This is a genomic window from Streptomyces viridochromogenes DSM 40736 (genome assembly GCF_000158955.1).
Taxonomy (GTDB): Bacteria; Actinomycetota; Actinomycetes; order Streptomycetales; family Streptomycetaceae; genus Streptomyces; species Streptomyces venetus.
The window spans coordinates 3375377-3426323 of sequence record NZ_GG657757.1 but is presented as its reverse complement, the minus strand read 5'-3'; the positions used below and the strand labels follow the sequence as shown (position 1 = coordinate 3426323).

Annotated in this window: 40 protein-coding genes, 1 tRNA gene, 1 other RNA gene and 1 pseudogene (1 of these 43 only partly in view); 35 read left to right on the top strand and 8 right to left on the bottom strand. The window is 71.5% G+C overall.

Going from position 1 to position 50947, the window contains the following annotated elements; genetic code table 11:
• Positions 1-784, bottom strand: a 784-nt coding sequence (locus tag SSQG_RS14975; RefSeq protein WP_158681045.1) for an FHA domain-containing protein, incomplete at its 3' end; no start/stop codon positions are given.
• 362 nt (positions 785-1146) lie between these two features.
• Here SSQG_RS14975 and SSQG_RS14970 point away from each other — a divergent pair.
• From SSQG_RS14970 to SSQG_RS14955, 4 genes are all read left to right on the top strand, one after another.
• Positions 1147-2826: a serine/threonine-protein kinase gene (locus SSQG_RS14970; protein WP_003990620.1), complete on the top strand. Its 1680-nt coding sequence runs from the start codon at positions 1147-1149 to the stop codon at positions 2824-2826.
• Between the two features lie 134 nt (positions 2827-2960).
• Positions 2961-4202 (top strand): serine/threonine-protein kinase, encoded by a 1242-nt coding sequence (locus tag SSQG_RS14965; protein WP_003990619.1) that lies wholly within the window; start codon positions 2961-2963, stop codon positions 4200-4202.
• An 89-nt stretch (positions 4203-4291) separates the two neighbouring features.
• Positions 4292-5398 carry a peptide chain release factor 2 gene (gene prfB / locus SSQG_RS14960; RefSeq protein ID WP_003990618.1) on the top strand — a complete coding sequence of 369 codons (1107 nt, stop codon included), beginning with the start codon at positions 4292-4294 and terminating at the stop codon, positions 5396-5398.
• 290 nt (positions 5399-5688) lie between these two features.
• Positions 5689-6318 (top strand): LPXTG cell wall anchor domain-containing protein, encoded by a 630-nt coding sequence (locus SSQG_RS14955; RefSeq protein WP_003990617.1) that lies wholly within the window; start codon positions 5689-5691, stop codon positions 6316-6318.
• Between the two features lie 109 nt (positions 6319-6427).
• On the opposite strand, the gene SSQG_RS14950 is transcribed toward SSQG_RS14955, so the two are convergent.
• Positions 6428-6619, bottom strand: a complete 192-nt coding sequence (locus SSQG_RS14950) for a hypothetical protein (protein ID WP_003990616.1) — start codon at positions 6617-6619, stop codon at positions 6428-6430.
• Positions 6620-6860: 241 nt separating this feature from the next.
• On the opposite strand from SSQG_RS14950, the gene ftsE reads away from it, so the two are divergent.
• The 19 genes and pseudogenes from ftsE to SSQG_RS14860 all read left to right on the top strand — a co-directional run bounded on the left by ftsE (position 6861) and on the right by SSQG_RS14860 (position 28630).
• Complete coding sequence (ftsE, locus tag SSQG_RS14945; protein WP_003990615.1) at positions 6861-7550, top strand: cell division ATP-binding protein FtsE; 690 nt, start codon at positions 6861-6863, stop codon at positions 7548-7550.
• A gap of 38 nt (positions 7551-7588) precedes the next feature.
• Positions 7589-8506 carry a permease-like cell division protein FtsX gene (gene ftsX, locus SSQG_RS14940; protein WP_003990614.1) on the top strand — a complete coding sequence of 306 codons (918 nt, stop codon included), beginning with the start codon at positions 7589-7591 and terminating at the stop codon, positions 8504-8506.
• A 68-nt stretch (positions 8507-8574) separates the two neighbouring features.
• Entirely contained in the window at positions 8575-9741 is a 1167-nt protein-coding gene (locus SSQG_RS14935) for a S41 family peptidase (protein ID WP_208865647.1), read from the top strand.
• Positions 9742-9786: 45 nt separating this feature from the next.
• On the top strand, positions 9787-10266 hold the full coding sequence (smpB, locus tag SSQG_RS14930; RefSeq protein ID WP_003990612.1) for an SsrA-binding protein SmpB: 480 nt from the start codon (positions 9787-9789) through the stop codon (positions 10264-10266).
• 118 nt (positions 10267-10384) lie between these two features.
• Positions 10385-10788: a transfer-messenger RNA gene (gene ssrA / locus SSQG_RS38520) on the top strand.
• Between the two features lie 351 nt (positions 10789-11139).
• Positions 11140-11385 (top strand): hypothetical protein, encoded by a 246-nt coding sequence (locus tag SSQG_RS14925; protein ID WP_003990611.1) that lies wholly within the window; start codon positions 11140-11142, stop codon positions 11383-11385.
• 12 nt (positions 11386-11397) lie between these two features.
• Complete coding sequence (locus SSQG_RS14920; RefSeq protein ID WP_003990610.1) at positions 11398-12210, top strand: hypothetical protein; 813 nt, start codon at positions 11398-11400, stop codon at positions 12208-12210.
• Between the two features lie 304 nt (positions 12211-12514).
• Positions 12515-13516, top strand: coding sequence for a hypothetical protein (locus SSQG_RS14915; RefSeq protein WP_244299132.1), 1002 nt, complete (start codon positions 12515-12517; stop codon positions 13514-13516).
• A gap of 402 nt (positions 13517-13918) precedes the next feature.
• On the top strand, positions 13919-16138 hold the full coding sequence (locus tag SSQG_RS14910) for a bifunctional polysaccharide deacetylase/glycosyltransferase family 2 protein (protein ID WP_003990608.1): 2220 nt from the start codon (positions 13919-13921) through the stop codon (positions 16136-16138).
• On the top strand, positions 16135-17343 hold the full coding sequence (locus SSQG_RS14905) for an acyltransferase family protein (RefSeq protein WP_003990607.1): 1209 nt from the start codon (positions 16135-16137) through the stop codon (positions 17341-17343). The genes SSQG_RS14910 and SSQG_RS14905 overlap by 4 nt, the downstream gene beginning before the upstream one ends.
• 111 nt (positions 17344-17454) lie before the next feature.
• A pseudogene (locus tag SSQG_RS14900) lies at positions 17455-18490 on the top strand (hypothetical protein).
• Between the two features lie 155 nt (positions 18491-18645).
• Entirely contained in the window at positions 18646-20031 is a 1386-nt protein-coding gene (locus SSQG_RS14895; RefSeq protein ID WP_003990605.1) for a nitrate/nitrite transporter, read from the top strand.
• Positions 20032-20147: 116 nt separating this feature from the next.
• Positions 20148-21299 (top strand): uroporphyrinogen-III synthase, encoded by a 1152-nt coding sequence (locus SSQG_RS14890; protein WP_003990604.1) that lies wholly within the window; start codon positions 20148-20150, stop codon positions 21297-21299.
• A gap of 245 nt (positions 21300-21544) precedes the next feature.
• Positions 21545-22138, top strand: coding sequence for a CGNR zinc finger domain-containing protein (locus SSQG_RS14885; protein WP_003990603.1), 594 nt, complete (start codon positions 21545-21547; stop codon positions 22136-22138).
• Positions 22139-22522: 384 nt separating this feature from the next.
• A complete protein-coding gene (locus SSQG_RS14880; RefSeq protein ID WP_010039908.1) occupies positions 22523-23044 on the top strand; it encodes a sigma-70 family RNA polymerase sigma factor in 522 nt (173 codons plus the stop codon).
• Positions 23044-23871 (top strand): anti-sigma factor family protein, encoded by an 828-nt coding sequence (locus tag SSQG_RS14875; RefSeq protein ID WP_003990601.1) that lies wholly within the window; start codon positions 23044-23046, stop codon positions 23869-23871. Before SSQG_RS14880 ends, SSQG_RS14875 begins: the two co-directional genes overlap by 1 nt.
• Positions 23872-23932: 61 nt before the next feature.
• A complete protein-coding gene (locus SSQG_RS14870; RefSeq protein ID WP_003990600.1) occupies positions 23933-26218 on the top strand; it encodes a HelD family protein in 2286 nt (761 codons plus the stop codon).
• A 355-nt stretch (positions 26219-26573) separates the two neighbouring features.
• Positions 26574-28007 carry an NAD-dependent malic enzyme gene (locus SSQG_RS14865; RefSeq protein WP_003990599.1) on the top strand — a complete coding sequence of 478 codons (1434 nt, stop codon included), beginning with the start codon at positions 26574-26576 and terminating at the stop codon, positions 28005-28007.
• Positions 28008-28348: 341 nt separating this feature from the next.
• Entirely contained in the window at positions 28349-28630 is a 282-nt protein-coding gene (locus SSQG_RS14860; RefSeq protein ID WP_003990598.1) for an HU family DNA-binding protein, read from the top strand.
• A gap of 179 nt (positions 28631-28809) precedes the next feature.
• On the opposite strand, the gene murA is transcribed toward SSQG_RS14860, so the two are convergent.
• Complete coding sequence (gene murA / locus SSQG_RS14855) at positions 28810-30150, bottom strand: UDP-N-acetylglucosamine 1-carboxyvinyltransferase (protein WP_003990597.1); 1341 nt, start codon at positions 30148-30150, stop codon at positions 28810-28812.
• Between the two features lie 252 nt (positions 30151-30402).
• Here murA and SSQG_RS14850 point away from each other — a divergent pair, with 252 nt between their 5' ends.
• The 10 genes from SSQG_RS14850 (at position 30403) to SSQG_RS14805 (ending at position 44211) form a co-directional block, all read left to right on the top strand.
• Complete coding sequence (locus tag SSQG_RS14850; RefSeq protein WP_039932752.1) at positions 30403-30975, top strand: YqgE/AlgH family protein; 573 nt, start codon at positions 30403-30405, stop codon at positions 30973-30975.
• A gap of 29 nt (positions 30976-31004) precedes the next feature.
• Positions 31005-31286 carry a DUF3039 domain-containing protein gene (locus tag SSQG_RS14845; RefSeq protein ID WP_003990595.1) on the top strand — a complete coding sequence of 94 codons (282 nt, stop codon included), beginning with the start codon at positions 31005-31007 and terminating at the stop codon, positions 31284-31286.
• 211 nt (positions 31287-31497) lie between these two features.
• Complete coding sequence (locus SSQG_RS14840; protein WP_003990594.1) at positions 31498-32796, top strand: extracellular solute-binding protein; 1299 nt, start codon at positions 31498-31500, stop codon at positions 32794-32796.
• Between the two features lie 593 nt (positions 32797-33389).
• The gene (locus SSQG_RS14835) at positions 33390-34241 is read left to right on the top strand and encodes a carbohydrate ABC transporter permease (RefSeq protein ID WP_003990593.1); all 852 of its coding nucleotides are present in this window, start codon (positions 33390-33392) and stop codon (positions 34239-34241) included.
• Positions 34238-35083: a carbohydrate ABC transporter permease gene (locus tag SSQG_RS14830; RefSeq protein WP_003990592.1), complete on the top strand. Its 846-nt coding sequence runs from the start codon at positions 34238-34240 to the stop codon at positions 35081-35083. Before SSQG_RS14835 ends, SSQG_RS14830 begins: the two co-directional genes overlap by 4 nt.
• Before the next feature lie 59 nt (positions 35084-35142).
• On the top strand, positions 35143-36711 hold the full coding sequence (locus SSQG_RS14825) for a beta-N-acetylhexosaminidase (RefSeq protein ID WP_003990591.1): 1569 nt from the start codon (positions 35143-35145) through the stop codon (positions 36709-36711).
• Between the two features lie 259 nt (positions 36712-36970).
• Complete coding sequence (locus SSQG_RS14820; RefSeq protein WP_039932750.1) at positions 36971-37864, top strand: FAD binding domain-containing protein; 894 nt, start codon at positions 36971-36973, stop codon at positions 37862-37864.
• On the top strand, positions 37861-40461 hold the full coding sequence (locus SSQG_RS42160; protein WP_003990589.1) for a 2Fe-2S iron-sulfur cluster-binding protein: 2601 nt from the start codon (positions 37861-37863) through the stop codon (positions 40459-40461). Before SSQG_RS14820 ends, SSQG_RS42160 begins: the two co-directional genes overlap by 4 nt.
• The gene (locus tag SSQG_RS14810; protein ID WP_003990588.1) at positions 40458-42767 is read left to right on the top strand and encodes a xanthine dehydrogenase family protein molybdopterin-binding subunit; all 2310 of its coding nucleotides are present in this window, start codon (positions 40458-40460) and stop codon (positions 42765-42767) included. Before SSQG_RS42160 ends, SSQG_RS14810 begins: the two co-directional genes overlap by 4 nt.
• 274 nt (positions 42768-43041) lie before the next feature.
• Positions 43042-44211, top strand: a complete 1170-nt coding sequence (locus SSQG_RS14805) for an SUKH-4 family immunity protein (protein ID WP_003990587.1) — start codon at positions 43042-43044, stop codon at positions 44209-44211.
• A 22-nt stretch (positions 44212-44233) separates the two neighbouring features.
• Here the strand turns inward: SSQG_RS14805 and SSQG_RS14800 are convergent, their stop codons facing one another.
• The 4 genes from SSQG_RS14800 to SSQG_RS14785 all read right to left on the bottom strand — a co-directional run bounded on the left by SSQG_RS14800 (position 44234) and on the right by SSQG_RS14785 (position 48406).
• Entirely contained in the window at positions 44234-45454 is a 1221-nt protein-coding gene (locus SSQG_RS14800; RefSeq protein WP_244299130.1) for an LAETG motif-containing sortase-dependent surface protein, read from the bottom strand.
• 58 nt (positions 45455-45512) lie between these two features.
• Complete coding sequence (locus SSQG_RS14795; RefSeq protein ID WP_003990585.1) at positions 45513-46331, bottom strand: MerR family transcriptional regulator; 819 nt, start codon at positions 46329-46331, stop codon at positions 45513-45515.
• Positions 46332-46353: 22 nt separating this feature from the next.
• The gene (locus SSQG_RS14790; RefSeq protein WP_208865646.1) at positions 46354-47172 is read right to left on the bottom strand and encodes an alpha/beta fold hydrolase; all 819 of its coding nucleotides are present in this window, start codon (positions 47170-47172) and stop codon (positions 46354-46356) included.
• 64 nt (positions 47173-47236) lie between these two features.
• Positions 47237-48406, bottom strand: a complete 1170-nt coding sequence (locus SSQG_RS14785) for a helix-turn-helix domain-containing protein (RefSeq protein WP_039932749.1) — start codon at positions 48404-48406, stop codon at positions 47237-47239.
• A gap of 153 nt (positions 48407-48559) precedes the next feature.
• Between SSQG_RS14785 and SSQG_RS39150 the strand changes: the two genes are divergently transcribed.
• On the top strand, positions 48560-48802 hold the full coding sequence (locus SSQG_RS39150) for a hypothetical protein (protein ID WP_003990582.1): 243 nt from the start codon (positions 48560-48562) through the stop codon (positions 48800-48802).
• A 259-nt stretch (positions 48803-49061) separates the two neighbouring features.
• Here SSQG_RS39150 and SSQG_RS14780 read toward each other — a convergent pair.
• A tRNA-Cys gene (locus tag SSQG_RS14780) sits at positions 49062-49136 on the bottom strand.
• A gap of 225 nt (positions 49137-49361) precedes the next feature.
• Here SSQG_RS14780 and SSQG_RS14775 point away from each other — a divergent pair.
• Positions 49362-50947 carry the 5' portion of an MFS transporter gene (locus tag SSQG_RS14775; RefSeq protein ID WP_003990580.1) on the top strand. 1 nt of this gene lie beyond the right edge of the window, so 1586 of the gene's 1587 nt are visible here — the first part of the coding sequence; the start codon lies at positions 49362-49364; the stop codon is cut by the window's right edge — 2 of its three bases fall inside, at positions 50946-50947.

Sequence of the window (50947 nt, the reverse complement as noted above, 5' to 3'; positions counted from 1 at the left end):
CGGAGCCGCGCCCGGCGGGCCCCGGCGTGCCCCAGGCCACCGAGCCGTACGTATGACGGGTGGGCCCGGAGGGACCGGCAGCGGCCGGGTCCGGCACACGGGCATCCGGCCCCGGGCCGTCGGCAGGGCCCGGCACGCGCACGTGGCCCTCTCCGTCCGGCGTCGCGTCCACCCGGCCACCGGGTCCTCCGGCGGGGGCCAGCCGCAGCGCCGACTCGCCGATCCGCAGCAGCGCCCCGGGCGCGAAACGGACCTGGCGGGCACCCACACGGGTGCCGTCCAGCGTGGTGCCGTTCGTGGAGTCGAGGTCGGCGACCGAGACGCGGCCGTCGGCGCCCACCGTCACCGCGCAGTGCAGCCGCGAGACGTCCGGGTCGTCCAGCGGTACGTCGGCGTCGGCGGAGCGGCCGATGCGGATCTCGCCGCCGTGCAGCAGATGCACCCCGCCGGCGTCCGGACCGGCGACCACCTGGAGCTGGGCCGGGGCGTCGTCCAGCTCCGGATGCGGCTCCGGCTCGCCCGGCGCGCCCACGGAGAGCACGGCACCGTCGGTCAGCGGGGGCTCGCCGAGCGTGCACCGCTGGACGTCCAGCCGCTGCTCACCGGCGTACAGCACGGGGGTGCCCGAGCCGTCGCCGCCGGAGACGACCTGGGCGAGTGCCGAGGCCACCGCCGCGAGCGCCGTGCCGGCGGGCGCCGTGACCAGCACGTCGCTGCGTGGCGCGCGGTCCCGCCCCGGCACCGACGGGCCCAGTGGGTCTACGACGGTCAGCCGGATCTGCATCGCCGTCAGCGGTCCCTTCTGCTCAGGCGCGGAGTCCCCCACCCCGCCCCAGCACGTCGGCCAGTACTGCAGGCATCCTCGCACCTGCCACTGACAGCGCGCCCATCGCTCGGGAACAAGTGATCTTGATTGGTCGGCTCTGCCCGCAAAAGTGCCTGAGAGATGGCCCACTCCCGATCAGTTGAGATCGGTCACGTCCCCTCCCGGCAACCAGGAGACCGAGGTGAGCGTCTTCGCTTCGAACAGGTGTGAACGCGGATACGTAAGACCCACAGAATGACGACACACCGGTCCTCAGCGGCACGGCACTACAGTGGGTCGGACAGGCCAGCAGGCAAGGCAAGCACCAGGGAGCGCATGACGTGCGGCCGGTAGGCAGCAAGTACCTGCTCGAGGAGCCGCTCGGACGCGGCGCCACGGGCACCGTCTGGCGAGCCCGCCAGCGCGAGACCGCGGGCGCCGAGGCGGCCGTCGCGGGACAGCCCGGCGAAACCGTGGCGATCAAGGTCCTCAAGGAGGAGCTGGCCAGCGACGCGGACGTCGTCATGCGGTTCCTCCGGGAGCGCTCCGTCCTGCTCCGGCTGACCCACCCGAACATCGTCCGGGTCCGCGACCTGGTGGTCGAGGGCGATCTGCTGGCGCTGGTCATGGACCTCGTCGAGGGCCCCGACCTGCACCGTTACCTGCGCGAGAACGGGCCCTTCAGCCCGGTCGCGGCGGCGCTGCTCACCGCCCAGATCGCCGACGCGCTCGCCGCCAGCCACGCCGACGGCGTCGTCCACCGCGACCTGAAGCCGGCGAACGTCCTGCTCCAGCAGTACGAGGGGCGGATGCACCCGCTGCTGACCGACTTCGGCATCGCCCGCCTCGCCGACTCCCCGGGCCTGACCCGCACCCAGGAGTTCGTCGGCACGCCCGCGTACGTCGCCCCCGAGTCCGCCGAGGGCCGCCCGCAGACCTCCGCCGTCGACATCTACGGCGCCGGCATCCTGCTGTACGAGCTGGTCACCGGCCGCCCGCCGTTCTCCGGCAGCTCCGCCCTCGAGGTGCTGCACCAGCACCTGAGTTCCGAGCCGCGCCGCCCGTCCACGGTCCCCGACCCGCTGTGGACGGTCATCGAGCGCTGTCTGCGCAAGAACCCGGACGAGCGGCCCAGCGCCGAGAACCTCGCCCGCGGCCTGCGCGTCGTCGCCGAGGGCATCGGGGTGCACTCGAACTCCGCGCAGATCGCCGCCGCCGAGGGTGTGGGCGCGCTCCTGGCGCCCGACCCGGCGCCCGCGCCCGTGCCGGACAGCTTCGGCTCGGGCGACCCGACCCAGGTCCTGCCGCAGGGCGCCGGCTCGTACGACCCGAACGCCGCGACCAGCGTCATGCCCCACACCGGTGCCCCCGGCGCCGCCGACCCGACCGCCGTGCTGCCGGGCCGGGGCGCGGCCGACCCGACCGCCGTCATGCCGCCGGTCCCGCCGGGCGCACCCGGCCAGGGCGGTCCCGGCGGGCCCGATGACCCGCACCCCTGGCAGAACCAGCTGCGGGCCGCCCGCGACCGCAACGAGCAGACGCAGGTCCAGTACCTCGACCCGAACCAGGACCCGCTGCGCCGCCGCCCCCAGCGACAGGTCGCCCGGCCGCAGCAGCCCCCGCAGCGGGGCCACCAGCCCCCGCCCGGACCCGGCTACGGCCATCCGCAGCAGCAGCCCCAGCAGTACGCGCCGCAGCCCCAGCAGTACGCGCCGCAGCCCCAGCAGCGCTACGCCCCGCCCGCGCCGCCGCCCCAGCCCCAGCAGCCGCAGCGGCCCCAGCGCGAGCCCCGGCAGCCGCGGCAGCGCAGCGCCAACCCGATGCGGATCCCCGGGCTCGGCTGCCTGAAGGGCTGCCTCTTCACGATCGTCATCCTCTTCGTCGCCGGCTGGCTGGTCTGGGAACTGAGCCCGCTTCAGGAGTGGATCGGCACCGGCAAGGGCTACTGGGACCAGCTCACCGACTGGTTCAACACCGTGACGGGCTGGTTCGAGAAGCTCGGCAACAGCGGGGGCGCTTAGACCGCGAACTGGCCCGAACCCGCCTGTGGGGTTGGTGATTTGTCGACACTCGGCGGGTGATTTCCGCCTCGGCGGTGAAGGTTGGCTCCTCGGACGCGTAGTTTTGGCGACAACACGCGTCGCAAGGAGCAGCCTTGGCACGGAAGATCGGCAGCCGGTACACCGCCCACCAGGTCCTGGGGCGGGGCAGTGCCGGCACGGTGTGGCTGGGTGAGGGTCCCGAAGGCCCCGTCGCCATCAAGCTGCTGCGCGAGGACCTCGCGTCCGACCAGGAACTCGTCGGCCGCTTCGTACAGGAGCGGACGGCGCTGCTCGGTCTGGAGCACCCGCACGTCGTGTCCGTGCGCGACCTGGTCGTCGACGGCAACGACCTGGCGCTGGTCATGGACCTCGTCCGGGGCACGGACCTGCGCACCCGGCTGGAGCGGGACCGGCGTCTCGCCCCCGAGGCGGCCGTCGCCATCGCGGCGAACATCGCCGACGGGCTGGCGGCCGCGCACGCCGCGGGTGTCGTGCACCGGGACGTGAAGCCGGAGAACGTGCTCCTGGACATGCAGGGCCCGCTCGGCCCCGGCGGCTCCCACCGCGCGCTGCTGACCGACTTCGGGGTGGCGAAACTCATCGACACCCCGCGCCGGACCAAGGCGACGAAGATCATCGGCACGCCCGACTACCTCGCCCCGGAGATCGTCGAGGGCCTGCCCCCGCGCGCGTCCGTCGACATCTACGCGCTCGCCACCGTCCTCTACGAGCTGCTGGCGGGCTTCACCCCGTTCGGCGGCGGCCACCCGGGCGCGGTGCTGCGCCGGCACGTCACGGAGACCGTCGTCCCGCTGCCCGGCATCCCGGACGAGCTGTGGCAGCTGATCATCCAGTGCCTCGCCAAGGCCCCGGCCTCCCGGCTGCGCGCCTCGGAGCTCGGGTCGCGGCTGCGCGAGCTGCTGCCGATGCTGGCGGGCATGCCGCCGCTGGAGGTGGACGAGCCGGACACCGAGTCCGCCGAGGAGACCGAGCGCGAGGAGCAGCCCGCCGGACCGGCCCCGGAGCGGGCCCGGCGCCGCGGCGCGGTCCCCCTCGTGCCGGGATCAAAACCGGCCGACTCCAACCGTGACACCCACACGTCCATGCGCGTCCCCGCCCCCGACGAGCTGGCCGGGGGCGCGCACGGCACGGCCCGGGCCCCGCGCGCGTCGGGCACGCCCCGGCCCGGCTCGGCCCGCAACCGCGCCGCCACCCGGCGCCGCCGCCTCGCCCTGGGAGCGGGCGCGGTCGCCCTGATCGCGGCGATCGGCGTCGGGGCGTGGCTGTCCACGTCGGACGACGACGCGAGCACACCACCCGGGGACACCCAGAACTCGGCCCCGCAGTCCCCCTGACCTCCGAAGCGGCCCCGAGCCCGGCGCCCGCACCCGTCCGCTGCGGCGGCCCGGCGCTGGCCGCCGGGCGGAGCCGTTACGCTGGAGGCGTGGCAGTCGTCGATGTATCCGAAGAGCTCAAGTCCCTCTCCTCGACCATGGAGTCGATCGAGGCCGTTCTGGACCTCGACAAGCTGAGGGCAGACATCGCCGTGCTCGAGGAGCAGGCGGCCGCGCCGTCCCTGTGGGACAACCCCGACGAGGCGCAGAAGATCACCAGCAAGCTGTCCCACCTCCAGGCCGAGGTGCGCAAGGCCGAGGCCCTGCGCGGTCGTATCGACGACCTCGCCGTCCTGTTCGAGATGGCCGAGGAGGAGGACGACCCGGACACCCGCGCCGAGGCCGAGTCCGAGCTCGCCGCCGTCCGCAAGGCGCTGGACGAGATGGAGGTCCGCACCCTCCTGTCCGGCGAGTACGACTCCCGTGAGGCCCTGGTGAACATCCGCGCCGAGGCCGGCGGCGTCGACGCCGCCGACTTCGCCGAGAAGCTCCAGCGCATGTACCTGCGGTGGGCGGAGCAGCGCGGCTACAAGACGGAGATCTACGAGACGTCGTACGCGGAGGAGGCCGGCATCAAGTCGACCACCTTCGCCGTCCAGGCGCCCTACGCCTACGGCACGCTCTCCGTCGAGCAGGGCACGCACCGGCTCGTGCGCATCTCGCCCTTCGACAACCAGGGCCGGCGCCAGACCTCCTTCGCGGGCGTCGAGGTCCTGCCCGTGGTCGAGCAGACCGACCACATCGAGATCGACGAGTCCGAACTGCGGGTGGACGTGTACCGCTCGTCCGGCCCCGGCGGCCAGGGCGTCAACACCACCGACTCCGCGGTGCGCCTCACCCACATCCCCACCGGCATCGTCGTCTCCTGCCAGAACGAGCGCTCGCAGATCCAGAACAAGGCCACGGCCATGAACGTCCTCCAGGCCAAGCTGCTGGAGCGGCGCCGCCAGGAGGAGCAGGCCAAGATGGACGCCCTCAAGGGCGACGGCGGCAACTCCTGGGGCAACCAGATGCGTTCCTACGTGCTGCACCCGTACCAGATGGTCAAGGACCTGCGCACCGAGCACGAGGTCGGCAACCCCGAGTCCGTGTTCAACGGCGAGATCGACGGGTTCCTCGAGGCCGGAATTCGCTGGCGCAAGCAGCAGGAGAAGTAATTTATCGACAAGGCAACTGCCGACGTCAGCGCGGCAGTTGCCTTTTCTGTGCCCGCATGTCTGGGTTTTACATCACACTCACAGACTCCGACGTCCGGCATAGCCCCCGTACTTGGACACGGCACCCGCAAACGCCCTTGACGAGCCTTTGAAAAATGGGAAGGGTAAAGCGCGGCATGCGTGTCTCTGGGGCGCATGTGAACCGGGGGGCCTTTTCACCGTGGCCGTCCCCGTCGAGCACAGCCCCGAACGCTGCCTAATGACGATGAGCTACTGGGGGTAGCAACCACATGACGAAGAAGACGCGGATCCGTGTCGCGCGGATAGCGGCCGGCGCCGTGATCGCCGCCGGAGCCTCGCTGACCGCCGCCGGTGCCGCATCCGCCGCTGAGGCGGACGACTGCCTGCTCGGCATCCTGTGCGCCGACGAGTCGCCGGTCCCGACGCCGACGCCGACGGACCCGCCGACCGACATTCCCACCGACCCGCCGACGGACCTCCCGACGGACCCGCCGTCGACCGAGGAGCCCACGGACGAGCCGACCGAGCCCACGGACGAGCCCACCGAGCCGACCGAGGACCCGACCGACGCGCCGACCAACCCGGGCAACGGGAACGGCGGCGGCAACGGTGGCGGCAACGCCAACGGTGGCAACAACGGCGGCGGCAACAACGCCGACCCCGACGGCGGCACCTCCCCGCAGCAGGAGGGCTCCTCCTCCCTCACCGACACCGGCTCGGACTCCACCCCGGCCGCGCAGGCCCAGGCCCAGGGCAAGGGTAACGGCGAGGAGCTCGCCGAGACCGGTGCCGCGCAGACCACCTTCCTGGTGATCGGCGCCGCCACGATGATCGCCGGCGGTGTCGGCTTCCGCGTCCTGCCGCGCCTCATGGGCGGCCGCGGCGGGGCTGCCGCCTGACGGTAGCCGCGTCCGTACGGACCGTGCGCACAGCGCAGCGCTGAGGGCCCGGAGCTTCACGCTCCGGGCCCTCAGTCCTGTCCTCGCGCGGCTTGTCCTGGCCTGCTCGTCACGCCGTCTGGTGCGCCAGCAGCGCCACGGCCGCGATCAGCGCGGCCAGCAGGGCGATCAGCGCCATCGGGTTCAGACTCGCGAAGAAATTCTCCTGCTGCAGGCGCTCGCGGTTCGCGCGGCACACGGGGCAGCGGCCCTCGTTCACGGGGGCCGCGCAGTTCGCGCACACCAACCGGTCGTACGTCATGCGCTCGCCCTCCTTGCGCCGGTTCCAGGTTGTTCAACGTTCGTGGGTGGGGGAATGTTCCCCTCCCCACTTTGCCAGGTTCCGCCGGAGGGCGCGCGGTCGCTGCAAAAGAGCGGTTCCCCACACCCCCAGGGCGTACAAAACGGCACATCCGCTGTGCAACCACCACCGGTGACTGCGGTCACGTACCCGGTTCGCGTATGGTCACGCTCATCTACCCCCGGCGACCCGTGGTGCATCCGTGATCCGATTCGACAATGTCTCCAAGGTCTACCCCAAGCAGACCCGCCCCGCCCTCAGGGATGTCTCCCTGGAGGTCGAGAAGGGCGAGTTCGTGTTCCTCGTGGGGTCCTCCGGCTCCGGAAAGTCCACCTTCCTGCGGCTGATCCTCCGCGAGGAGCGGTGCAGTCACGGGCAGGTGCACGTCCTGGGCAAGGACCTCGCACGCCTCTCCAACTGGAAGGTTCCGCAGATGCGGCGCCAGCTGGGGACGGTCTTCCAGGACTTCCGCCTGCTGCCGAACAAGACGGTCGGCGAGAACGTCGCCTTCGCGCAGGAGGTCATCGGCAAGTCACGCGGCGAGATCCGCAAGTCCGTGCCGCAGGTGCTCGACCTCGTCGGGCTCGGCGGCAAGGAGGACCGGATGCCCGGCGAGCTGTCCGGTGGTGAGCAGCAGCGCGTCGCCATCGCGCGGGCCTTCGTCAACCGGCCGAAGCTGCTCATCGCCGACGAGCCCACCGGCAACCTCGACCCGCAGACCTCCGTCGGCATCATGAAGCTGCTCGACCGCATCAACCGGACGGGCACGACCGTGGTGATGGCCACGCACGACCAGAACATCGTGGACCAGATGCGCAAGCGCGTCATCGAGCTGGAGAAGGGCCGCCTCGTCCGCGACCAGGCCCGTGGCGTCTACGGCTACCAGCACTGACACCGCACGAGATCCACGGAAAGGCTTAACCCGTCGCCATGCGCGCCCAGTTCGTACTCTCCGAGATCGGTGTCGGTCTCCGTCGCAACCTGACGATGACCTTCGCCGTCATCGTCTCCGTCGCCCTGTCGCTCGCCCTGTTCGGTGGGTCGCTCCTGATGAGTGACCAGGTCAACACCATGAAGGGCTACTGGTACGACAAGGTCAACGTCTCGATCTTCCTCTGCAACAAGAGCGATGCCGAGTCCGACCCGAACTGCGCCAAGGGCGCGGTGACGGACGACCAGAAGCAGCAGATCAAGACCGACCTCGACAAGATGGGCGTCGTCCAGACGGTCACGTACGAGTCGCAGGACGCGGCCTACAAGCACTACAAGGAGCAGTTCGGGGACTCCCCGCTGGCCAGCTCCCTCACGCCGGACCAGATGCAGGAGTCGTACCGCATCAAGCTGAAGGACCCGCAGAAGTACCAGGTCATCGCGACCGCCTTCGACGGCCGGGACGGCGTGCAGTCCGTTCAGGACCAAAAGGGCATTCTGGACAATCTGTTCGGGCTCCTCAACGGCATGAACTGGGCCGCGCGGGCGGTGATGGCGCTCATGCTCGTCGTCGCGCTGATGCTGATCGTCAACACCGTGCGGGTCTCGGCGTTCAGCCGGCGGCGCGAGACCGGCATCATGCGCCTGGTCGGCGCCTCGGGCTTCTACATCCAGGCGCCGTTCATCATGGAGGCCGCCGTCGCCGGGCTCATCGGCGGCACCCTCGCGTGCGCCTTCCTGCTGGTCGCCAGATACTTCATCATCGACCACGGCCTGGCACTGTCCGAGAAGCTGAACCTGATCAACTTCATCGGCTGGGACGCCGTTCTCACGAAGCTGCCGCTCATCCTCGCCACGAGTCTGCTGATGCCGGCGTTGGCCGCGTTCTTCGCGCTGCGCAAGTACTTGAAGGTGTGACGCATACCAACAGGGGCCGTGCGGTCAACCGACCGTACGGCCCTTCCTCTTGTCCTAGACTCGCCGGCATGTCAGGTCGTGACCCGTTCTGTCAGCCCCGTCGCATCCGCCGCGGGGCCGCCCTGACCTTGCTGTTCACGAGCGTGCTCGTCGCCGGAGCGGCCACCGGCTCCCTCTCGCAGGCCGACCGCAAGTCCGCGCCGGACGAGGCCCGTTCGACCGGCCCGGCCGGGCGTCACGCGGCCGTCGCCAGGGCCGCCGAGGAGGCCATGGCCGACGGCAAGTCCCCGATGGAGGCCGCCAAGCGTGCCGTCAGCCGCAGCGGCGACCGCTGGGGCGCGGTCTACTCCCGGGGCGAGTACGAGGAGTTCGAGGAGGCCCTCGACGGCCAGTACACCGGCGTCGGACTCTGGGCACGCAGCGAACGCGACGGCCGTGTCGAGGTGACGAAGGTGCGCCCCGGCTCACCCGCCGCCACCGCCGGGATCCACCCCGGGGACCTGCTGCGCAGCGTCGACGGCGAGAAGACCGACGGCCGGCCCGTCACCGAGGTCGTCTCGTTGCTGCGCGGGGACGCCACCGACGCCCCCGCCGGCACCACCGTCCGCCTCGGACTGGAGCGGGGCGGGCGCTCCTGGACCGAGACCCTGCGCCGGGCCCAGCTGAGCACCGACTCGGTCACCGTGCGGGAGCTCGCCGGCCCGGTCACCGTCATCAAGGTCGACACCTTCACCAAGGGCTCCGGCGACCAGGTCCGCAAGGCCGTCCGCCACGCCCCGCCCGGCGGCGTCGTCCTCGACCTGCGCGGCAACTCCGGCGGACTGGTCACCGAGGCCGTCAGCGCGGCCTCCGCCTTCCTCGACGGCGGCCTGGTCGCCACGTACGACGTCGAGGGCGAACAGCGCGCCCTGCACGCCGAGCCCGGCGGCGACACGACGAGACCCCTGGTCGCGCTCGTCGACGGCGGGACGATGAGCGCGGCCGAACTGCTCACCGGGGCGGTCCAGGACCGCGGACGGGCGCTCGTCGTGGGGTCCCGGACCTTCGGCAAGGGCTCGGTCCAGATGCCGAGCCGGCTGCCCGACGGCTCCGTCGCGGAGCTGACCGTCGGGCACTACCGCACCCCCTCCGGCCGCGGGGTCGACGGCCGGGGCATCACGCCCGACCTGGAGACCGACGACGGCGCCCTCCAGCGGGCCGAGACCGTACTGCGCGGCCTCGCGAGCCCCTCGTAATCGACTTTCCGCAGGCCCCCTCCGTAGTGCGAAAATGGGCGGACTATGGCTAAGGAAAAAGGGCGCAAGCTGATCGCGCAGAACAAGAAGGCGCGGCACGACTACCTCATCATCGACACCTACGAGGCCGGCCTGGTCCTCACCGGGACCGAGGTGAAGTCGCTGCGCCAGGGACGAGCGTCGCTGGCCGACGGCTTCATCCAGATGGACGGGCACGAGGCGTGGCTGCACAACGTGCACGTGCCGGAGTACAGCCAGGGCACCTGGACCAACCACAGCGCCCGCCGCAAGCGGAAGCTGCTGCTGCACCGCGCCGAGATCGACAAGCTGGAGTCGAAGTCCCAGGAGACGGGGCACACCATCGTGCCGCTCGCGCTGTACTTCAAGGACGGCCGTGCCAAGGTCGAGATCGCGCTGGCGAAGGGCAAGAAGGAGTACGACAAGCGCCAGACGCTCCGCGAGAAGCAGGACCGCCGTGAGACCGAGCGGGCGATCTCGGCGGTGCGCCGCAAGGCCCGGGCGTAGGCCCCGGCCCCGGCCCCGGGGAATACGCTGGCATCGTCGGGCGTTGGTCACGTACGATGGCACATGCACCTCACAGCGGGTGCGAGCTCCTCTCGCGAGGGGATTGAAAAATCAACATGGGGATGATCGGTTTCGACAGCGGCTGTCGAAGCAGGGGAAGCGTGTCGAGGAAGCGGCCATGATCTCGTAAACCACAGGCCGAGAAAAATAATCGCCAATTCCAAGCGATCCATCTCCCAGGGCGAGCTCGCCCTCGCTGCCTGATCTTCAGGTAGCGAGCAGCGGCTCCCCTACTTAAGGGAGTGTCAGCCCGGGGGTGTTCCCGACCCGGATCCTGGCATCATTTAGGGAACTAAACCTTGATCCCGGTCACGGGGTGAAGAGGGAAACCAAACAGTGACTGGGCCCGTCGGAGACTTGTCGGCGTGATCTCCGGGGCCGAGAAAAGCACAGCCGACTGCACACGGAGAAGCCCTGCTTCCGCACCGTTGGACGCGGGTTCGATTCCCGCCATCTCCACTCATCCCATGTGGGCACAGGCCCCGTCGCTTCCGAGCGGCGGGGCCTGTGTCATGCGCGCTCCAGACGGGGATCGTCGCGGACGACCACGGCCGTGAAGGGGACGGGCTGTCGAAGCGCTTCGACGGAAGAATGGGGTGAGCCCGTCAATGAGCCCTGCGTCGATCGGTGAAGCGATTCGACACCCCGACCGGGACGGCAGCCGGCTCGCAGGGTCTGGCGGTAAATAATCGTTCGCAGTTCTTCATACAGAGATATGGAGAGCCCTAATGGCACATGGAAAAGATGCTCAACGGGGAAATCCTTCACTCGTTTGCCGCGCATCCGCCGAAGTAGGCCGACGTTAGTCGGTACATGACCGAGGCGACCAGGAAAGACGGGTGGGCGGTAACGCTCGGCCCCTACACCTACATTCCCGCTCCGGCGCACTCGTCGGCGACCGTCAACGGCACGCTCACCAAGGCCGGTTGTCCGGTCACGTTGCAGGTGACAGAGCCGGTGCTGCGCGATTTCCTCGACGCCATGAGTGCGCTGGAAAGCGATCTCGCCCGGCGCTGGACCAGTGCCACGGAATGGTCCGCTTTCGCGCTCGCGGAATAGTCGGGGCGCGCCATGTATGACAATGGAATCGAGGGCAGCGGGCGGCACCGGGCTCCGACTCGGGATTTCGTCACGCCCCTCACCCCACCGGACCCGACCTGGGATCCGGCCGAGGAACTGGCGTTCATCCTCCAGGAGGCCCTGGCCGAACAGGAGCCGAGGATCCCCGCCCCGCGTGACGAGACGCGGGCCGCGGCGGCGCAGGTCGTCCCGGACGGTCACATCCGGCGGCTCCAGGACATCACCGAGGAACTGCCGCCGGTGCGGGAGGTCCAGCGGCGCCACCGCAAGGTCCGGACCCGCAAGGCCCCGCGCGTACTCCGCGCCACCAGCTTCCTCGTCGCCGCCCTGGCCGCTGTGATCGCTTCCGCGGTGAGCCTGCTGAGCGGGATGGTCGCCTACGACCCGCTGCGCCTCGTCGCCGTGTCACCCCCGGGGAGAAGCCTCCACACCTGGTGGCCGCTGCTGGTGTACGGGCCCTGGCTGGTGGCCTCGCTGTCCGTCCTGCGGGCCGCGCTGCACCAGCGCCGTGCCGTGCACTCCTGGTGCGTGGTCCTCGTCTTCTCGTGCGTCGCCGTGCTGCTGTGCGTCGCCCAGGCGCCCAGGACGGTCCTGGGCACCGCGTCGGCGGCCCTGCCGGGGGTGGCGGCACTGGCCTGCTTCCAGCAGGTCGTCCGGCAGATCACTCTGACCCGCCCTCCGGTCCGGACGGTGCCGCGGCACCGCCAGGGGCAGACGCCGCCGAGGGACCCCGCCGGCGGGGCCGTTGTCGGTGGCGAGACGCCGGGGCAGGGGGAAGCACCTCAGCAGACCGGCGGGGTCTGAGCGGCGCGGTGCGGGGCGGTGGGGTGCCGGGCGGTGGGGTCGTCGGCCCCGCCGCGACGGTGTCGCATCCCCTGGGCGGCCCCGTCGGAGGGTGGATTCCGGCCATGGGCGATGTCCTCAGCGCGTCCCACGGCTGACACGATTCGGTACGCCGTCCGCACACAACCTCCGCGTGCGCTACATTCAACACCTGAGCACAGTGTGGTAAAAGGGGGCGCTCGGAACGGGTGGGGGCCCGGATCCGACGACGAGTGCTCAGGTCGTACGCGCACCTGAACCATCCCGTGGGGGGAAGTGCGTGCGCGTGAAACAGTGGCGAGAAGACGCCCAACCCGAGTGGCCCGAGGCCGCTACGACGACCGGTGAGGTCCTCGCGGACGGCAGAGCCCGGGACCGGAGAGCCACTCAGGTGTTCGCCGGCGGCGACGTCCAGGTGACCGGCAGCCGGCTGCCCGCCGGGACGGAGATACTGCGCGGCATCCCCCGGCAGAGCGAGGGCGCGGCCGATCCGTTCGCCCCGGACGCCGGGCCCCGGCCCGCCGTCCGCGACCCCTGGGGGGAGGACGCCGACCCGGCCGGGACCCTCCCGTCGGACGGGGACGACACCGAGCACACCCACGACCCGCACGAGGTCACCGTCCAACTCGACGCCGTACAGCTCGGGGACGGGTTCCTGAGGCAGGTCAAGGAAGGCCCCGGCGCGATCCCCGAATCCGCCGCCGACCGGCCGGTGTTCGTCGACGAGTCCGGTCGCCGCAGCCGCCGCTTCCGCCGGATCGGCATGGCCGTCGCCCTGGTCTGCGGGGTCTACGCCATGGTCATCGTCGCCACACTGCTCTCGGGCAACTCCCAAGCGCCCTGGCTGCCCGTGCCGGGCCAGAAGGAGGGACAGCCGGCCGGGAAGGTCGACAGCCCGCCCCTGCCGGAGCAGTCGGCACCGTCCGCCGAGGCCGACGCCACCCTCCCGGGCAGCACGCCCGCGACCGGTGAGGTCACGGCGCCTGCACCCGGCGCGAGCGCCCGTGAACCCATGGCCTCCGCGGGCCCCGGCCGATCCGGCACGACCACCAAGCCCTCACCGACCGCGACCCGGACCGCACCGGCCCCGGGCGCCGGCGTCACCGACCCGCCCCCGAGCAAGCCGGCGAACCCGCCGAGCACGCCCGCACCCGACCCGACACCGACGACCGCCGCTCCGCCCGAGCCGACCGTGACCACGGGCACCGGCGGCGACGGCGGCGACACGGGCACCGTCGCCGAGGGCCCGGCGCAGACACCGCCCGTCGCCGAGTCACCGGCCGCGTAGCGGGACTGCCCAACCGCACGGCCGGGTCACCGGCCGTCAGGTCGTCCACGGCGTGTCAGGCCTGACAGGCCCGTCGGGCACGGCGGCCCGGTCCGTCCGGCCGGGGCGGCGGCGGATCTGAGCACCTGTTGTTCAGCCCGGCCTCATGCCGACCGGACCCGACGGCGGCCCGCGCCGACAGGCCGCACCGGTCGCACCGGCCGCCCCGCCGAGCCGCGTCACCTCCGTCCGGCGGGCCGGCCCGCAAGCCGCCACACCTCCGCCCGGCCCGGCCGACGGCACCCGCCACCCGGCCCGCCCCGACCGGCCCGCCCCGCTGGGGCCGCCCCCCGGCCCAGGCCTCCCCACGGCCCCCTCCCCGCCCGCATCCCGTCCCCGCACCACCCCGGAGTACCACCCCTGATGGCAACCCGTTCCCACCGTCCCGGGCGCGCGACCCGAGCCCCTGACGATCCCCGTAACCGCGACAGCGACCGCAACCGCCCGCGCCGCCGCCTGCCCATGCGGCTGCTGCTGCCCCTGTTCGTCCTGGCCGCCCTCATGGCCATGCTCATGCTGCGCGGCTACGTGCACAGCGAGGTCCTCGCCGACCACCGCGTCGGACCGCCCGCCGCGAACGACAGCGTCCCGAAGGACATCCTCAAGGGCGGGCCCGTCATCGACACCCGGGAAGGGCGGCCGACCAGCCTGGACCTCCCGGACCGCGAGCTGGTGCTGACCTTCGACGACGGACCGGACCCGGTATGGACGCCCAAGGTCCTCGACGTGCTGAAGAAGCACGACGCGCACGCCGTCTTCTTCATCACCGGCACCATGGCCTCCCGCTACCCGGAACTCGTCCAGCGCATGGTCGACGAGGGCCACGAGATCGGCCTGCACACCTTCAATCACCCCGACCTGGCGCTGCAGAGCAAGAGCCGCGTCGACTGGGAGCTGTCGCAGAACCAGCTCGCGCTCGCGGGCGCGGCCGGCATCCGCACCTCGCTCTTCCGCCCGCCGTACTCGTCGTTCGCCCAGAACATGGACAACAACTCCTGGCCGGTCACCGAGTACATCGGCAGCAAGGGCTACATCACCGTCGTCAACGACACCGACAGCGAGGACTGGCGCAGGCCCGGGGCCGAGCAGATCATCCGCAACGCCACGCCGAAGAACGGCGACGGCGCCGTCGTGCTGATGCACGACTCCGGCGGCGACCGCTCCCAGACCGTGGCCGCGCTCGACCGGTACGTCTCCGGACTCCAGGACAAGGGCTACCGCTTCGACACCCTCACCGCCGCTCTGGACGCCCCCAGCGCGCACACCCCGGTCGCCGGACTGGAGTCGCTGAAGGGCGAGGCGTGGGTCTTCCTCGTGCAGGCCTCGGACCAGACGACCGACGTGCTCGTCGCAGGCCTCGCCGTCGTCGGGGTGCTGGTGTTCGGGCGTCTCGGGCTGATGCTGATCCTGTCCGTCGCGCACGCCCGCCGGGTCCGCCGTCGCGGCTTCCGCTGGGGTGAGACCGTCACCGAACCGGTGTCCGTCCTCGTGCCCGCCTACAACGAGGCCAAGTGCATCGAGCAGACGGTCCGTTCCCTCGTCGCGAGCGACCATCCCATCGAGGTGCTGGTCATCGACGACGGCTCCAGCGACGGCACCGCGCGCATCGTCGAGAACCTCGGCCTGCCCGGAGTGCGCGTCGTCCGCCAGCTCAACGCGGGCAAGCCGGCCGCCCTCAACCGGGGGATCGCCAACGCCCGGCACGACCTGATCGTGATGATGGACGGCGACACCGTCTTCGAACCGACCACCGTCCGCGAGCTGGTGCAGCCCTTCGGCGACCCGCGCGTGGGCGCCGTCGCGGGCAACGCCAAGGTCGGCAACCGGGACTCGCTCATCGGCGCGTGGCAGCACATCGAGTACGTGATGGGCTTCAACCTCGACCGCCGGATGTACGACGTGCTGCGCTGCATGCCGACGATCCCCGGCGCGGTGGGGGCGTTCCGGCGCAGCGCACTGGAACGCGTCGGCGGCATGAGCGACGACACGCTCGCCGAGGACACCGACATCACCATGGCCATGCACCGCGACGGCTGGCACGTCGTGTACGCGGAGAAGGCCGTCGCCTGGACCGAGGCCCCCGAGTCCGTCCAGCAGCTGTGGTCCCAGCGCTACCGCTGGTCGTACGGCACCATGCAGGCGATCTGGAAGCACCGCCGCTCCCTCGTCGACCGCGGACACTCGGGCCGCTTCGGCCGGGTGGGCCTGCCGCTGGTGTCGATGTTCATGGTCGTGGCGCCGCTGCTGGCCCCGCTGATCGACGTGTTCCTGCTGTACGGGCTGGTGTTCGGCCCGACGGAGAAGACCATCGGCGCCTGGCTGGGCGTCCTCGCAGTGCAAGGGGTGTGCGCGGCCTACGCGTTCCACCTGGACAAGGAACGCATGACCCATCTGATCTCGCTGCCGCTCCAGCAAATCCTCTACCGGCAGCTCATGTACGTCGTCCTGCTGCAGTCCTGGATCACCGCGCTCACCGGCGGCCGGCTGCGCTGGCAGAAGCTGCGGCGCACCGGCGCGGTGGGCCTGCCCGGCACCGGCAGCGGCACCCCGCAGCAGCCGGTGGGCGGGAGGCCCGTCCGATGACCATGCAGCAGACTCCCGTCACCGACGCCCCGAAGGACGAAGGGGCCCCCCGTACCGGACCCGTCCGTGACCGGTACTTCGACCTGCTGCGCGCCCTCGCGCTGTTCCGTGTCGTGCTGTACCACCTGACCGGCTGGGCCTGGCTGCCGCTGGTGTTCCCGTCCATGGGCGTGATGTTCGCCCTCGCCGGCAACCTCATGGCCCGCTCGCTGAAGCGCCCGCCCGTCCAGGTGATCCGCGGCCGGATGCGCCGGCTGCTGCCTCCGCTGTGGCTGCTGGGCGTCGTCGGCGTCACCGGCATGGTCCTCCAGGGCTGGGGGCCGGACGCCGACGGGCATCCCGGCTGGTGGTGGCTCCACCTCACCTTCTGGATCGTCCCGCTCAGCGACCCGCCGTACGCCGAGGGGCTGCCCGGACTGCACGGCTTCGTCGGCGAGAACTGGGCGGCGGACTTCGCGGGACCGCTCTGGTACATCCGCGCCTACCTCTGGTACGTGCTGCTGTCCCCGTTCCTGCTGAAGGCCCTGCGCGCCATGCCGGTGGTCACGCTCCTCGCGCCGATCGCCCTGGCCGTCGCCTTCGAGCACGGCTACATCACGCTGCCCGGCGAGCGGATCCCCTCGGCGCTCACGGACTTCTCCACCTTCGGCGCCTGCTGGATCCTCGGCATGGCCCACCAGGAGGGGATCCTGCGCAGACTGCCGCGCTACGTCGTCCCGTCCGTGGCGCCCGTGATCGTCCTGGCCGGCCTCTGGTACGCCCTGCACCACGGCTTCGGCCCGGGCAACGACCTGGACAGCATGCCCCTGGCGCAGGCCCTGTGGTCCTTCGGCACGGTGCTCCTGCTCCTGCATGTCAGCCCGTCCTGGTCCGAGTGGCCGCGCCGGCTGCGCCGCTGGTCCGGGACGATCACCCTGCTCAACTCCCGGGCCGTGACGATCTACCTCTGGCACAACATCTGCATCCTGATCGCCGCGACCCTCTGGGACCGGCTGTGGGCCTTCGAGGTGCTGGAGCAGAACGTGCCGGGGCTGCTGGAGAGCGTCTGGCCGGTGCTGGTGGTGGTGTGGGTCCTGATCGTCGGCTGTGTCCTGGCGTTCGGCTGGGTGGAGGACCTGGCGGCCAAGCAGCAGCCCCGGCTGTGGCCGAGCAAGCCTCGGGAGAGTGCCGGGGGAAGCCGGAGCCGCCGGGCACCCGGCGGCTGACCAGGGCCGCCGCCTCCGCGGCAGCGGGACCGCGTTCCGCCGGCCGTTCCCCGTGTGGAAAACTGCCCGAGTTGCGCAAGTGAACACGGTGGCCGGCGGAAGCGGTGGGGAATGAGTAAGCGGCAGACACAGAAGATGCTGCGGCTGATGGCGAGTGGCGAACCCGTCGAGCTCACCAGCCCGATGGCGTCCGTGAAGAAGCTGGCCCGACTGGCCTTCATCGCGCAGCAGTTCGGCTACGAGTACGCGGACGTCCGGCAGAGCAGCGGCCGCAACGGCGCGCTCACCATGCTGGTCCTGCCCGACCCCAGCCCACAGGCCAGGGCCCGGGCCGGGCAGAACTGGGCGCAGTACCCGAACGCCTCCGACGGCGTCTCCCTGCCGCCCCTCGTGCCCGACGCGTTCGAGCTTCTCAAGGCCCGTATCAACTTCGACCTCACCGGCAAGAACGCCGAGAAGCGCATGGGGTACGCGGCCCTCGGCGTCACCGTCGGCTGCGTGGTCCTCGCCCTCCGCTCCGGCGGGGAGTCCTCCGACTTCGTCGCGGCGGGCGTGGTGTGGCTGCTGGTCATGGCGGTCTTCGGCATCGGACTGCTGGTCACGCGCAGGCGCAACGCGAAGTTCGCCGCGCGGTTGCAGGCGGCGGGCTTCACGCCGGTGCGGGAGGAGAGCGGACGGCTGCGCTACCTGCCGCCCGGGGCGCAACCGCCGGGGCAGGGGAACCCGTTCGGCGGCGGACCGTACGCCGGCGGGCCATACGGCGGTGCGCCGGGGGCCGGGGTGCCGGGCCATGCGGGTGCTCCGCCGCAGGCGCCCGGGATGCAGCCGGGCCAGGTGCCCGGGGTGCCGGCCGCCCCCCGCGGGTCACGCCCAGCAGGCACCAGGCCCGTACGCCCAGCCGGCGCCGGGGGCGTATCCCTCCCAGCCGGCACCGGGGCCGTATCCCGCCCAGCCCGCGCCCGGCCCGTACGGAACGCACCCCGCGCCCGGCCCGTACGGAGCCCAGCCCGCCGCCGCGCCGTACGGAGCCCAGCCCGCCCCCGCGCCGTACCCGCCTCAGCAGCAGCCCGGTCCCTACGCCCCGCAGCCGCCCCACCCCCAGCCGTACCCGCAGCAGAATCCACACTGGCAGCCCCCGCAAGGCTGACCCGAACGGCACCGGACCTCTCATCCCGCCCGAGCCCGGGGTGAGAGCAACGTTCCCTTGCGGTCACTCGCTGGCACAGCCACGAAACGCGTCCTCCCTACCTTCGGAACCAGCCACTCGTAGTACGACCGAGTCCCGGAGCAAGTGGAGGCGTCATGACAGGCCCTGGCACGGCACCCGCACCCCCGAGCAGGGGCGGACGCTGGATCCGGCACTGGGATCCGGAGAACGAGACCTTCTGGAACGAGACGGGGGAGAAGGTCGCCCGCCGCAACCTCTACTTCTCCGTGCTGTCCGAGCACATCGGCTTCTCGGTCTGGACCCTGTGGTCCGTACTGGTCCTCTTCATGGGCCCGGAGTACGGGCTGACCCCGGCCGACAAGTTCATGCTGACCTCGATGGTCACGCTCGTCGGCGCCGTCGTCCGCGTCCCCTACACCTTCGCCGTGGCGATCTTCGGCGGGCGGAACTGGACGATCATCTCCGCCGCCCTCCTCCTGGTCCCGACCGTCGCCGCGTTCACCGTGATGGAGCCGGGCACCTCCTTCTCCACTTTCCTGCTCGTCGGACTGCTGGCCGGCATCGGCGGAGGCAACTTCGCCTCCTCGATGACCAACATCAACGCCTTCTTCCCGCTGCGGAAGAAGGGCTGGGCCCTCGGTCTGAACGCGGGCGGCGGCAACATCGGCGTGCCGGTGATCCAGCTGGCCGCGCTCGCGATCATCGGCGCCGGCGGCGGCCCGCGCGTGCTGCTCGGGATCTACATCCCGCTGATCGTCGTGGCCGCCGTCATGGCCGCGCTCTTCATGGACAACCTGGAGAACGTCAAGAACGACACCGGTGCCGCCAAGGACGCCGCGCGGGACGCCCACACGTGGATCATGTCCGTCCTCTACATCGGCACGTTCGGCTCGTTCATCGGCTACAGCTTCGCCTTCGGCCAGGTCCTGCAGAACCAGTTCGGCCGTACGCCGCTGCAGGCCGCGTACGTCACGTTCCTCGGCCCGCTGCTCGGCTCCCTCATCCGGCCCCTCGGCGGCTGGCTCGCCGACCGCTATGGCGGCGCGCGGATCAGCCTGTGGAACTACGTCGGGATGGGCGTCGCCACGGCGGTGCTGATCGGTGCCTCCATGGAGAAGTCGCTGGCGCTGTTCACGGCGGCGTTCGTGGTGCTGTTCGTGCTCAGCGGGCTCGGCAACGGGTCGACGTTCAAGATGATCCCGGGCATCTTCCAGAACAAGGCCCTGGCCAAGGGGCTGCGGGGCGAGGAGGCCGCGGCCTACGGGCGCCGGCTCTCCGGTGCCTCCATGGGGCTCATCGGCGCGGTGGGCGCGCTCGGCGGTGTCGCCATCAACCTCGCCTTCCGCCAGTCCTTCCTCTCCTACGGCTCCGGCACCGGCGCGTTCGTCGCCTTCCTCGCCTTCTACGTGGTCTGCTTCGGGGTCACATGGGCCGTATACCTTCGACGTACGGCACGCGGGGTACCCGCCACCACGACGACCTCGGAGGCGAAGCCACAGCTCAGTTACGCCGAGGTGTGACGTAACACCGACGACATCAAGCTGATCCGGGCCTGTCACGAGCCGTTGACAGGCTCGATCGGCATGTAGGTACGCCGTACTTACGCGGTACGACGACTCGACGCGGGACGAGAGCCATGACCGAGGAACAACAGCGACCGGACCACGGACCCCTTGCGGGGTTCACCGTGGGTGTGACGGCCGCGCGCCGGGCCGACGAACTCGGGGCGCTGCTGCAGCGACGCGGTGCCGCCGTCCTGCACGCCCCTGCCCTGCGGATCGTGCCGCTCGCCGACGATACCGAGCTGCTGGCCGCGACGAAGGAGATCATCCAGCAGGTGCCGGACATCGTGGTCGCCACGACCGCGATCGGCTTCCGGGGCTGGGTCGAGGCCGCCGACGGCTGGGGGCTCGGCGACGACCTGCTGTCGCGTCTCGGCGGCGCACGGATCATGGCGCGGGGGCCCAAGGTCAAGGGCGCGGTGCGGGCGGCCGGGCTGACGGAGGAGTGGTCGCCGTCGTCGGAGTCCATGGCGGAGGTGCTGGACCGGCTGCTGGAGGAGGGCGTCGAGGGCTCGCGGATCGCGATCCAGCTGCACGGCGAGCCGCTGCCCGGGTTCGTGGAGGCGCTGCGGGAGGGCGGGGCCGAGGTCGTCGGCGTGCCGGTGTACCGGTGGATGCCGCCGGAGGACATCGGCCCGGTGGACCGTCTCCTCGACGCGATGGTCTCCCGGGGCCTGGACGCGCTGACCTTCACCAGCGCCCCGGCCGCGGCGTCCCTTCTGTCCCGGGCCGGGGAACGCGGCCTCCTCCCGGAGATCCTGGCCGCCCTGGGCCACGACGTCCTGCCCGCCTGTGTCGGCCCGGTCACCGCGCTGCCGCTCCAGGCCCACGGAGTCGACACGGTCCAGCCCGAACGCTTCCGGCTCGGCCCTCTGGTCCAGCTCCTCTGCCAGGAGCTGCCGGGCCGGGCGCGGACGCTGCCGGTCGCGGGGCACCGGGTGGAGATCCGCGGCCATGCCGTCCTGGTCGACGGCGACCTCAAGCCCGTACCGCCCGCCGGCATGTCCCTCCTCCGCGCCCTGGCCCGCCGTCCCGGCTGGGTGGTCGCCCGCGGGGACCTGCTCCGCGCACTGCCCGGCGCCGGCCGCGACGAACACGCGGTCGAAACGGCCATGGCCCGCCTCCGCACGGCCCTCGGCACCCCCAAGCTGATCCAGACGGTGGTCAAGCGGGGCTACCGCCTGGCCTTGGACCCGGCGGCGGAAACGAAGTACGTGGACGCGTGAGGCGCCCCGCGAGTTGAGCGAAAAACAGCCACGGTGACGCGCGCCGGCGGCCCCAGAGGGTGCTGCCCAGGCGGCGTTCGTCGGCCGGGGCTGATTTCCGGTGCGCGTGGCAGTCCTGCCCGTGCGAGGGGTTTCCGGCGCTGCCGTGGGCAGGCACTGTAAGAGGGAACGGTTTCCCAGCCCCCCTCACTGGCATCTCACCGACCCCTCGCGCTCGAGGGGTACCCCTAGGCGGTGACAGGCACATGGCACTGGGTACGGCCACGGCCCCCTATGAGCTGCGGTTCGATGCCGGGCGGATCTGCCTGGATCTGCTCTCCACCACGCACCCGGAGGAGCGGCTCGACTCCGTGGACGTGCTGCGCGCCTGGATCACCGGCTCCGGGCTCGTCCCGGCGGGCACCGCCCTGGCCCACGTCGACGACGGCTGGCTGGTCGCCTTCCGTGAACTGCGCGTCCACACGGACCGGTTGGTGCGCGGCTGGTCGCGGCCGGGAGCCCGGGCGTACGACCGCGCGCTCGCGCATGTCAACGACCTCGCGCGGACCGCGCCTCCCGCCCCGCGAGCCGTCCGTGGATCGGACGGCGAGCTCGTACGGCAGGTGGACGGCCCGCCCGGCTGCGCCGCCCTGCTCGCGGCCGTCGCCCGGGACGCCGTCGACCTGCTCACCGACCCCGTCGCCCGCGCGGCCCTGCGCCAGTGCGAGGGCGACAACTGCCGGATCGTGTACCTCGACACCTCCCGGGGACGCAGAAGGCGCTGGTGCTCCAGTGAGGTCTGCGGGAACCGCGAACGCGTCGCCCGGCACCGCCGCCGCGCGGCACTCGCTCGCGCTTAGGGGCCCTCTAATTCCCTTTTGCCCCTCGCCGCAAGGGAATTGAGTGCCTGGTACATCCAATTCCTCTGTCCTAATTGCGACTTCTGCGACCGCACTGTCGAAGTGATTTCGATTACATGTCGTTTACCTACGCCCCCGTAGGGAAGCACTGGCTTGATCTTGCCGATGTGGCGGAAATGTAAAGAACGCGGGGTGGGAATGTGACCCCATGTCCCGCTCGTCACGTCATCTCGAAGAAATCTGTCACGTCCCTTTGAACACCCAACGGCTCGCGTCCGTACGGCATGTGGAGCGACCGACTGGGGGAACCCCCGGACACCGGAGGTGGGCGTGCGCAAGGATTCCGTCGTGGCCAATGAACGTGCACCGAGGGCCCGACATCGCATGTCCCAGCCCTCGGAACCCGACGAGGAGTTGATGCGTGCGCTGTATCGCGAACACGCCGGACCCCTGCTCGCGTATGTCCTGCGCCTGGTCGCCGGAGACCGGCAACGCGCCGAGGACGTCGTGCAGGAGACGCTCATCCGTGCCTGGAAGAACGCCGGTCAGCTCAATCGGGCGACCGGATCGGTACGCCCCTGGCTGGTGACGGTCGCCCGGCGCATCGTCATCGACGGCCACCGCAGCCGGCAGGCCCGGCCGCAGGAGGTCGACCCGTCGCCGCTGGAGGTCATCCCCGCGGAGGACGAGATCGACAAGGCGCTGTGGCTGATGACTCTGTCGGACGCACTCGACGACCTGACCCCGGCTCACCGGGAGGTGCTCGTCGAGACGTACTTCAAGGGGCGTACCGTCAATGAGGCGGCCGAGACCCTGGGCATACCCAGCGGCACCGTCCGCTCCAGGGTGTTCTACGCCCTGCGTTCGATGAAGCTGGCACTGGAGGAGCGGGGGGTGACGGCGTGATGAGTGTTTACGGGGGTAACCAAGGGTTCGGTACGGGAGGCATGGGTATGTCTGGTCCCATGCAGGAGTCCCCGGTGCCGAACGAGCACGAGACCGTCGGCGCCTACGCCCTCGGCATCCTCGACGACGCCGAAGCAACCGCTTTCGAAGCCCACCTCGCCACCTGCGAATGGTGCGCCCAGCAGCTCGACGAGCTGGCCGGCATGGAGCCGATGCTCGCCGCCCTCGCCGACCTGCCCGGCTCCGGGACGCCCGCGATCGGCGAGTCGCTGTCGGCCAAGCCCCGCCCGCGCGTGGTGGAGAAGCTCGTCGACGAGGTCGCCGAACGCCGCGCCCAGAAGCGCCGCCGCAGTCTCTACATGGTGGCCGCGGCCGGCGCGCTGATCATCGGCGGTCCCTTCGTCGCCGTCGCGACGAACGGCGGCGGTGACGGCGGCGGCGCGGAGAACCGCCCGCTCGCGTCGAGCCCCGTCAAGGAAGCCTTCGACGGCATCTCCGACAAGATCACCGCCACCGATCCGACCACCAAGGTCACCGCGACGGTCGCCCTCCAGAAGAAGGACTGGGGCACCGGCACGATCCTGGAGCTGAAGAACCTCAAGGGCCCGCAGAAGTGCGCCCTCGTCGCGGTCGGCAAGAACGGCGAGCGCGAGACCCTGTCCTCCTGGTCCGTCCCGGACTGGGGCTACGGCATCCCGGACGCCAAGACCGACCGCGCCAAGGAGCCCCTCTACGTCCAGGGCGGCGCCGCGTTCGACCCGAACCAGATCGACCACTTCGAGGTCGTGAACTTCGACGGCAAGCGGCTCGTCGAGGTCGACGCGTAGCCTTCCGGGGTCCCCTTCGCGTACGGTAGACGGCTGCCATGCACGTCAGAAGGGGGCCCGGGTGGCCGCTCAGGCTCAACAGGAAACCGCGCTCGACTCCCTGCGAGACCGAGAGATCGGCGTCGAACAGGAACACCTGGACCGGGTGTACCTGCGCCTCGAGGAGAAGATCCACGAGGCCGAGTTCCTCATGAACGACGCGGCCCAGCGCGGCCAGGTCGGCACGCCCGGCGCGCTCGCCGAGCGGGACGCGCAGGTCTTCCGGGCGGGCATCCACCTCAACCGGCTCAACAACGAGTTCGAGGACTTCCTCTTCGGCCGCATCGACCTGCTGCTCGGCAAGGACGGCAAGAAGGGACCCGACGGCGCGTACACCGCCGTCGAGCCCGCCGAGGGCGCTGTCCGGGACGACAACACCGCCGACATCGCCGAGACCCTGCACATCGGCCGCATCGGCGTCCTCGACCAGGACTACACCCCCCTGGTCATCGACTGGCGCGCCCCGGCCGCCGCCCCCTTCTACCGCTCCACGCCCGTCGACCCCGGCCGGGTCGTACGGCGCCGGGTCATCCGCTCCAAGGGCCGCAAGGTGCTCGGCGTCGAGGACGACCTCATGCGCCCCGAGCTGAAGGCCCTCCTGGGCGGTCAGGAACTGCCCGTCATCGGCGACGGCGCCCTGATGGCCGCGCTCGGCCAGGCCCGCAGCCACACCATGCGCGACATCGTCGCCTCCATCCAGGCCGAGCAGGACCTGGTCATCCGCGCCCCCGCCGCCTCCGTGACCTACGTCGAGGGCGGCCCCGGCACCGGCAAGACCGCCGTCGCCCTGCACCGCGCCGCCTACCTCCTCTACCAGGACCGGCGCCGGTACGCGGGCGGCATCCTGATCGTCTCGCCGACCCCGCTGCTCGTCGCCTACACCGAGGGTGTGCTGCCCTCCCTCGGCGAGGAGGGCCAGGTCGCCATCCGCGCCATCGGCTCCCTGGTCGAGGGAGCCGAGGCCACGCTCTACGACTCCCCGTCCGTAGCCCGCGCCAAGGGCTCGTCCCGCATGATCAAGGTGCTGCGCAAGGCCGCGCGCGGGGCCCTGGAGCTGAACGACTCACCGACCCGGCTGCGCGTGGTCGCCTTCGGCCGCCGGCTGGAGCTGGAGGCCGAGGAGCTGGCGGGCATCCGCCGCGCCGTCCTCGGCGGCACCGCCCCCGTCAACCTGCTGCGCCCCCGCGCCCGCAAACTGCTCCTGGACGCCCTGTGGGAGCGGTCCGGCGCGGCGGGCCGGCACAGCGACCCGGAACTCGCCGCCGAGCTGCGCTCCTCCTTCGACGAGGACATCACCTCCGAGGACTCCTTCATCGCCTTCCTCGACGCCTGGTGGCCGGAGCTGACCCCGGCGGCCGTCCTGGCCGCCATGGCCGACGAGCGCCGCCTCGGCCGCTGGGCCCGGCGGATCATGAACCCCGGCGAGGTCCGCAGGGTCGCCCGCTCCCTCAGGCGCGACGGCAGCTCCGTGCACGACATCGCGATGCTCGACGAGCTCCAGGCCATCCTCGGCGCCCCGGCCCGCCCCCGGAAGAAGCGCGACCTCGACCCGCTCGACCAGCTCACCGGCCTGGAGGAGCTGATGCCGGTGCGCGAGGAGTCGCAGCGCGAGCGCGCCGAGCGGCTGGCGGCGGAGCGCACCGAGTACGCCCACGTCATCGTCGACGAGGCCCAGGACCTCACACCCATGCAGTGGCGCATGGTCGGCCGCCGTGGCCGGCACGCCACCTGGACGGTCGTCGGCGACCCGGCCCAGTCCTCCTGGTCCGACCCGGACGAGGCCGCCGAGGCCCGCGACGAGGCCCTCGGCACCCGCCCGCGCCGCCGCTTCGAGCTCACCGTGAACTACCGCAACCCGGCCGAGATCGCCGAGCTGGCCTCGAAGGTGCTGGCCCTCGCGATGCCCGGCTCCGAATCCCCGAGAGCGGTCCGCTCCACGGGCGTCGAGCCCCGTTTCACGGTCGTCGAGGACACCCTCGGCGAGACCGTCCGCAACGAGGCGGCCCGGCTGCTGGAGCGTGTCGACGGCACCGTCGGCGTGGTCGTCGCCATGCAGCGCCGCGAGGAGGCCCGCCGCTGGCTCGCCGGGCTCGGCGACCGGGTCGTGGCACTCGGCAGCCTGGAGGCGAAGGGCCTGGAGTACGACGCGACGGTCGTGGTCTCCCCGGCGGAGATCGCCGACGAGTCCCCGGCCGGCCTGCGTGTGCTCTACGTCGCGCTGACCCGGGCCACCCAGCAGCTCACGGTCGTCTCGGCACAGCGGGACGAGCCGGACGCGGCGGGTGTGCCCGACCTTCTCAGGGACTGAGAGTGACCGGCTCAGGAACCGGGGCTCGATACCCACTTGTCGGTGAAATGAACTCCCGGTACGGGAATGGCCTTACGGGATCTGTTTGTTAGCCTGGATGTGGCACCGGCCCGATCCAAGCCCCCGGGCCCAACCATCGTCGCTACGAGCGACCACTTGCCGCGAGGCGAGCATGGCGGGTCGGTGCCACCTGAACTTCGAAAGAGACCCACGTCCGCGTGACGTGGGTCTCTTTTTGCTGACCCGTTCCGCGAACAAAACGTTCGCAATAGAGGGCGGCTACCTGATACTCAGCGGTAGGTGCGACGATCGGACGGCACAACTCAGCGTCAGGTGAAAGCAGAGGAAGTCGGCCATGGCAACGGCGCCCAGCGTCTCCTACTCGATGACGGTCCGGCTGGAGGTGCCCGCGAGCGGAACCGCCGTCTCGCAGCTCACCACCGCCGTGGAGTCCTCCGGAGGCTCGGTGACCGGCCTCGACGTCACCGCGTCCGGTCACGAGAAGCTCCGTATCGACGTCACCATCGCGGCCTCGTCGACCGCGCACGCGGACGAGATCGTCGAGGAACTCCGCGGCATCGAGGGCGTCACCCTGGGCAAGGTCTCGGACCGGACCTTCCTCATGCACCTCGGCGGCAAGATCGAGATGGCGTCGAAGCACCCCATCCGCAACCGTGACGACCTGTCCATGGTCTACACGCCGGGCGTGGCCCGCGTCTGCATGGCGATCGCCGAGAACCCCGAGGACGCCCGCCGCCTCACCATCAAGCGCAACTCCGTTGCGGTCGTGACGGACGGTTCCGCCGTGCTGGGCCTCGGCAACATCGGCCCGAAGGCCGCGCTGCCCGTGATGGAGGGCAAGGCGGCCCTCTTCAAGCGGTTCGCCGGCATCGACGCCTGGCCGATCTGCCTGGACACCCAGGACACCGACGCGATCGTCGAGATCGTCAAGGCGATCGCCCCCGGCTTCGCCGGCATCAACCTCGAGGACATCTCCGCGCCGCGCTGCTTCGAGATCGAGGCCCGGCTGCGCGAGGCCCTCGACATCCCCGTCTTCCACGACGACCAGCACGGCACCGCGATCGTCGTCCTCGCCTCGCTCACCAACGCGCTGCGCGTCACGGGCAAGGCGATCGAGAACATCCGCGTCGTCATGTCCGGCGCCGGCGCCGCCGGTACGGCCATCCTCAAACTGCTGCTCGCCGCCGGTGTGAAGAACGCCGTCGTGGCGGACATCCACGGCGTCGTGCACGCCGACCGCGAGGACCTCGTGGACGCCGCCCCGGACTCGGCGCTGCGCTGGATCGCCGACAACACCAACCCCGAGGGCCTGACGGGCACGCTCAAGGAGGCCGTGCGCGGCGCCGACGTCTTCATCGGCGTCTCGGCCCCGAACGTCCTCGACGGCGACGACGTGGCCGCCATGGCCGACGGGGCGATCGTGTTCGCTCTCGCGAACCCCGACCCCGAGGTCGACCCGGCAATCGCCCGTCAGACCGCAGCGGTTGTGGCCACCGGCCGCTCCGACTTCCCGAACCAGATCAACAACGTGCTGGTCTTCCCGGGTGTCTTCCGCGGTCTGCTGGACGCCCAGTCGCGCACGGTCAACACCGAGATGATGCTGGCCGCGGCCACGGCCCTCGCGGACGTGGTGACCGAGGACGAGCTGAACCCGAACTACATCATCCCGAGCGTCTTCAACGACAAGGTCGCGGGCGCCGTCGCCGGGGCGGTGCGGGAAGCCGCCAAGGCCGTGGGTGCGGCGGCGATCAGCCCCTCCGGCGTCTGAAAAACGCGCTCGGGGGAACCCGCAAGGAGTCCGCGGACGGTCGGTCCCCGGACTGTGAGTAACCCCACGGCGGCCGGGAAACCGGCGCGTCGCAAGACCCCCGTCAGCTGCGGAGCTATCGTGGCGCCAGGCTCAGGCCCTCTTTTCGTGTGACTCCTCCAGGGTGTTCTCACGACTCCTGCGGGTGCCGGATTGGCTTTCCCGCCGCAGGTAGAGGCAGGATGCCTCACTGGGCGCGAGGGTCTGACGACGGACCCGGATCCGGGGACTCCTAGAGGACCCCTGGCAGCATCGGCTTCGATCTGACGCCTCAACGGCAAGATGAACACGGGAGTAACAACATGAACCGCAGTGAGCTGGTGGCCGCGCTGGCCGACCGCGCCGAGGTGACTCGCAAGGACGCCGACGCCGTGCTGGCCGCGTTCGCCGACGTCGTCGGCGACATCGTCTCCAAGGGGGACGAGAAGGTCACCATCCCCGGCTTCCTGACCTTCGAGCGCACCCACCGTGCCGCTCGCACCGCCCGCAACCCGCAGACCGGCGAGCCCATCCAGATTCCGGCCGGCTACAGCGTGAAGGTCTCCGCGGGCTCGAAGCTCAAGGAAGCGGCCAAGGGCAAGTAAGCAGCTCCGTACAAGCGCCGTGGGTATCTGCGGGCCGCCAGTGGCTGGTCGCGCAGTTCCCCGCGCCCCTCAGGGGGTGCGCCCCACGGCGCGTTGTTCACCGAGAGCCGCATGAACGCCGAGGGGCGGCCACCTGGATCCAGGTGGCCGCCCCTCGGCGTTTCGGCGTTCGCGCGAAACTATCCCAGCGCCTTGCCGGGCAGCTCGACCTTCGCGCCCAGCTCCATGAGCTTCTCCATGAAGTTCTCGTAGCCGCGGTTGATGAGGCCGATGCCGTGGACGCGGGACGTGCCCTGGGCCGCAAGGGCCGCGATGAGGTACGAGAAGCCGCCTCGGAGGTCGGGGATGACCAGGTCGGCGCCCTGGAGCTTGGTCGGGCCGGAGACGACGGCCGAGTGGAGGAAGTTGCGCTGGCCGAAGCGGCAGTCGGAGCCGCCCAGGCACTCGCGGTAGAGCTGGATGTGGGCGCCCATCTGGTTCAGGGCCGAGGTGAAGCCGAGACGGGACTCGTAGACCGTCTCGTGGATGATGGACAGGCCCGTGGCCTGCGTGAGGGCCACCACCAGGGGCTGCTGCCAGTCGGTCTGGAAGCCGGGGTGGACGTCCGTCTCCAGCGCGATGGACTTCAGCTGGCCGCCGGGGTGCCAGAAGCGGATGCCCTCGTCGTCGATCTCGAAGGCCCCGCCCACCTTCCGGTAGGTGTTGAGGAACGTCATCATCGAGCGCTGCTGGGCGCCCCGGACGTAGATGTTGCCCTCGGTCGCCAGCGCCGCCGACGCCCAGGACGCGGCCTCCAGGCGGTCCGAGAGGGCGTGGTGGGTGTAGCCGCCGAGTTTGTCCACACCGGTGATGCGGATGGTCCGGTCGGTGTCCATCGCGATGATCGCGCCCATCTTCTGCAGCACGCAGATGAGGTCCTCGATCTCCGGCTCGACAGCCGCGTTGGACAGCTCGGTGACGCCCTCGGCGAGGACCGCCGTCAGCAGTACCTGCTCGGTCGCGCCCACGGACGGGTACGGCAGCCGGATCTTCGTGCCCCGCAGCCGCTGCGGAGCCTCCAGGTACTGTCCGTCCTCCCGCTTCTCGATGCGCGCGCCGAACTGCCGCAGCACGTCGAAGTGGAAGTCGATGGGCCGGCCGCCGATGTCGCAGCCGCCGAGACCCGGGATGAAGGCGTGCCCCAGACGGTGCAGCAGCGGGCCGCAGAACAGGATCGGGATACGGCTGGAGCCCGCGTGGGCATCGATGTCAGCGACGTTCGCGCTCTCCACGCGCGTCGGGTCCATCACCAGTTCGCCGGGCTCGTCACCCGGACGGACCGTCACACCGTGGAGCTGCAGCAGACCCCGTACGACCCGTACGTCACGGATGTCCGGAACATTGCGCAGCCGACTCGGAGCGCTGCCCAGCAGCGCTGCGACCATGGCCTTCGGTACGAGGTTCTTCGCACCGCGGACACGGATCTCGCCCTCGAGCGGGGTTCCGCCGTGGACAAGCAGGACATCGTCGTTGACGGTCATGAATCTCGCGTTCCGTGGAGTCGGGCAGGGGTCAGAAGGGAAAGGGTAATCGCCCACCACCCCCCTTCTGTAAGCCTGAGTCAGACCCAGCCACGTCATAGCTCTGTCACAACACGAACCGTTTCGCGCCGGGCACAAGGGGTCACGGTCGCTTTCGTGCGCCCGGGGCGCGTCGGTACGCCCTGAGCTGCGTTCCCTCCCGTCCCCGCATTGCCGCCCCACGCGGAGGGAAGATGCGGGATCATGTCTGGCATGACCGAGGTGTCCTCGCTCACAGGGCGGTTGCTCGTGGCCACGCCCGCCCTGGCGGACCCGAACTTCGACCGTGCCGTGGTGCTGCTCCTCGACCACGACGAGGAGGGCTCCCTCGGCGTCGTCCTCAATCGGCCCACCCCGGTGGACGTGGACGACATCCTGGAGGGCTGGGGGGATCTCGCCGGCGAGCCCGGCGTCGTCTTCCAGGGCGGTCCGGTGTCGCTGGACTCGGCCCTCGGTGTCGGGGTCGTCCCAGGCGGCGCGCTGGGGGAGGCCGCCCCGCTGGGCTGGCGACGGGTGCACGGCGCGATCGGTCTGGTCGATCTGGAGGCCCCGCCGGAACTGCTGGCCTCCGCCCTCGGCTCCCTGCGGATCTTCGCCGGATACGCCGGATGGGGCCCGGGCCAGCTGGAGGAGGAGCTGGTGGACGGTGCGTGGTACGTCGTCGAGTCGGAGCCCGGTGACGTCTCCTGCCCCTCCCCGGAGCGGCTCTGGCGCGAGGTGCTGCGCCGCCAGCGCAGCGAGCTGGCGATGGTGGCCACCTATCCGGACGACCCGTCGCTCAACTGATGTCTGTGAGCTTCAGTACGCTTGGCTCTATGAGCACTCTCGAGCCCGAGCGCGGGACTGGTACGGGGACCCTCGTAGAGCCGACGCCACAGACCTCCCACGGTGACGGTGACCACGAGCGCTTCGCCCATTACGTCCAGAAGGACAAGATCATGGCGAGCGCCCTCGACGGCACCCCCGTCGTGGCGCTGTGCGGCAAGGTCTGGGTGCCGGGCCGCGACCCGAAGAAGTACCCCGTGTGCCCCATGTGCAAGGAGATCTACGAGTCGATGAGCTCCGGCGACGACGACAAGGGCAAGGGCGACAAGTAACGCCCGCCCGCGCGGTGTAAGGCCTCCAGGGTGCGTTTTGCGTGCCCTGGGGGCTTTTGTGCTGTCCGGGCGTTGCGCGGGGTGCGTCTGCCGGTCACAGAGTGGTTGAGACCTCTTGTGGGCGTGTTCATGCAGTCCCTAGCCTCCGGTGTGTTGTGCACAGCGAAACCTTCATTGCGCATGTTGCAACACTCCCTCGGAGGAGCACTCCATGAAGCTGTCCGTCCGTTTTGCCGGGCTCACCGCGCTCGCCGCCCTCCTGGCCACCGCCTGCGCGCCCCAGACCTCCTCGAACTCCTCCTCCGGCGAGGACGAGAAGACCGGCACGCTGCGCGTGTGGCTCTTCCAGGAGGTCGGCAACGCCCCCAAGCAGAAGGTCGTCGACTCGGTCGTCGCCGGCTTCGAGAAGGCCCACAAGGGCACCGAGGTCAACGTCGAGTACATCCCGATCGACACCCGCGCGCAGCGCGTCAAGGCCGCCTTCAACGACCCCGGCTCCGCTCCGGACGTCATGGAGTACGGCAACACCGACACGGCCGGCTACGTGAAGGACGGCGGACTCCTCGACGTCACCGAGGAGTTCGGCGACTGGAGCGAGGCGAAGGACACCGACCCCACCGCGAAGCAGTCGGTGACGGTGGACGGCAAGATGTACGGCGCCCCGTTCTACGTCGGCGTCCGCGCCCTGTACTACCGCACGGACGTCTTCGAGGAGCTGGGCCTGGCCGTCCCGAAGACCATGGCCGAACTGGCCGCCACCGCCCGGAAGATACGCGCCGCGCGGCCCGACCTCTACGGGCTCGTGGTCGGCGGCGCCTACACCTACGGCGCGATGCCGTTCGTCTGGGCCAACGGCGGGGAACTCGCGAGCGGAAAGGGCGGTTCGTACGCCTCCGGCATCGACAGCCCGGAAGCCCGCAAGGGCATCGAGGAGTACACCTCGCTCTTCGGCGACGACAACTGTCCCGCCGCCAAGTGCGCGGGCATGGGCGGCAACGACACGGTCTCCGCGTTCGCCGCGGGCAAGGCCGGGATGGCGATCGGCGGCGACTTCAGCCACACCGCCGTCGAGGCCGGGAAGGTCAAGGGCAAGTACGCCGTGGTCCCCCTGCCGGGCGTGAAGTCCGGCTCCATCGCCCCCGCGTTCGCGGGCGGCAACAACATCGGCGTCCTGAAGAGCACCTCGCACCGCACGCTCGCCGTCGACCTGATGGAACGGCTCGCCTCGAAGAAGACGCAGGCGGAGCTGTTCGACGCGATGGGCTTCCTGCCGACCTTCACGGACGTACGGCAGCAGGCCGCGGCGAAGGAGCCGTTCGTGAAGCCCTTCGTGCAGACGCTCTCCGCCGGCACCAAGTTCGTCCCCGCGTCGCCCGCCTGGGCCCAGATCGACTCCTCGCTCGTCCTGCCCACGATGTTCCAGCAGATCATCAGCGGCAAGAAGGACGTGCCCGCGGCCTCCGAGGACGCCGCGAAGAAGATGAACACCGCGTTCGGCTCCGCCGGGTGAGCCGGGTGAACGACCGTAGCGAATCGGCGGGAGCCGACCTCGCCGCGACCGGCGCCGCCGAGGTCGGTCCGCCCGCTGCCGGCTTGCCCGGAACCGCCGGGGCGGGGGGAGGCCCTGCCGGGTCTGACGGGGCAGGAGCCGGTCGCGCGGGGCCTGCGGGCACGGCGGGCGGTCCGGTCGGGAAGGTCTCGGCGGGAGCCGCACGTGACCTGCCCGGCGGCCATGCCACCCCCGCTCCCGCGAGCATCACCGCAGCACCCGGTGGTCCGGCCGGGGATCGCACCGACGAGGCCTGCGCCGGGGAGGGCGGTGGTGAGGCTCGCGCAGGGGATCGCACCGGCGAGGCCCGTGCCGGGGATCGCACCGGCGAGGCCTGCACCGGGGAGGGTGGTGGAGAGGCCCGTGCCGGGGATCGCACCGGCGAGACCCGCACCGGGGAGGGCGGTGGTGAGGCTCGCGCCGGGGAGGGCGGTGGTTCGCCGGGTCGGCCTTCGGCCACGGTCGTCGGCAAGGCGCGGAGCGGGCGACCGGGGCCGCGTCCGGCCGCGCCCGGCAGATCCGTCGGAGCCTCCGGGCGCGGCCGGACGCCGTGGCTGTATCTCGCGCCCGCACTCGTCGTGCTCGGCGGGCTGCTCGTCTATCCCGTCTACCAGCTCGGCCTGATCTCGTTCTTCGAGTACACGCAGGCCCAGGTCAGTGGCGGGGAGCCGACCGCGTTCCGGGGGTTCGGCAACTACGCCGAGCTGTTCGGGGACCCGCAGTTCTGGCAGGTGCTGCTCGCCACCGTGCTGTTCGCGGCGGCCTGCGTCGTCTCCACCCTCGCCGTCGGCTGCGCCCTCGCCGTGCTGCTCACCCGCGTACGGGCCCTGCCGAGGCTCGCGTTGATGCTGGCGGCCATGGGCGCCTGGGCGACCCCCGCCGTGACCGGCTCCACCGTCTGGCTGTTCCTCTTCGACCCGGACTTCGGCCCGGTGAACCGGATGCTGGGCCTCGGCGACTACGCGTGGACGTACGGACGGCTCAGCGCCTTCTTCCTCGTCCTGCTCGAAGTGGTGTGGTGCTCCTTCCCGTTCGTCATGGTGACGGTCTACGCCGGTATCCGCGCCGTACCGGCCGAGGTCCTGGAGGCCGCCGCCCTGGACGGCGCCTCGCAGTGGCGTACCTGGCGCTCCGTACTCGCCCCGATGCTCCGGCCGATCCTGGTCGTCGTCACCATCCAGTCGGTCATCTGGGACTTCAAGGTCTTCACCCAGATCTACGTCATGACGAACGGCGGCGGCATCGCCGGCCAGAACCTCGTCCTCAACGTCTACGCCTACCAGCAGGCCTTCGCGTCCTCGCAGTACGGCCTCGGCTCGGCGATCGGCGTCGTGATGCTGCTGATCCTGCTCGCCGTCACGCTGGTGTACCTGCGGCTGCTGCGCCGGCAGGGGGAGGAACTGTGAATCTTCCACGCGCCCGGGTCCGCCGGCCGGGGCGGCTCGCCACCGAGGCCGCCGCCCTGCTGATCGCGGTCGTCGTCGCCTTCCCGCTGTACTGGATGGTGCTCAGCGCCTTCAAACCGGCCGGGGAGATCGAGTCGTCCGAGCCCCGGCCCTGGACTCTCGCCCCGTCTCTGGACGCCTTCCGGCGCGTCTTCGGGCAGCAGGAATTCGGCCGTTACTTCCTCAACAGCCTCGTCGTCGCGGGCTGTGTGGTGATCGCCTCCGCGCTCATCGCGTTTCTCGCCGCGACCGCCGTGACCCGATTCCGGTTCCGGCTGCGGACCACCCTGCTGATCATGTTTCTGATCGCCCAGATGGTGCCCGTGGAAGCCCTCACGATCCCCCTCTTCTTCCTGATGCGGGACTTCGGTCAGCTGAACACACTGGGCTCGCTGATCCTGCCCCACATCGCCTTCTCGCTGCCCTTCGCGATCTGGATGCTGCGGGGGTTCGTGAAAGCCGTTCCGGAGGCGCTGGAGGAGGCCGCGTACATCGACGGGGCGAGTCGGGCGCGATTCCTCTGGCAGATCCTTTTCCCGCTCGTCCTGCCGGGTCTCGTGGCCACCAGCGTGTTTTCCTTCATCTCCGCCTGGAACGACTTCCTGTTCGCCAAGTCGTTCATCATCAGTGACACCTCCCAGTCGACGCTGCCCATGGCGCTGCTGGTCTTCTACAAGCCCGACGACCCGGACTGGGGCGGCGTCATGGCGGCGTCCACGGTGATGACGATTCCGGTGCTGATCTTCTTCGTACTCGTGCAGCGACGGCTGGTGTCGGGGCTGGGCGGGGCGGTAAAGGACTGACGTGACTGAACTGATTCCCGGCTCCCCGCGATGTCGCCGCCGGTTCCGGCGAGGTACGGCTGACGGAGCACTCCCGGCTCCACGCCGGCACCGGGACGCAGGGCGCCGCCCACTGGCTGCGCACCGCCCTCCGGCAGGCGACCGGCCTGCCGCTGCGCGAGGCACGCGAGCCCGATGACGCCGGCGGCGACGGCATCGGGCTCCGGCTCGCCCCCGGGCTCGGTCCCGAGGAGTACCGCCTCGTCAGCGACCGGAACGGCGTCCTCGTCGAGGGCGGCGACGCGGCCGGCGTCTTCTGGGGCGCCCAGACCCTGCGGCAGCTCCTCGGGCCCGACGCGTACCGCAGGGCCCCGCTCGACCGCGACCGCGACTGGGCCGTGCCGTACCTCACGATCGAGGACGCCCCCCGATTCCGCTGGCGGGGCCTCATGCTCGACGTCGCCCGGCACTTCATGCCCAAGGAAGGCGTCCTGCGTTACCTCGATCTGATGGCGGCGCACAAACTCAACGTCTTCCACTTCCATCTGACGGACGACCAGGGCTGGCGCATCGAGATCCAGCGGCACCCGAGGCTGACGGAGATCGGCTCCTGGCGCGCCCGTACGAAAACCGGCCATCGTGCCTCGCCGCTGTGGGAGGAGAAGCCGCACGGCGGCTACTACACCCGGGACGACATCCGGGAGATCGTGGCGTACGCCGCCGAGCGGCATATCACCGTCGTCCCCGAAATCGACGTACCCGGCCACTCGCAGGCCGCCATCGCCGCGTACCCGGAACTCGGCAACACCGACGTCATCGACACGACCGCCCTCTCCGTCTGGGACACCTGGGGAATCAACCCGAACGTACTCGCCCCCACTGACAACACCCTGCGCTTCTACGAGGGCGTCTTCGAGGAAGTACTCGAGCTGTTCCCCTCGGAGTTCGTCCACGTCGGCGGCGACGAATGCCCCAAGGACCAGTGGCGGCGGTCGAAGACCGCGCAGGCGCGCATCAGGGAACTCGGGCTCGCGGACGAGGACGAGCTCCAGTCCTGGTTCATCGGGCACTTCGACTCCTGGCTCGCCGCGCGCGGCCGCCGGCTGATCGGCTGGGACGAGATCCTGGAGGGCGGGCTCGCCGAGGGCGCGGCCGTGTCCTCCTGGCGCGGCTACGCCGGAGGCATCGCCGCAGCCCGGGCCGGCCACGACGTCGTCATGTGCCCCGAGCAGCAGGTGTACCTGGACCACCGTCAGGACCCGGGCCCCGAGGAGCCGGTACCGATCGGGTGGGTCCGCACCCTGGAGGACGTCTACCGGTTCGAGCCCGTTCCACCGGAGTTGACGCCCGACGAGGCCCGGCACGTGCTGGGCACGCAGGCCAACCTGTGGACCGAGGTGATGGAGGACCACGCGCGCGTGGACTACCAGGCCTTCCCCCGTCTCGCGGCGTTCGCGGAGGTCGCCTGGAGCGCCCTGCCCGACCCGGCGGAACGGGACTTCGACGGTTTCCAGCGCCGTATGACCGCCCACTACCGGCGGCTGGACGCCCTGGGCGTCGCCTACCGGCCCCCCACGGGACCGCTGCCCTGGCAGCGGCGCCCCGGGGTGCTGGGGCGCCCGATCGACGGCCCGCCGCCCAGCCGGTAGCGCCGGCCGTCACGACCGAACAGCTCGAACAGGCCACGGAAAAAGCGCACAAGGGTCACCGAAAGTGCCAATCGGCATGCACTGGTGAACCTGTACGAAAACGGACCATCTCGCCGGTGAGGTGGGCGAATGCCTCCTAGCGGACCCGTGTCCTCGGCTCTCGCCAAGATGTGCCAGAGTTGCCACGTCCGCCCTGTCAGCACGTACCGTACGGCAGCACAGGTGGGACCAGGTGGGGCAGCGGGAAGGGGCAGCCGGTTTGACCACGCACGCACCGCAGGCGGCGCAGGCCGTCACGCTGCCCACGACGCTGGACGAGGCCGTCGCGGCGCTCACCGCCGTGCCCGCCGCCGTGCCCGTCGCGGGCGGCACCGACCTGATGGCCGCCGTCAACTCCGGGCAGCTCCGGCCCGCCGCCCTGGTGGGACTCGGCCGGATCAGCGAGATCCGCGGCTGGCAGTACCAGGACGGGCACGCGCTGCTCGGCGCCGGCCTCACGCACGCGCGCATGGGCCGCCCCGACTTCGCGGCCCTGATCCCGGCGCTTGCCGCCGCCGCGCGCGCCGCGGGCCCGCCGCACATCCGCAACGCGGGCACCCTGGGCGGCAACATCGCCTCGGCCGCCCCCCCCGGCGACGCGCTGCCGGTGCTGGCCGCGCTGGAGGCGACCCTGATCGTCGCGGGCCCGGGCGGGGCCCGCCGGGAGATCCCGGTGTCGCACCTGCTGGCCGGGGTGGACATGCTGCGCGCCGGTGAACTCATCGGCTACGTGCGCGTGCCGCTGCTGCACGCCCCGCAGGTCTTCCTGAAGGCGACCGGCCGGACCGGCCCGGGGCGCGCGGTGGCGTCCGTGGCCCTGGTCCTGGACCCCGCGCGCCGGGGTGTGCGCTGCGCGGTGGGCGCCATAGCGCCGATGCCGCTGCGGCCCCTGGAAGCCGAGCAGTGGGTCGGCCGGCTCATCGACTGGGACAACAACCGCGCGCTCGTGCCGGAGGCGCTGAGCGCGTTCGGGGAGTACGTCGCCGCGGCCTGCATCCCCGACGCGGCCCCGGCCGAGGACGGCTCCGTACCGCAGCTCCCGCCCGCCGTACTGCACCTGCGGCGCACCGTCGCCGCGCTGGCCCGACGAGCACTGGGGAGGGCGCTGTCGTGACCGACGACCAGCACGGAGAGGGCACGCCCCGCGGCGGGAGCCGCTGGGACCCGCTGCCCCAGGGCGAGTACGACGACGGCGCCACCGCCTTCGTCGAACTCCCCGAGGGGGGCGTCGACGCCCTGCTGGCCGCCCACAGCCCCCTCGCCGCGCCCGGCCACGGCTACGTACCGCCGCAGATCGCGGCCGACCCCGCCACGACCGCCGGCACCGACCCGGCGGCCACGGGCTGGCCGGTGCCCGGCGCGCCCGTCGACGGCGCCCAGTGGCACGACCCGCACACGGCACACCAGCAGGGCCACGGCCAGGGGCACGAGCACGGCGGACACCAGCAGCAGCACGACGCCGGGGGGCAGGCCTACGACGCCCCGTACGGCTCCGGCACGCCGTACGGCTCCGGCGCGGGGGCGGGGCAGCACGGGGGGAACGACCGGTTCACGTACAACCCGGGAGCCACCGGGCAGTGGAACTTCGAAGAGGCCTCGGCGGCGGAGACCGCGCCCGGCCATGACGTGACCGGGCAGTGGTCCATCCCCGTCGCCGGGGGTGACCTCCCGGACGAGTCGGGCGAGTTCACCACCTCCTCGCTGGTCGAGCAGTGGGGCGGCACCCCGCCGCCCACGCTGCCGGGCGGCGCGCCCGCGCCGTGGGCGACACAGGCCGCGGGCCGGCCGTGGGGGCAGCAGGACCCGGCGGCCCAGGAGCAGCCCGGGCCGGGCCACCCGCACGAGCACGGCCAGGAGCACGGCCAGGGGCACGCCCAAGCTCACGGTCGGCCGGAGGGCGCCGGAGCGGCCTCCGGTTACGCGCCGGAGCAGGCCACGCAGAGCGCACACGCCCCGGAGCTGCCGCCCGCCGCGCCCCTCCCGCAGGAGACGGACCCGGCGGCCGGTCACGCCGAGGGGCGCGAGCGCCCCGGCCATGTCGGCGGCCACGGCCACCTGCCGCAGCCGTACGAGAACGCCGACGCAGGGCACGCGCCCGAGTCGCCCGGGTACGCCGGTCAGGGGCCCGAGATGCCCGGCGCCGAGCACACGCATCAGCCGTCCGACGGTGCCGGCCACGCGCCGGGGGAACACCGGGCGGCCGGTCACGCGACCGAGTCGACGGCGGCCGGAGACGCGCCGGAGCGGTCCGGCTTCCCCGGCCACGACACGGGCCACTCCGGCTTCGCCGGACACGGGGCGGAGCAGCCTGCCTTCACCGAGGGCGGACCGGAACAGCCCGCCTTCACCGAACACGGGGCGGAGCAGCCCGCCTTCACGGAACACAGGGCGGAGCAGTCCGCCTTTGCCGACAGGGGACCGGAGCACCCCGCTTTCACCGACCAGGGCGCGGAGCAGCCCGCCTACCCCGGCCACGGGTCGGAGTCCTCCGGATTCCCCGGTCACGGCCCGGAGCCGACGGGCGTTCCCGGACATGGTCCGGAGTCGACGGGCGTACTTGGTCATGGTCCGCAGTCGACGGGCGCGCCCGGTCACGGTCCGGAACAGTCCGGCTCCGCCGGTGACCCGGCCGAGCGCCCCGCTCCCACCGCGTTGCCCCAGCCCTACGCCGAAGCCCCCGGGGAGACCCCCGGCGGCCCCGCACCCGAGGCACACGCGGAGTCCGCCGCGATGGAGTCCGCCCGGGAAGCCTCACGGCCCGCCCAGGAGGCCTCACAGCCCGCCCACGGGCCCGGTGAGGCCCCGGAGGGCGCCACAGGGGCAGAGACCCCAGAGGCCCCGCAGGGCGCTGACGGCCCCGGGGAGCAGCCCGCCGGGCCCCTCCCGGCCGAGGCGGACACGGACGCCGGACCGGACGCCACCGACGCCGAGCCCTCGAACGACCCGGCCCCGGACGCTCCGCCACAGGACGCCCCGGCCGCGCACCCCCACGAGGTGTCCCACGAGGCCTCTCACGACACGCCTCCCGCGATGCCGCAGGAGGAGCACCCCCTCGCCTCGTACGTCCTGCGCGTCAACGGCGGCGAACGCCCGGTCTCCGACGCGTGGATCGGCGAGTCCCTGCTGTACGTGCTGCGCGAGCGGCTCGGGCTGGCGGGGGCCAAGGACGGTTGCTCGCAGGGCGAGTGCGGGGCGTGCAACGTCCAGGTCGACGGACGGCTCGTCGCGTCCTGCCTGGTCCCCGCCGTGACCGCCGCCGGCAGCGAGGTCCGTACCGTCGAGGGCCTGGCCGAGGACGGGCAGCCGTCGGACGTGCAGCGGGCGCTCGCGCGCTGCGGTGCCGTGCAGTGCGGCTTCTGCGTACCCGGCATGGCGATGACGGTGCACGACCTCCTGGAGGGCAACCCGGCGCCGACCGAGCTGGAGACCCGGCAGGCGCTGTGCGGCAACCTGTGCCGCTGCTCCGGCTACCGGGGCGTGGTGGACGCGGTGAAGGAGGTCGTCGCCGAACGCGAGACCCATGCCGCCCCCGCCGACGGCGAGTCCGACGAGCCCCGTATCCCGCACCAGGCGGGCCCGGGGGCAGGCGGCGTCCACCCGTCGGCCTTCGGCCTGCCTCCGGGAGCGCGCACTCCGGAAGGGCACGCCCCGGACGCGCATGCCCCAGACCCCCATGACCAGCCCTACGGCCAGGACGGAGGCCCGGCGTGACCAACGAAGCAGCCACCGCACAGGCCGCGGAGGCCGCCTCCGCCCCCGAACCGCTGCCGCACGGCCTCGGCGCCTCCCTCCCGGCGGCCGACGCCCGCGCCAAGACGGAGGGCACCTTCCCCTACGCCGCCGACCTGTGGGCCGAGGGCCTGCTGTGGGCGGCCGTGCTGCGCTCCCCGCATCCGCACGCGCGCATCCTCTCCATCGACACCACCCACGCGCGCGAGATGCCCGGCGTGCGCGCCGTCGTCACCCACGAGGACGTCTCCGGCAGCCCGTTGCACGGGCGCGGCAGGGCCGACCGCCCGGTTTTCGCCTCCGAGGTCGTCCGCCACCACGGCGAGCCCATCGCGGCCGTCGCCGCCGACCACCCGGACACCGCGCGGATGGCCGCCGCCGCCGTCATCGTCGAGTACGAGGTGCTCGACCCGGTGATCGACCCGGAGCAGGCCTTCGAGGCCGAGCCGCTGCACCCCGACGGCAACCTGATCCGGCACATCCCGCTGCGCCACGGCGACCCGGAGGCGGCCGGCGAGATCGTCGTCGAGGGCCTGTACCGCATCGGCCGCCAGGACCCCGCGCCGATCGGCGCCGAGGCGGGCCTGGCCGTACCGCGCCCGGACGGCGGTGTGGAGCTGTACCTCGCCTCCACGGACCCGCACACCGACCGCGACACGGCCGCGGCCGCCTTCGGCCTGGAACCCGAGCGGGTCAAGGTCGTCGTCACCGGTGTCCCCGGCGCCACCGCCGACCGCGAGGACCAGGGCTTCCAGCTCCCGCTCGGCCTGCTGGCGCTGCGGACGGGCTGCCCGGTGAAACTCGCGGCCACGCGCGAGGAGTCGTTCCTCGGCCACGTCCACCGGCACCCCACCCTGCTGCGCTACCGCCACCACGCCGACGCCGAGGGCAGACTCGTCAAGGTCGAGGCGCAGATCCTGCTCGACGCGGGCGCCTACGCCGACACCTCCGCCGACGCCCTGGCCGCCGCCGTCGGGTTCGCCTGCGGCCCGTACGTCGTCCCGAACGCCTTCATCGAGGGCTGGGCCGTACGCACCAACAACCCGCCCTCCGGCCACGTACGCGGCGAAGGCGCCATGCAGGTCTGTGCCGCCTACGAGGCGCAGATGGACAAGATCGCGAAGAAGCTCGGCATCGACCCGGCCGAGGTACGGCTGCGCAACGCCATGGCGACCGGCGACGTGCTCCCGACCGGCCAGACGGTGACCTGCCCGGCCCCGGTCGCCGAACTCCTCCAGGCGGTGCGGGACTTCCCCCTGCCCCCGCTGCCCAAGGACACCCCCGAGGAGGACTGGCTGCTGCCCGGCGGCCCCGAGGGCGCGGGCGAACCGGGCGCGGTGCGCCGGGGCGTGGGCTACGGCCTCGGCATGGTGCACATGCTGGGCGCCGAGGGCGCGGACGAGGTCTCCACGGCGACCGTGAAGGTCCATGACGGTGTGGCGACGGTGCTGTGCGCGGCCGTCGAGACCGGCCAGGGCTTCACGACCCTGGCCCGGCAGATCGTGCAGGAGACCCTCGGCATAGACGAGGTGCACGTGGCGCCGGTCGACACCGACCAGCCCCCGGCGGGCGCGGCCTGCCGCGGCCGGCACACCTGGGTGTCGGGCGGTGCGGTGGAGCGCGCGGCCAAGATGGTCCGCACGCAGCTCCTGCAGCCGCTCGCCCACAAGTTCGGCATGTCCACGGAGCTGCTCCAGATCACCGACGGCAAGATCACGTCGTACGACGGGGTCCTCTCGACGACCGTCACCGAGGCGCTGGACGGCAAGGAACTGTGGGCCACCGCCCAGTGCCGCCCGCACCCCACCGAGCCGCTGAACGAGGCCGGCCAGGGCGACGCCTTCGTCGGCATGGCCTTCTGCGCGATCCGCGCGGTGGTGGACGTCGACATCGAGATCGGCTCCGTACGGGTCGTGGAACTGGCCGTCGCGCAGGACGTGGGACGGGTCCTGAACCCGACGCAGCTGGCCGCCCGGATCGAGGCGGGCGTGACCCAGGGCGTCGGCATCGCCCTCACCGAGAACCTCCGCACGCCGCGCGGCCTGATCCGCCACCCCGACCTGACCGGCTACGCCCTCCCGACGGCCCTCGACGCGCCCGACATCCGCATCGTCCGGCTGGTCGAGGAACGGGACGTGGTCGCCCCCTTCGGGGCGAAGGCGGTCAGCGCGGTACCGGTGGTGACGTCCCCGGCGGCCATCGCGTCCGCCGTACGCGCCGCCACGGGCCGCCCCGTGAACCGGCTGCCGATCCGCCCGCAGGCCGCGGTGGTCACGGAACGGTCCTGAGGCCCCTGCCCCTGCCCCTGCCCGTGCCCGTGCGTCTGGGGCTGCGTCCGCGTCTGCGGATTCTCGCGGAGAGGGAACGCTCGAGGGTCGTCTGACGTCCTGTGAGGTGAGCGCGTGAAAGCGGTTGTTGCCGCGGGACGCGCGTCGCTCTTCCGGGGCGTTGTCAGTGGTGGGGCGTAATGTTCTGGGCAGTTGGGGGACGGCTGCCGGGCCTGGCCGGGCGGTCTGCCGTGCTCCGCCAGGGGACGGTGAGCAAGCACATGCGGGGGAGCCCATGAGTACGACCGACGCCGGTGCCGCGGTGATCACCCTGACCGAGGCCGAGCTGGACCCGTGGGTGACGCACGCGTCGACGCGGCACTGGCTGACCGGGCCCGGACTGCCCTCCGGGAACGGAGTGGTGAGCTTCACCGAGCTGCGCCGCGAGGGCCTGCGGAGGGTTTCGGACTCGACGGGTGACGTCCAGGCGGACCGGCTGTCGGCGGAGCTGCGCGAGCAGCTGGTCATAGGCGGACTGCTCGGCCCCGGCGGCCTGGAGACGGAGTCGGTCCTGCTGGACGGCGCGACGGGCGAGATCTCGACGACGTACTTCCTGCGCGACCGCCCCGACCTGATGGACCGCCGCCCGCTGGCCCCCTCGCTGCGCACGCTGGTCCGCTTCGCCGAGGCGACGGACGAACTGGCGGGCCTGCGCGGCCAGTTCGCCTCCTACGCGGGCCGCTACGGCCCGAAGGCGGTGGCGGAGGCCTCCCAGCACCTGCTCTCGGTCTTCCGCGACGGGACGGACGGCGAACCGGCCCCGTTCTGGAAGATGGCGGCCCTGATCCGCCCCTTGTCCCTGGTGGCAGGCCGGGGCGGCACCTCCGGCCTCTCCCTGGACCTCCCGCACCGCCTCCTGGACCAGGAGTTCGGCCCCGGCAAAATGGCCCGCTTCGAGGACGTCGACTTCCCCACGACCCTCACCCATGAGCCGACACGCCGCTTCCTGCGCGAGGTCGGCCTCCCGGAGGACGCCCATGTCTTCTCACTGGACACGGACGTCCCCCTGGCGACGCTCGCCGAGTACTACGCCGACGCGGAATGCTCCCCGCGACTGCCGTTCCGCGCCGCCCACTTGATACGCCTCGGCCACCTGGTCGAGGACAACAGCCTGGTCGTGGACGGCGAGACGGGCGCGGTCCTGAACTGGAGCGAGGCCGAGGCGACGCTGTACCCCCTGAACACGGACGTGTCGACCCTCGCCTTCACGCTCTGGCTGCTGCACCGCGAGCGCGCGATAGACGCCCAGTCGTCCCACGAGCTGACGACCGACACCTACGACCAACTGGCCATGACGATGCTCCAGGTCCTGTCGACGGTGGACCCCACGGGCGTGACCGCGGGCGGATCGGTCCGCCACTACTGGACGGACGCGTTCCAGGACGAGGCGGGCGGGGTGCTCTGACGGGGCTCTGACGGGCCGCCGTTCAGGCCGGCTTGGCGGCGCTGCGGCGGCGTACGACGAAGACCAGGCCGCCACCGATCACCGCGGCGGCGGCCGCGGCACCGGCGAGGAGCGGGGTGCCGTCGGAGCCGGTGGAGGCGAGGTTGCCACCGGTGGTGCTGCCCGTCGTGGCGCCGGTGGAGCCCCCGGTCGTGGTGCCGTTCGAGGCCGTGGCCGAGGGGGACGCGGTGGCGCCGGTGCCTCCGGCGGCCTGTCCCTCAGGGTCGTTGCCGTTCCCGCCGTTGTTGGAGCCACCGTCGGCACCGTCCGAGGGGCTCGGCCCGGGCTCGTTGTCGCTCGGCAGGTCGATGCTGATCAGAGCGGTGTTGTTGGCGCGGTTCCTGTCGTACTTGGGAGCGATGTCGTAGACGGACGACGCCTTGACCTCGCCCTCGGTGTCCTGCGCGGACTTCTTGATCTCCAGCATGAAGGTGTAGGCGAGGGACTGACCGACGTCGAGGGTCCCGTCCTGCGGCCAGCAGACGTACTTGGGCTCGCCCGTGGTCCCCTGCGGTCCGCTCGGCCCGTCGATCCCGAACGGGGCGCAGTCCTTCGGCACTCCCACGGCGACGGTGCCCGGCGGGATCTGCACCAGCAGGCCCGGAAGGTCGTCGCTCTCCTGGTTCCGCACCCAGCCGGGGCCGTCGTTGCGCAGGGTCGCCGTCACCGACTGCTTCCCGCCGGGCAGCGCCTCGGTGTCCTCGCCGACCGCGACGAGATCGGCGGTGTTGTCCGCGGTCAGGGTCATCCGCCGGTAGCTGTCGTCGTACCCCTCGCCCGGCGCCTCACCGCTCGCGCTCGTGCCGTACTCGACGGCCTCCATGAGGGCGTCGCCCCGCGCCTTGAACCGGACGGGCGTGGTGACGGAGGCGCCGGGCTCGATGACCGTGTCGAGTTCGCAGAGTGCCTGCCTGACCTGGTCCTTGACGGTCGAGTAGGTGCATCCCTCCACCTCCTCGGGGAAGTCCAGCCCACGCGTCAGACGCACCCGGAACGTGACCCCGTCCACGGCCGCCGTCCCCTGGTTGGTGAGGGTGACGGACTCGTCGTACACCTCACCCGGCTTGGGGGACGCGGACGGCAGGCTCGACACGACCAGCGCGGGCTCGCCCTCCTCGGCCTGCGCCATGGGGGCGGCGACTGCGGGACCGGCGACGGCGAGCACGGCAGCGGCCAGGACGGCTGCCGAGGGGCGGAGGTGCACGGGGTTTCTCCTCGTCGGAATCCTCGTCGGCCCGAAGGCACGACGACCGGAGCGTCGGCTACCGGTCATGTTCTGGACACCTGAGAGGCACTTGGGGTTGTGCGCGACTTTCCTGAACGCGCTCCAGCCTCGTCCAACCGGTCCAGCCCCGTTCCCTCATCAGCTCGACCAGCCGGCGGGCCGACGGCACCGTCTCGAACACCAGGGAGTCCATCAGCCGGGCGAGCGCGGGCTCGATGCCGTCATCGCCGACATACTCCTCACCCCGCTCGCCGGCCAGCTTCGCGAGGTAGCCGGCCATCCGGTCGGCCAGCTCGACCAGCCGCGGATCGTCGTCGGCCCGGTCGAGCGCCTCGCTCAACGCCAGGTAGAAATCGACGAACTCCGGGTCGGCGATCTGCTCCCGCTTACGCGCGATCCACTCCTGGACGCGCTCCGGTGAGCGCGCTGCCAGCGGGATCCACCCGTCGCGTTCGGCTCGGACGATCCGTTCATCGACGCCGAGCGCCCGAAGCCGCTCCAGAAACCCGACCACCTCCCGCGGCAGCGCCAGACTGTCACCCGACGCGAGGCGGGCGATCCGCGCGCGGTGTCGCTGCCGTTCCCGGATCTCCGTCTCCAGCCGCTTGTCGATCTCCGCGACCGCGGCGGCGAACCGCTCTTCGCCGGCTTCCAGCAGGTCCCGCACACGCGCCAACGGAACCCCGGCCTCGGCAAGCGTCCGGATCCTGATCAGTTCCACCACTGCGGCGCCGTCGTAGCGCCGATACCCGGAGTGGTCCCGTTCCGGCTCCGGTAGCAGTCCCTTGGCGTGGTAATGCCGCACCGTGCGCACGGTCACGCCTGCGTACGCCGCCAACTCGCCGATGGTCAGCATGAGGCCAGTGTTCCAGGGCGTTTCAGGGGGCTGGTCTGCTGACCGACCGGGATCCGCATGCCCTTCGGACGATCTCCGCGATGTCCGACGCGTGGGTGAAGACCAGCCGGTGGTCGGCGTCCAGCCAGGAGACGGAGGTGTCCGGCAGCTCTTGGACCAGCCGTTCGACACCCCTCCGCCAGAGCCGGTTGTGCCGCGGCGCCCGCCCCGCATCGCTGTCACCGGCGATGCTGCTCGACATGATCATGTGCACGGGTGCGTCGATCCCCTGGTACCGCTCGAGGATCCCGGCCCGAACCACATCCATCTCAAGTCCCAGCTCGAAGATCTCCTGGGCGCTGAGCGAGACCTGACGCACCAGGTCGACCCCCTTGCCCCGCTCGGCTTCGTGCTGCGTCAGCGCCCGGAACTCCGCGCGATCGACGTCGGTGATGAAGGGTTCGGGAAGGGGGTTCGCCCCGTCGACGAGCACAAGCGCGGCCACGCTGCCGGGAGACATGGAGGCGTAGTGCACGGCCAGGTCCGCACCCAGCGAGTAACCCACGAGCACAGGGGGTGAGGACACTTCGAGTGCCGCCATCACGGCGACGAGATCCCCCAGAAACGCGTCGAAGTCGTATCGCTCGGCAGCGGAGGAGAGGCCATGCCCTCGGAGGTCGAAGCTCACCACGTCGTGATCGCGCCGCAAGAGCTCGGTCAGCCGGTAGAGGTCGGCCTGCGTCGAGTTCAACCCCGGACACAGCACGAGGGGTCGCCCCCGCCCGCCCCGGGACACCGGGATGGTGACGCCGCCGCGTCGAACCGTGAAGTGCCGCATGCCGCCGTCGTATCTCGTAGCCATGCGCACCATGCTGGGAGGTTGCCCCTGCGTCAGGGTCAACTACGGGCCCCCGCAAAAACGGAGTTCAGAAGGGCACGCCCGCGCGCTTGGCCAGCTTGGTCAGCCGGGGATTGCTGCGGCGGTGCAGCGACGTCAGCACGCGCATCAGTTCCTGGCTCGTCGGATGCACCCGGGCCATCTCCGGGGCGACGTCCCAAGCCTCCTCCAGGGAGGCCAGGGCGGAATCGCGGTCCCCGAGAGCGAGGTGTGATCGACCCAGATTCATGTGGAGGGGGCCGATGCGGGTGGCGGGCAGCTCCGTGCCGCCTCGGAAGAGACCGTCGGCGGTCTCCAGTGCCCGGCGGTGCTGGTCCATGTCCGACAAGGTCGAGATGACGTGCGTCGCGGTCTGGTCCGGCCCGAAGTGAATGCCGTGCTCGTCGGAGTCTTCGCCGTACTCCTCGGCCGTCCGCCAAGCCGCCCTGATGTGGTCCTCGGCCACTGCCCTGTCCTTGAGGCGACCGGCCAGCGTGAGCCCCCGCAGGTGCAGGATGCCCAGGCCGAACGCACGCTCACGGCCTTCGAGAGTCGACTCGGCTTCAACCACGGCGCGGTCGACGATCGCGAGCCCACCGGCGAAGTCACCGGAGTTGAGGAAAGCGCCGGCCTCGTCCCGGGCTGCCACCGTGGCGGCCACGGGATGGGCTCGCTCGGCGGCCGACCGCTGCTTCATGACGGCCAGTTCGGTCAGGTGCATCCAGCGGTGTCGGGCGGCCAGCCAGTAGACCACGCTGTAGGTGTCGGCCACGCGGGTCCAGGCGTCGGGGGACTGGGTGGCGTGGGCGTAGTTCGTGGCGTCCGCCAGCACACACGGAAGCTTCTGAAGGACCGCAGACAGCTCGGTCCGGTAGCGGTGCGCGTTCAGCTCGGCCAGCGCCCGTGGGAGGTCCTCCGGGTGGGCGGGCGGCGAGTCGGGGATGTCGAACCGTCGGATGGCGTGGTTGAGGGCGGTGAGGCTGTTTTCGTCGGCACGCTCGACGGGGGCAGTGCCCAGCAGTTCGTCCAAGGTCAGCCCCATGGCGTGAGCGAGGGCGGCGGCGATGCCCTGGGTAAGGGCCCGATCGCCGACCTCGATCTTGCTCAACAGGGATACCGACACGCCCGCCCGCCGGGCAAGAGCGACCTGACTGAAACCGCGCGCCTTGCGGCACACGGCCACGTTGGCCCCGGGCCCGGGAATCCTGCTCACGCTCATAATGTGCGTCTTCCCCACTCGACTTCCCTTACGTCCCATCGTCCCACCGTGACCGCCCGTGCGCGCTGAGTTGTGCGAGAGGTGTGCAAGTTGGCTCCGCGCAGTCGCAGTTCTCTGGTGTGAGACAGGTATGCGCAGGTGGGACGAGGAGTCATGGCACGCACACACGAAGAACCACCGACGACACTCAGCCACGGTGAACTGCCCTACCCACGAGGCACGCTGGTTGAGGACGCCGAGACAGGGCTCAGGGGCGAGCTGCAAGGGGTGATCGAGGAGCGCACCAAGGAGGCCAACCGGCTCATCAGCCGAACCGCATACCTGCGGCCGAGAGGGGGTGGAGTCGAATGGGAGACCCCTTTGAACCGCATCCGTCCCGCCGACCAGCACGCTTAGACCTGCCGACCAGGCGCGCGGCCCTGATCGGCGAAGGTGACGTGATCGGGTACGAGGGCGAGTGGCGCACGGTGAAGAAGGCAACGACGTCCCGAGGACCGCTGGGCGGACTAGCCGTCGTGGTCTCTTGGAGGGAAGGCGGCTCCGCGCGTTTCCCGGCCGGTGACGAACTGCTGTTGAGACAGCCTGACGCCTGAGCCGAAACCGAAAGGGCGGCACCTTCAAAGGTGCCGCCCTTTCGGCTCGCTGGTCGAGGCGTTGGAGGCCGTGGCGGGATTCGAACCCACGTAACTCGCTTTGCAGGCGAGCCCCTGAACCACTCGGGCACACGGCCGGGCCGAGTACGAACCACTTGGCACACGGCCGTGTTTGAACTCGGTGTAGTGACCGTAGGCCGGGGTGGGGTGGGGCTCAAGGGAATCAGGCGGGCTGCAATGTGACTGCCATATGCCGTTCATGAAGGGGGGCGGCCCGGGAGAGGGGCGTACGACCAAGGTCTGAGGCGGGGACCGTCTCGGGACAGGGGTCAAAGTGGTCCGTGGACCTTACGCTGGCGGGCATGACCGTCCCGAAGCCGCGTGATGCCCATGTCGTGGAGGCCGCTGACCTGCCCTCGGTCGCCGAGGGGGAGACGGGTGTACTGGGGGCGGCGTACCGGGCGTTGAGTATCGGGATCGTCTCCGTCGTGCTGCTCATCGCCTTCGAGGCGACCGCCGTCGGGACGGCGATGCCTGTCGCGGCCCGGGAGCTGGACGGGGTGTCCCTGTACGCGTTCGCGTTCTCCGGGTACTTCACGACGAGTCTGTTCGGGATGGTGCTCTCCGGGCAGTGGTCGGACCGGCGTGGGCCTCTCGGCCCGTTGACGACGGGCATCGCCTCCTTCGGGGCCGGGCTGCTGCTGTCCGGGACCGCCGGGTCGATGTGGGTGTTCATCCTGGGCCGGGCCGTGCAGGGGCTCGGCGGCGGGCTGGTGATCGTCGCGTTGTACGTCGTCGTCGGGCGGGCCTATCCGGAGCGGCTGCGGCCGTCCATCATGGCCGCGTTCGCCGCGAGCTGGGTGCTGCCGTCCATCGTCGGCCCGCTCGCCGCCGGCACGGTGACCGAGCAGTTGGGCTGGCGATGGGTGTTCGTGGGGATACCCGTGCTCGTCGTCTTCCCGCTCGCGCTCGCGCTGCCGCAGATACGGCGTCGGGCGTCCGGACCGGCGGGCCACACCGCTGCGAAGTCCGCCACGGAGGAGGATCCCGCCCCGGCGGACCTGCCCGTCCCCACGGAACGGACCGCCCTCGCCGACCGGCCGGTCACGGCGGACCCGTCGCGCACGACTGATCGGCCCGTCCCGGCGAACGACCCACCCGCCTCCCTCGACCGCCGCCGCATCCGCCTCGCCCTCGCCATCTCACTCGGCGCCGGACTGCTCCAGTACGCCGCCCAGGACCTGCGCCCGCTCTCGCTCCTGCCCGGCGCCGCCGGACTCGCCCTGCTGGTGCCGGCCGTGCTCGGGCTGTTGCCGAAGGGCACCTACCGGGCCGCTCGCGGCCTGCCCTCCGTCGTGTTGCTGCGCGGCGTCGCCGCCGGATCCTTCATCGCCGCCGAGTCGTTCGTGCCGCTGATGCTGGTGACCCAGCGCGGGCTCAGTCCGACGCTTGCCGGGTTCTCGCTCGCCGCGGGCGGCGGGACGTGGGCGCTGGGCTCGTGGCTGCAGTCGCGGCCGCGAGTCGAGCGGTACCGGGAGCGGTTGACGACCGTCGGGATGCTGCTGGTGACGGCGGCCGTCGCCACGGCACCGAGCGTGCTGATCGACTTTGTGCCCGTCTGGACCCTGGCCGTCGCCTGGGCCTTCGGCTGCTTCGGCATGGGCCTCGTCATCTCCTCCACGAGCGTGCTCCTGCTCAAGCTCTCCGCCCCCGAGGAGGCCGGCACCAACTCCGCCGCCCTCCAGATCTCCGACGGCCTCTCCAACGTCGTCCTGCTCTCCGTAGGCGGCGCCGCCTTCGCCGCCCTCGGTGGCGGCACGGTGACCCACACCGCCACGAACACCACCGGCTCCCACCCGACCGCCTTCACCGCGGTGTTCCTGCCGATGGCGGCGGTGGCGCTGGTGGGGGCGTGGGTGTCGACGCGGTTGCGGGAGCGGCGGCGGTG

Coding starts and splice junctions, on each gene's coding strand:
- SSQG_RS14955 (WP_003990617.1), top strand. CDS start 5,689: ATGACGAAGAAGACGCGGATCCGTGTCGCGCGGATAGCGGCCGGCGCC.
- SSQG_RS14950 (WP_003990616.1), bottom strand. CDS start 6,619: ATGACGTACGACCGGTTGGTGTGCGCGAACTGCGCGGCCCCCGTGAAC.
- ftsX (WP_003990614.1), top strand. CDS start 7,589: ATGCGCGCCCAGTTCGTACTCTCCGAGATCGGTGTCGGTCTCCGTCGC.
- SSQG_RS14935 (WP_208865647.1), top strand. CDS start 8,575: ATGTCAGGTCGTGACCCGTTCTGTCAGCCCCGTCGCATCCGCCGCGGG.
- smpB (WP_003990612.1), top strand. CDS start 9,787: ATGGCTAAGGAAAAAGGGCGCAAGCTGATCGCGCAGAACAAGAAGGCG.
- SSQG_RS14925 (WP_003990611.1), top strand. CDS start 11,140: ATGACCGAGGCGACCAGGAAAGACGGGTGGGCGGTAACGCTCGGCCCC.
- SSQG_RS14920 (WP_003990610.1), top strand. CDS start 11,398: ATGTATGACAATGGAATCGAGGGCAGCGGGCGGCACCGGGCTCCGACT.
- SSQG_RS14910 (WP_003990608.1), top strand. CDS start 13,919: ATGGCAACCCGTTCCCACCGTCCCGGGCGCGCGACCCGAGCCCCTGAC.
- SSQG_RS14905 (WP_003990607.1), top strand. CDS start 16,135: ATGACCATGCAGCAGACTCCCGTCACCGACGCCCCGAAGGACGAAGGG.
- SSQG_RS14895 (WP_003990605.1), top strand. CDS start 18,646: ATGACAGGCCCTGGCACGGCACCCGCACCCCCGAGCAGGGGCGGACGC.
- SSQG_RS14890 (WP_003990604.1), top strand. CDS start 20,148: ATGACCGAGGAACAACAGCGACCGGACCACGGACCCCTTGCGGGGTTC.
- SSQG_RS14885 (WP_003990603.1), top strand. CDS start 21,545: ATGGCACTGGGTACGGCCACGGCCCCCTATGAGCTGCGGTTCGATGCC.
- SSQG_RS14880 (WP_010039908.1), top strand. CDS start 22,523: ATGTCCCAGCCCTCGGAACCCGACGAGGAGTTGATGCGTGCGCTGTAT.
- SSQG_RS14875 (WP_003990601.1), top strand. CDS start 23,044: ATGAGTGTTTACGGGGGTAACCAAGGGTTCGGTACGGGAGGCATGGGT.
- SSQG_RS14865 (WP_003990599.1), top strand. CDS start 26,574: ATGGCAACGGCGCCCAGCGTCTCCTACTCGATGACGGTCCGGCTGGAG.
- SSQG_RS14860 (WP_003990598.1), top strand. CDS start 28,349: ATGAACCGCAGTGAGCTGGTGGCCGCGCTGGCCGACCGCGCCGAGGTG.
- murA (WP_003990597.1), bottom strand. CDS start 30,150: ATGACCGTCAACGACGATGTCCTGCTTGTCCACGGCGGAACCCCGCTC.
- SSQG_RS14850 (WP_039932752.1), top strand. CDS start 30,403: ATGACCGAGGTGTCCTCGCTCACAGGGCGGTTGCTCGTGGCCACGCCC.
- SSQG_RS14845 (WP_003990595.1), top strand. CDS start 31,005: ATGAGCACTCTCGAGCCCGAGCGCGGGACTGGTACGGGGACCCTCGTA.
- SSQG_RS14840 (WP_003990594.1), top strand. CDS start 31,498: ATGAAGCTGTCCGTCCGTTTTGCCGGGCTCACCGCGCTCGCCGCCCTC.
- SSQG_RS14805 (WP_003990587.1), top strand. CDS start 43,042: ATGAGTACGACCGACGCCGGTGCCGCGGTGATCACCCTGACCGAGGCC.
- SSQG_RS14795 (WP_003990585.1), bottom strand. CDS start 46,331: ATGCTGACCATCGGCGAGTTGGCGGCGTACGCAGGCGTGACCGTGCGC.
- SSQG_RS14790 (WP_208865646.1), bottom strand. CDS start 47,172: ATGGCTACGAGATACGACGGCGGCATGCGGCACTTCACGGTTCGACGC.
- SSQG_RS14785 (WP_039932749.1), bottom strand. CDS start 48,406: ATGAGCGTGAGCAGGATTCCCGGGCCCGGGGCCAACGTGGCCGTGTGC.
- SSQG_RS39150 (WP_003990582.1), top strand. CDS start 48,560: ATGGCACGCACACACGAAGAACCACCGACGACACTCAGCCACGGTGAA.